The organism is Pseudomonas sp. 28 E 9, from assembly GCF_900004785.1.
Classification (GTDB): domain Bacteria; phylum Pseudomonadota; class Gammaproteobacteria; order Pseudomonadales; family Pseudomonadaceae; genus Aquipseudomonas; species Aquipseudomonas orientalis_A.
The window spans coordinates 1-52873 of the sequence record NZ_CVTK01000053.1; the positions used below are offsets into that span (position 1 = coordinate 1).

Below are 52873 nucleotides of genomic sequence, written 5' to 3' on the forward strand. Positions count from 1 at the left end.
CGAGTGGTGGGGCAAGAGCGTTTTGCTTACTTTTGCGCTTTTCAAAAGTGAGCCGCTGTAAAAGCGGAACCCATAGCAGCCGTTACCGCAGAAATGGATATGTACTCGATCTGATCCAACATCCTGGTCGGCTCTGAGGCCGCCATCGGGGGCAAGCCCCCTCCCACATTTGGGTCAGGATCGACACAACATCCTGGTCGGCCCTGAGGCCGCCATCGGGGGCAAGTCGAATCGTCGCACCGCCCCTCCCACATTGACCGAGGCGTGTCATTTGGGTAGCAGCATAGGCCATCCCGAGATTGAGTTACCCCTACTTATCTTGGTCGGCCGGACGGGTGTTCCCATCCCACCCCCCACCCAACGCCGCAATCAACTGCACACTCGCCACCAACCGCGACTGCAGCAAGTTCAGTACCGTGCGCTCGTTACTCAGGGCCGTTGCCTGCACGGTAACCACGTCCAGGTAGGCAATCAGCCCCGCCTTGTACTGGTTCTCGGTCAACCGCAACGACTCGCGAGCAGACTCCAGCGCCTCGTTGCTGACCACCGCTTCGTCGGCCAGCACCTTGAGCTGCACCATGTAATTTTCGACTTCGCGGAACCCATCCAGTACGGTCTGACGGTACTTGGCCACGGTTTCGTCATAGCTGGCCACGCTGCGGTCGACTTCCGCCGAGCGCTGGCCGCCGTCGAACAGCGTCATGGCCAACTTCGGGCCCACCGACCAGAAACGGTTCGGCAGGCTGATCCAGTCTTCATAGGTGCTGCTGGAGTAGCCCCCCGCCAGGCTCAAGGTCAAGTCGGGATAATAGGCGGCCTTGGCCACACCAATATTGGCGTTGGCTGCAATCACCGAACGTTCGGCCGACGCGATATCCGGGCGGCGCTCCAACAGCTGCGACGGCAGGCCCACGGGAATCTGCGGCAACGCCGGGATGTCCTTGCTGACGGCCAGGCTGAAATTGGCCGGGGCTTCGCCGATCAATACCGCAATCGCGTTTTCCAGCTGGGCACGCTGCCAGATCAGGTCGATCAGGCTGGCCTGGGTGGTCTTGAGCTGGGTTCGCGCCTGGGCGATGGCGTCCTTGCCGGCGACACCGGCGCGGTACTGGTTTTCGGTCATCTGCTGCGAACGCTGGTAGGTGTCCAGCGTGGCTTGCAACAAACGCGTCTGTTCATCCATGACGCGCAACTGCAGGTAGCTCTGCACCAGTTCCGACTGTTGGCTCAAGCGCATCGCCGCCAGGTCTGCCGTGCTGGCCTCGGCGCTGGCTTCGTTGGCCTCCAGGCCACGGCGCAATTTGCCCCAGACGTCGGCTTCCCAGCTCACGCCCAGTTGCGCATTGAGGGTGTCGCGAATACCGCTGCTGGAACTGCTCAGGCTGGCGCTGCTGCTGCCGGTGCCCTGGCTGGCGCGGGTTTTACCGACGCTCAGGTCGACGCTGGGGTAAAACGCCCCGCGAGCACTGCGCACCAGTGCCTGGGCCTGACGGAAACGCGCCTCGGCCTGGGCGACGGTCTGGTTGGAACTGTTGAGGCGCACCACCAGCTCGTTCAACTGGCGGTCGCCGTACAGCTCCCACCACGCGCCACGGGCCAGGGAGTCGCTCGGGTTGGCCTGGCGCCAGCCCTGGGCTTGCTTGAATTGTGCAGGTTCGACCACAGGAGGCCGCTGGTAATCGGGGCCGATGGCGCAGGCGCTGAGCAACAACGCCAGCCCTACTGTAGGAGCGAGCTTGCTCGCGAAGGTCGTCAACGATAACGCGCCGAGCTTGGAAGAACGCGGTGTCTGCACGTTTTTCGCGAGCAAGCTCGCTCCTACAGTGGGGTTCGCGTTGGTTGAATCATTCATAGCGCAGTGTCCAGGGCAGCATCGGTACGCACGCCGCGCCAGGCGTTGAAGCGGTGGCGCGCGCGGTCTAGATAGAGGTAAACCACCGGGGTGGTGTAAAGGGTCAGAATCTGGCTGAACACCAGGCCGCCAATGATGGTCAGGCCCAGGGGCTGGCGCATTTCCGCGCCATCGCCGGCGCCGAGCAGCAGCGGCAAGGCGCCAAGAATCGCCGCCAGCGTGGTCATCAGGATCGGTCGCAGGCGCAGCAGGCAGGCACTGCGAATCGACTCCAGCGGGCTCATGCCGTCATGCCGCTCAAGCTGCAGCGCCAGGTCGATCATCAGGATCGCGTTTTTCTTCACCACCCCGATCAGCAGGAACAGCCCCAACAACGAGATCAGGCTGAACTCCCCGCCCAGCAGATAGATAGACAGCAACGCGCCGACACCGGCCGAGGGCAAGGTCGACAGAATCGTCAGCGGGTGGATATAGCTTTCATACAGCACGCCCAGCACCAGGTACACCGCCACCAGCGCGCCGAGAATCATGAACGGCTGGCCCTTCTGGGTCGCGGCGAACGCGTCGGCGGTGCCGGCCATCTTGGCGATCACGTCTTCCGGCAGGCCGACCTTGGCAATCGCGCGCTCGATGGCGGCAGTGCCCTGCTCCACCGTCACGCCTGGCGCCATGTCGAACGCGATGTTTTCCGAGGCGAACTGCCCTTCATGGCTGACGCGGTCATCGGCCAGGCTGTTTTCATAATGGGCAATGGTCGACAGCGGCACGCGCGCGCCATCGGCGGTAATCACCTGCACCTGGTTGAGGGTGATCGGGTCCTGGGCATATTTGGGATTGACCTCCATTACCACCTGATACTGGTTGAGGCTGTCGTAGATCGTGGAAATCTGCCGCTGGCTGTAGGCGTTGTTGAGCACCGAGGTGACCATGGCCATGTCGATTCCCAGGCGCTTGGCCTGGTCGCGGTCGACGATCAGGGTGACCTGGGCCGCGCCGCGCCCCTCGCGGGCGTCGATGGCGGTCAGCTCCGGCAGCTCGCGCATGGCGGCCACCACTTTGGGGTACCACAGGCGCAACGCGGCCAGGTCACCGCTTTGCAGGATGTAGGAATACTGCGCGCTGGTCTGGTCGCGGCTGCCGCCGAATTGCAGGTCCTGGTCGGCCATCAGGAACAGGCGCCCGCCGGGGACCAGCGGCACTTCCTTGCGCAGGCGCTCGATCACGGCCTGGGCCGAGATTTTGCGCTCGGCAATCGGTTTGAGGCGCACCAGCATCACCGCGTTGTTGGTGCCGCTGTTGCCGCCGATAAAGCCGGCCACGCTGAGCACCGCCGGGTCCTTGAGCACGGCCTGGCGGAAGATTTCCATTTTCGGCTGCATCACGTTGAATGACAGCCCGTCATCCCCGCGCACAAAACCGATCAACTGACCGGTGTCCTGCTGGGGCATGAAGGTCTTCGGCACCACCACGTACAGCGCGATGTTCACCCCCACGGTCAGCAACAGGCTGAGCAGGGTCAGGCGTCGATGGCGCAGCACCCAGTCCAGGCTGGTGGCATAGGCGGCGACCATGCGTTCGTTGATGCGGTGGCTCCAGCGCTGCAGGCCGGTCATCTGCCCTTTGACATGGGGCTTGAGCCAGCGTGCGCAGAGCATCGGGGTCAGGGTCAGCGACACGATCAGCGAAACGATGATCGCCGCCGACAAGGTGATGGAGAACTCACGGAACAGGTTGGTGACGATCCCGCCCATGAACAGGATGGAGAGAAACACCGCCACCAGCGACACGTTCATCGACAGCAAGGTAAAGCCGACTTCCTGGGCGCCCAGGTACGCGGCCTTCATCGGCGGCACGCCCTCGTCGATATGCCGGGAGATGTTCTCCAGCACCACGATGGCATCGTCCACCACCAGGCCGGTCGCCAGGATCAGCGCCATCAGCGAGAAGTTGTTCAGCGAAAACCCGTACAGGTACATCACCGCAAAGGTGCCCACCAGCGACACCGGCACCGCCAGGGTGGGGATCAACGAGGCGCGGAAGTTGCCCAGGAACAGGTACACCACCAGCACCACCAGGGCCACGGCGATCAGCAGGGTCATCTCGGCTTCGTGCAAGGTGGCGGTGATGACCGGCGAACGGTCCATGGCCAGGTTGAGTTTGACGCTGGACGGCAGCACCGCCTGCAACGCCGGCAACTGCGCCTTGATCTGGCGCACGGTTTCAATGATGTTGGCGCCGGACTGGCGGTTGATCACCAGCAACACCGCCGAATCGTTGTTGAAAAACCCGCTGTTGTAGCGGTCTTCCACGCCGTCGCTGATCTTCGCCACGTCGCTCAGGCGCAGCGCCGCACCGTTCTGGTAGCGAATCAGCAACGGCTCGTAGTCCTTGGCTTTTTCCAACTGATCGTTGGCCTGGATCTGCCAGTTGCGCTCGCTGTCTTCCAGGGAACCCTTGGGCCGGCGCTGGTTGGCGTTGGCGATGGTATTGCGCACATCATCCAGGGCCACGCCGTACTGGTCGAGGGCCTTGGGCTCCAGCTCGATGCGCACGGCCGGCAGGGAGCTGCCACCAATCTGCACTTCGCCCACGCCCGGCACCTGGGACAGGCTCTGGGACAGAATGGTCGAGGCCAGGTCGTACAACTGGCCCTTCTGCAACACGTCGGAGGTCAGCGACAGCACCATGATCGGCGCCTGGGACGGGTTGATCTTCTTGTAGGTGGGCATGCTGCGCATGCCGCTGGGCAGCAGGTTGCGCGATGCATTGATCGCCGCCTGCACTTCCCGCGCCGCGCCGTTGATATCGCGGTCGGAATCGAATGCCAGAATCACCCGCGTGGAGCCCTGGCTCGATGAACTGCTCATGGTGGTGATGCCGGCAATCGCGCCGAACGAGCGCTCCAGCGGCGTGGCCACGGTAGACGCCATCACCTCGGGGCTGGCGCCCGGCAAGCTGGCCGACACCACAATTACCGGGAAGTCGATCTGCGGCAACGGCGACACCGGCAGCAAATTGAAGCTGACGCCACCGAGCAACATGATCGCCAGGCTGAGCAGCATGGTCGCTACCGGCCGGCGAATGAAAGGTCCGGACAGGTTCATGGTTCAACCGGCTCCAGGCTTTGCGGCTCTTTACGCCAGCGCCGGCCAAGACGGTCGAAATACAGGTAAATCACCGGCGTGGTGAACAGCGTCAACACCTGGCTCACCAGCAACCCGCCGACCATCACCAGGCCCAGAGGCTGGCGCAATTCCGCACCGGAGCCGCTGGCCAGCATCAACGGCACCGCACCGAACAAGGCCGCCAGGGTGGTCATCAGGATCGGCCGGAAGCGCAGCAGCGCCGCCTGGTAGATGGCGGTTTGCGGGTCCAGGCCCTGGTTGCGCTCGGCGTCGAGGGCGAAGTCGATCATCATGATCGCGTTCTTCTTGACGATACCGATCAGCAGGATGATGCCGATGATCGCGATCATGCCCAGGTCATTGCCGCTGAGCAGCAAGGCCAGCAAGGCACCCACCGCCGCCGACGGCAAGGTCGAGAGAATGGTGATCGGGTGGATGTAACTCTCGTAGAGCACGCCGAGCACGATGTACATGGTGACCACCGCCGCCAGGATCAGCAGCAAGGTGCTCGACAGCGAGGCCTCGAACGCCTGGGCCGCTCCCTGGAACTGGGTCTGCACGCCGACCGGCATGCCGATGTCCTTCTGGGTCTGGTTGATCAGTTCCACGCCTTTGCCCAGCGCGACCCCGGGGGCCAGGTTGAACGACATCATCACCGCCGGGAATTGGCCGATATGGGCAATCGCCAACTGCGCCTGGCGCTGCTCCACATGGGCCAGGCTCGACAGCCGCACCTGGCCGCCGTCGGTGGTCTTCACATGGATCTGGTTGAGCGCGGCCGGGCCGAGGGTTTCGCCGGACTGGGCCTGCAAGACCACGCGGTACTGGCTGGCCTGGGTGTAGATGGTGGAAATCTGCCGCTGGCCGAAGGCGTCATAGAGCGCATCGGTGATAGTCGAGACGCTGACGCCCAGGCGCGAGGCGGCATCGCGGTCGATTACCAGGTACACCTGCAGGCCCTTGTCCTGCAGGTCGCTGGCTACGTCGGTGAGTTCCGGCAACTGGCCGAGGGCGTGCACCAGCTTGTCGCTCCACAGCGCCAGCAACTCGGCGTCCGGTGAGGACATGCTGAATTGATACTGGGTACGGCTGACGCGGTCTTCGATGGTCAGGTCCTGCACCGGCTGCATGAACAGGCGGATGCCCACCAGCTTGTCGATGGCCGGTTGCAGGCGAGCGATCACCTGCACCGCGCTCAAGTCGCGCACGCCATGGGCCTTGAGGTTGATCAGCAAGCGACCGCTGTTGAGGGTGGCGTTATCACCGTCCACGCCAATGTAGGAGGACAGGCTTTCCACCGCCGGATCGGCCAGGATGATCTTCGCCAGTTCCTGCTGGCGCTGGCTCATCGCGGCAAACGAAATCGACTGCGGCGCTTCGGAAATGCCCTGGATCACCCCGGTATCCTGCACCGGGAAGAAGCCCTTGGGCACCACCAGGTACAGCACCACCGTAAGGCCCAGGGTGGCGATGGCCACCAGCAGGGTCAGCGGCTGGTGCCTGAGCACCCATTGCAGCTTGCACCCGTAGGCGTCGATCAACCAATCGATCCAGGCGCCGCTGGCTTTGTAGAAACGCCCCTGTTCTTCCTCCTTCGGTTCACGCTTGAGCAATCGTGCGCACATCATCGGCGTGAGCGTGAGGGACACCACCAGGGAAATCAGGATCGCCACCGCCAGGGTGATGGCGAACTCGCGAAACAGGCGCCCGACCACGTCGGCCATGAACAGCAGCGGGATCAGCACGGCGATCAGCGACAGGGTCAGGGAAATCAGGGTGAAACCGATCTGCCTGGCGCCCTTGAGCGCGGCGGCCATGGGCGTTTCGCCTTCCTCGATATAGCGGGAGATGTTCTCCAGCATCACGATGGCGTCGTCCACCACGAACCCGGTGGCAATGGTCAGGGCCATCAATGTCAGGTTGTTGACCGAGAACCCCGCCAGGTACATCACGCCAAAGGTGCCGACCAGCGACAGCGGCACGGCGATGGACGGAATGATCGTGGCGCTGACCCGGCGCAGGAACAGGAACGTCACCATCACCACCAGGGCGATGGCGATCAGCAATTCGTGCTGCACATCCTTGACCGACGCGCGGATGGTCTGGGTGCGATCGGTGAGCACCGTCACGTCCAGGCCCGCCGGCAGGTTGTCGGTGATGCTCGGCAGCAGGGCCTTGATACGGTCCACCACCTCGATCACGTTGGCGCCCGGCTGGCGCTGGATATTGAGCAGCACGGCCTGGTTTTCGTTGGCCCAGGCGGCAAGGCGCTCGTTTTCGGCGCCGTCGACGATCTGCGCCACGTCCTTGAGGCGCAACGGCGCGCCGTTGTTGTAGGCCAGGATCAGTTCGGCATATTGCTCGGGGGACACCAACTGGTCGTTGGCATCGAGCATCGACACCCGCGTGGGCCCGTCGAAGTTGCCCTTGGGCTGGTTGACGTTGGACGCGGCGATCAGGGTGCGCACATCCGACAGGTTCAAGCCATTGGCCGCCAGGGCCTCGGGGTTGACCTTGATGCGCACCGCCTGGCGCTGGCCGCCGGCGATGCTGACCATGCCGACGCCGCTGATCTGCGCGATCTTCTGCGCCATGCGCGTGTCGACCAGGTCATTGAGCTTGGGCAGCAGCATGGTCTTGGAAGTAATTGCCAGGGTCAGCACCGGGGTGTCCGCCGGGTTGACCTTGTTGTACACCGGCGGCGCCGGCAAATCCTTGGGCAACAGGTTGGTGGCGGCGTTGATCGCGGCCTGCACCTGCTGCTCGGCGACATCCATATTGATGTCGAGGTTGAAGCGCAGGGTCAGTACCGACGCACCGCCCGAACTGGTGGAGGCCATCTGGGTCAGGCCTGGCATCTGCCCGAACTGGCGCTCCAGCGGCGCAGTGACCGCGCTGGTCATCACGTCGGGGCTGGCTCCGGGGTACAGCGTCATCACCCGAATGGTCGGGTAATCCACCTGGGGCAAGGCCGAAACCGGCAACAAGCGGTAAGCGATCAGGCCGGCCAGCACGATGGCGAGCATGCTCAGCGTGGTGGCGACCGGGCGCAGGATAAACAGGCGCGACAGGTTCATGCGCCGACCTTTTGCGCCTTGCCGGCGTCAGTACCGGTCTCCCCTTTCGCCGCAGGCTTGCCTTGCAGGTGTTCGGTCGGCGTGGTCGGCACTTCGTTGCTGTCGTTGACCACTTCGATTTCGCTGCCGTCCTTGAGACGGTCGGTGCCTTCCATGACCACCCGATCACCCGCCGCCAGGCCTTGCTTGATCACGGTGTTGTCGCCATCGGTATCACCCACCACCAGCGGCTGGACCTTGACCTTGTTGTCGCCATCGAGCTTGTAGACAAAGGTGCCGCCGTTACCGAACTGGATCGCGGCGGACGGTGCCAGCACCACGTTGTGCAAGGTGTCGGCCAGCAAGTGCACATTGACGAACTGGTTGGGAAACAGCGCCTGATCCTTGTTATCGAAGCGCGCCTTGAATTTCAGGGTGCCGGTGGTCACGTCGATCTGGTTATCCAGGCTCTGCAGCACGCCCACCGCCTGCTTTTTCGTGTCGCCACGGTCCCAGGCTTCCACCGGCAGCTTGTTGCCGGCGTGATAACGGGTGAGGACGGTGTCCAGGGTGTTTTCCGGCAGGGTGAAGGCCACGCTGATCGGTTGGGTCTGGGTGATCACCGCGAGGGCTGTAGTGTCGTTGGCGGCGACCAGGTTGCCGACGTCGAGCTGACGCAAACCGACGCGACCGGCAATCGGCGCGCGGATCTTGGTGAATTCAAGGTTCAGCTTGGCATCGTCGACCGCACCCTGGTTGGTCTTGACCGTGCCCTGATATTGCAGGACAAGCGCTTCGGCGGTGTCCAGGGTCTGCTTGGCGATACTGTCCTGGGCGTACAGGCCGCGATAGCGTTGCACATCGACCTGGGCGTTTTTCAACTGCGCCTGGTTCTGCAGCAACGTGCCCTGGGCCTGGAGCAAGGCATTCTGGTAGCTGCGCGGGTCGATCTCGGCGAGCAAGTCGCCAGCCTTGACCATTTGCCCCTCTTCAAAGGCGATCTTCACCAGCTCGCCGCCCACCCGGCTGCGCACGTTGATCGTGTTGAGCGCGGTCACCGTGCCCAGGGCCTTGTAGTACACCGGGAACTCCCCCAAAACAGCCGGCGCCACGCGCACCGGCACCGGGCCGGTGGAGCCGCCGAACCCTGGGCGCGCCATGCCGGTCTTGCCGGTGTGCCCGGCCGGGGCGTCTTTATGGGTCGCGCCGCCGGGCCAGAATTTCCAGCACAAGCCGGCGATAACCAGCAGCACGAGCAGGCCAAACAGCCAGCGGCGGGAGTTGCGGGGGGAGGATTGCATGGAGTGATCAACCATTGGGCGCGAGAGCTTCTTCTTTGGGAGGCTGAAAGATAAGCACTGGAGCGCATTTAGAAAAGCGCCTTTACCGGCTATTTACCTTGGGCTTACAACTTTTGAAATTCGGGTCCTGGTGCCTGGACGGTTTCGCTAAGCTGCTGACACCCAAATAAAAACGGCCTGGACTAGGCCAGGCCGCAAGCTTGCATCATACGTGTGACTGCCTTACGACAGTCACGCGTAGAAACAGTTACTTCAAAACAGCGAGGGCTGCTTCGTAGTTTGGCTCCTGGCCGATTTCGGCAACCAGTTCGCTGTGCAGCACCTTGTCGTGCTCATCCAGCACCACAACGGCGCGAGCGGTGAGGCTGCGCAGCGGGCCTTCAACGATGTCTACGCCGTAATCCTGGGAGAACGCGGCGCTGCGGAAGTCCGACAGGCTCTTGACGTTGTCCAGGCCTTCGGAGCCGCAGAAACGCGCCTGGGCAAACGGCAGGTCCGAGGAAATGCACAACACCACGGTATTGTTCAGGTCGTTGGCCTGGGCATTGAACTTGCGAACCGAGGTGGCGCAGGTCGGGGTGTCGACGCTTGGGAAGATGTTCAACACTTTGCGCTTGCCGGCGAAGCTCGCCAGAGTCGCGTCCGACAGGTCGCCGGCAGTCAGGGTGAAGTCGGGTGCCTGGGTACCGACTTGTGGCAATTCGCCTTCAACCTGGACCGGGTTGCCTTTAAGGGTGACTTGAGCCATGAACGGAATCCTTATGCTGGGTTTTGGTTAAACGAATTCGAGAGGCCGAAGTTAACCACAAAGTGCCGACGCTACCTACCGCCAGACACAAATTGTCACGTCGCCGGGTTGTGGTTTAATTGCGCGCTTTTCGCCTGTCCCTCAAGGAAACCGCTGTTGATGAATCAGCCCGCCACCAAAGTCCTGGTCATTGGTTACGTCTGGCCGGAGCCGCGCTCCTCGGCTGCGGGCGGGCATATGATGCAGATCCTTGAGAGTTTTCTTACACAAGGTTGGGACATTACCTTCAGCAGCCCGGCGACTATCGGCGAACACAAGGCCGACTTGCCCGCACTCGGCATCGCTGAATGCGCCATTGAACTGAATAACAGCAGCTTCGATGATTTTGTTCGCGAATTGGCCCCGGATATCGTGCTGTTCGACCGTTTCATGATGGAAGAGCAATTCGGCTGGCGCGTCGAAAAGTGCTGCCCCGACGCCCTGCGCGTGCTGGAGACCTCTGACTTGCAAAGCCTGCGCGACGCTCGCCACCAGCGCTTCAAGGAGCAGGTGAAAGCCAACCCCGACAGCGACGACTTCAGCGCCCTGTTCGCGCCGGCGCTGGAGGACGAGTTCCAGCGCATGGCTGACACCGACCTGGCCAAGCGCGAAATCGCCGCGATTTACCGCTGCGACATCAGCCTGATGATCTCCGACGTGGAAATCCGCCTGCTCACCGAACAGTTCAAGGTACCTGCCGCCCTGCTCCACTGGTGCCCGTTGATGCTGCCGCCGCCCAAAGCCGCGTTTGCGCCATTTGAAGAGCGTGCGCACTTTCTCAGCATCGGCAATTTCCGCCATGCGCCCAACTGGGACGCGGTGCTATGGATGAAGAACAGCCTGTGGCCGCTGATTCGCCACCAGTTGCCGGGCGCGCAGCTGCATATCTACGGCGCCTACACCCCGCCCAAGGCCACTGCTCTGCACAACCCGGCCCAGGGTTTTCATGTGATGAACTGGGCCGAAGACGCGCTGCAAGTGATGAGCGCCGCGCGTATTTGCCTGGCACCGCTGCGCTTTGGCGCGGGCATCAAGGGCAAGTTGATCGATGCGATGCTGTGCGGCACGCCCAATGTCACCACCCCTATCGGCGCCGAGGCCATGGGCGATGATCAGCCCTGGCCGGGCGCCATCGAACACAACGCCCCGGCCCTGGCTGCCGCCGCCGTGAGCCTCTATCAGGACCGCGAACGCTGGACCCAGGCCCAGGAAAACGGTCGTCAACTGCTTGCCCGGCGCTACGACCAATCGGTCCACGGGCCTGCGCTGGTAGCCTGCCTGGAACACTGCCGCCGCCACCTCGCCGCCCATCGTCGGGACAACTTCACCGGCAGCATGCTGCGCCATCATGCGCATAAAAGTACCCAGTACATGTCCCAGTGGATCGAAGCAAAAAACCGCACCCTGTAAGGCTACCGCTGGCGAGGTCGCGCGCGACGGGGCATTATCCTACGCAGCGACCACAATAAAGCGACGGCAACATGACCCGAGCAACGCGCATCACCGACCCTTCCTACGAGCTGATGGACGACCACAACGGCCTGTCCATCATCTATCGCCAGCACGGCTTCCCCTGCCCGCTGGTGCGCTGGCATTTCCACAAGGAATACGAACTGCACCTGATCGTCGCCAGCTCGGGCAAGGTATTTATCGGTGACTACATCGGCAACTTCTACCCGGAAAGCCTGTTTCTCACCGGCCCAAACCTGCCCCACAACTGGATCAGCCAGGTGGAGGAAGACGAGGTAGTGCCCAAGCGCGACATGCTGGTGAACTTCACCGATGAGCTGTTCGAACACGGCAGCCACATCTTCGCCGAACTCAAGAGTCTGACGCCGTTGCTCGAGCGTGCCCAATACGGCATCGAATTCCGCTGCAAAAAGACCATCGCCCAGGCCATGACCCTGATGCAGCAGATCGAGGACGCCCACGGCATGGCACGTCTGGGGCACTTCTTTATCCTGCTGGAGGTGTTGAGCGCCTGTGAGGACTACCAGCTGTTGTCCGGCGTGACCACCCCGCAGCAAGCCGACGAACACAGCATCGACCGCACCAACCGCGCGGTGGACTACATCTTTGCCCACTACGCCCGGGAGTTGCCGCTGGAGGAAGTGGCGGAGTACCTGGGGATGAAGCCGACGTATTTTTCCCGGGTGTTCAAACAGGCTACGGGGCGCACGTTCATTGAGTTCGTCAACCGGCTGCGCATCAGCAAGTCCTGCGAATTGCTGGCTGATGGCGACAAGGCGGTGACGGATGTGTGCTTTGAGTCGGGCTTCAACAATATTTCCAACTTCAATCGGCGGTTTCAGCAGCTCAAGGGGATGACGCCGTCCCATTATCGGCGGTTGGCGGTGCAGCGGTTGACTGAGCAGAATTTGGCTTGAACGATCGGGCCCACGCTCTGCGTGTGGGGATGTTCTTTTTAATCAGCTTTCAGGCCGTAGCAAGACTCTGCGAGAGATCAATCGTGCCCGGAATCAATCAAGGAGAAACTGATATTGTTAACTCTAAAATTTTCCAGATAGCTGAGAGTCACCATCACGTTGGGATGTGCCTTTTGGTCCAAATGATATATGTCCGCTCCGCCCCGCATACCCAATCCACCTGGTAGTTTTACGGAGGGCTTGGATTTAATGGGCACACCTAAAGCTTCACGTACGTATCGTTGATCCATATCTAACTTGAACGGTTGAGGTAATTGCCCGACATAGACAAGCTGCCCGACTGTTTGAATCAGGACGATCATTACTTGCTCCAGCCGCTTTGTTTCTGCCCAGAACCATAATTTCACACCGGGTTCTGGATTTTGAATCAGCTCCTCGTTATCAGACGTATCAAAGAGCCGCTTGAGCAGTAAATCCTGAATGAGCCCTTCGCTCACCAATTTGTGATAAGGAAAACCAAGCCCTCCTACTAAACAACTGATCGTAACGGCGCCCACCAGTACCCTCCTGAGTTTGGTTAATGTCATCACTGCTGACGAGAGGCTCCAATACCGAACTCATCACCTGCACTTGATTAAAATCAAAGAACCACTATCTGCGCTTGGCGTTGCAGCGGCTAAACTGAGCAGAATCTGGCTCGAAACAAGTCAAACTAACTGGCTTATTCTCCGCCGCACAATGCAAAAGTGAGCGTTTCGACCATCATTTCGGCATTGTAGCTGAAACCTACACGGACCGGAAACTGGACCCACTCTTCGTTTTTCGCGGTATCCAACAACGGCATCAATGATGCCTCTGAAAATCAAGCCCTCACTGATCAACCCGGCGTAATTGCGTCCCAGCCGGTTGATCAAATTGTTAATCGCTGCAGTATCCATGAATACCACCCTTGTTTCTGATTTATATTGTGCCGCTGAGAATGATCAATCTCTATGCATAGATACGCGGAGATTAATTGGTGACTTGCTTGATCCAACGACTAATCGCCACAGGTGGACATTGTCTCCTATCGAGGATTAGGGACAGCACAGAGCAAGCGATCACCAGTTTTGCAACTGGCGATCATATTGGCAGTTCACCTGCTCCATGCTTGAGGCAACACGCTCCTAATTTATCACCGAGAAACTGATATTGTTTACAGCATAGTTTTCAAGATAACCAATTATAACTTTTGCATTCGGATGCCATTCGCTGGACAACTTATATGCATCCCACCCTCCCCGTATACCCAGCCCCCCCGGAAGCCTGGCACGACCTCTCGAATCCATAGGTTCTCCCAAAGCACTACGCACACTTTGCTGATTAATCATCAGGGAAAATGGTGTGGGTAACCCTCCAGCATAAACCGGTTGCCCGACCGTCGGGATGAGTGTGATCAGGATCTGCTTCAGGGACTTGGTCCTGTCATTGAAGAGCAACTCCACTCCCTCTACTGGACGCATGGTCGGCCAATCGCTGTCCTCAAATGGCTTCACCAGCGGTTGATTGGGAATCTTCCCACTTGCTACAAGTTCGGTGAAACCGAGTCCCAAACTCTCCACCCACAACTTAATCGTTGGCGCGTCCATTAATACCACCCCATTTTTTTATTGATTTTATGCATCTTGGTCCGCGCATCCTCAAGGTCCCCTTCTTTGAACCCTTCCTCAAGCATGTAGGGCTTTATTGCATTAAAATTTCGTTCTGCCGCACCTCGTAAATCAGCCGCATCCACCTGTCGTTTGAATTTTGTGTTTCTGCCTCCGAAGGTCTCACTGTATTTCTGATGAACACGAGACGGTATCGCGATGCTCACAGCGTTTTTCATTGCCTGCTTCCGATCAATCTCATCAAGATGCGGAAAATTTTCCACCAAGTAATGCTCTAACGCCGCTTGGGAAGGCATGTGATCCAAGTGCATGCCTTCACGAGGCCGTCCACTGAAAGCCCTATAGATGTCGACCTCCAACGGCCTGACCGCCGGCTTGGCAAACACCAGATACAACGGCGGCACACCCGAATCAGCCGGAAACGAAATGATCGTATCCTGCCAGGTGATGTTTTCTGCATCCCGTCCTGGATAGTGACTGATTGCCGAATCTTGCCCCACCGCAACTGGATGAACAAACACGTTATCCAAGCGTTCCGGTGTACCGGGATACGGGCTCGGCACGCTGACAACCGGGCCGTGGTTCGGCGTCCAGGTGATGCTGATGCCATCCAGCACCGCGACCATCGCGCTGTGATCCTCATTCCACCGGGCTTGCGCAACGGGTACGCGGTCAGCGCCACTGCCAGGTTGGGTATGTAGGCCGTAAACACGCAGTTCACCGGACTCATCCTGGCGAAACTGGAAACGCACCCGCGTACTGGCCGAACGCATCCCCTCCAACTGCTCCGGGGTGTATAGCGTTGAATCACCGATATCCCGTGGCCAAAAGGCCAGCAGCACAAGGTTGAGGGCCGAACTGGCTCCGGCCAAGCCTCGTACAGCCCAGGCACCGAGGTCGCTGCCGAGTGTGCCTGCTACCCTGCCGACGGCGCCCGTCGTACCGGTTGAGGCCATGACGGCCGTGGCGCCGAAGTTTCTGGCGTTTTCCGTGCCGGTTCCCGCGGCTGTAGAACCGGCGGGTACCGAAACGCATGATTTGGCGAAAACGCAGGTATCAGCGGCACGATTCGGCGCAGCGGGCGCGGCTACGTTGAAAGGTGTCGCGGCGGACGCGGTCGGCCCCATTCCAACGGTGGTGAATCGTTGAGGCTGGGGACCGAACTCCTGGCATTTGAAGCGCTGATTGGCAATCAACTCCGGCGGCGGATCGCATTTGCAGATACACAGATCCCCCTCAAGTGCCGCTTGTTTGCCGTTCCACTCTTCGTGCAGATGAGGACCGACGAGCGCGATGAAGCCTTCAGTGCCGCAAGCCGGGCAAGCGACCCGGTCACCCTCCCTTGAGATTAATTCGCCGTTGAAACTGGTGCGCTCACAACCACTGGTCACTTTGCCACCCGCTGTGGTGGTTGAACCCGTGGTGATGTTGTAGCGCCTCACATCTGATTCTCCACGCGATATCCAGGCTTTAGAAGGCCAGGAATACCCTCGCCGTCCGCGTACTCCACCACCTGAGCCAGGTTTTGCAGGCTGCCCGTCACGGTGTCACCGTTGTCGGTAGCGCTGCCGACAATGGCGATGGGCAGACCTTTGTAGATGGCTGCGAAACCTGCTCCCGAGACAATTTCGCTCTCTTTGCCATCGGGGTAGCGCACTCGGTCGCCGACGCACGCGATGCGCAGGTCATGGATCTCGAGGCTGGTGCTTGCAGTAATGATTTCTCCACCCATACGCGTTCTTGAGCCGAGTGTCGCGTAGCCGTAGATAGCTTTGATTGGGCGAGTTGATTGTTGGATTTCAGTATTGGTGTCTTTCATGCTTCGTCCTTTTTTAGCGTGCAGGGGTGCTCAAACGCGATCATGGCGTTGATGTATGCAAAGGGAATAGCGCCGAACTGGCGCAAGAAAATGTTGCTGGCTGGCGCGAAGCCAAACAACTGTCCGTTCGGCTAGGTATTGGGAAAAACAGAAACGTCTTACAAGGCTTTGAGGTTGCCCCCAGGACACTCGATCTCTAGTCTCCCTACACCGCTGCACACTCAGCGGTCGGGCGTCGCGGCCCGGTTTAATCAGATGCAAAGTGCCATTTCCGCTTTTAGTCGGCGTTTTTTTATCGTCTACTGTGCGGCTTATGGTGGCTGTGCGCGGGATACCTTCGGGTATGCCGGTTTCCTGATTCCGGTCCGCGAACCTGCGTACAGCTACCACCCAATAGCGTCGCGGCGAAAGGGTGGTAACTCCACTTAAATCAGGAGTTTCACCATGATCAAACCCACCCCAAATCCCCCAATCGATCCAGCACCCAGCGTGCTGTTCACCGTAAAAGACGGCATCTCTACGCAAGACCTGCTGGTCAACCTAAGCGAATCCCTCGCCTCTGCCTACGCCCTCACCTGCGATTTCGCCTTTGACCTCGACGGCTCACGCCGCGAAGGCGCGCTGGGTATTGCGCAGTTGATCGAGGTGTCTCGGCTGCTGGCTGAACGGGTATTGGCTGATATCGAGGGTTAAGCACCGCACTGATCGTTCCCACGCTCCGCGTGGTAACGATGCCGAGTGCAAAAAAGTATCAGTCCCAGTGCTCCCAAGGATTTGTCACAACCGCATTTGAAGGCTGTAATCAACGCACACTCTTCCTGACACCTTGATAGGAAGACACAACAACAATAACTGTCCTTCCGTAGCCCCTGGGCGCGGAAATGGAGTGCGCGATGAAGTTCACAGCAAAAGTACTGCTTGCCTCTACCTGCATGACTGCATGCATGACCCTCAGCGCCGTCAGCTTTGGCGCGCAAACCCTGACCATTGCCACCGTCAACAACAGCGACATGATCCGCATGCAGAAGCTCTCGAAAACCTTCGAGGCCGAGCACCCGGAGATCAAGCTGAACTGGGTGGTGCTTGAAGAAAACGTGCTGCGCCAACGCCTGACCACCGACATCGCCACCCAGGGCGGGCAGTTCGATGTCTTGACCATCGGCATGTACGAAGCCGCACTGTGGGGCGCCAAGGGTTGGCTGGAACCCATGAAGGACCTACCGGCGTCCTACGACCTTGACGACGTGTTCCCGTCGGTACGTGACGGCCTGTCCGTCAAGGGCTCGCTGTACGCCCTGCCGTTCTACGCCGAAAGCTCGATCACCTATTACCGCACCGACCTGTTCAAGGACGCCGGGCTGAGCATGCCCGAGCACCCGACCTGGACCCAGATCGGCGAATACGCGGCCAAACTCACCGACAAATCCAAAGAGCAATACGGCCTGTGCCTGCGCGGCAAAGCCGGTTGGGGCGAGAACATGGCGCTGATCACCACCCTGGCCAACGGCTACGGCGCGCGCTGGTTCGATGAGAAATGGCAGCCCGAATTCAACGGCCCCGAGTGGAAGGAGGCGCTGAACTTCTATGTCGACAACATGAAGAAATCCGGCCCGCCGGGTGCGTCCAGCAACGGCTTCAACGAGAACCTGGCGCTGTTCAACAGCGGCAAGTGCGCGATCTGGGTGGACGCCAGCGTGGCCGGCTCGTTTGTCACCGATAAAACCCAGAGCAAGGTGGCCGAGCACGTCGGCTTTACCTTCGCCCCGCACGAGAAGACCGACAAGGGCACCTCGTGGCTGTACTCCTGGAGCCTGGCGATCCCCACCAGTTCCAAGGCCAAGGACGCCGCCAAGGTGTTCACCAGCTGGGCCACCTCCAAGGAATATGGCGCATTGGTCGCCAAGACCGACGGCGTCGCCAACGTCCCGCCAGGCACGCGCAAGTCGACCTACAGCGATGAGTACATGAAGGCCGCACCGTTCGCCAAGGTGACCCTGGAATCGCTGAAAGTGGCGGACCCGACCAAGCCCACCGAAAAACCGGTGCCGTATATCGGTATCCAGTTGGTGACCATTCCCGAGTTCCAGGCGATTGGTACCCAGGTCGGCAAGTTCTTCTCGGGTGCGTTGACCGGTCAGCAGACCGTGGATGCCGCATTGACCGCCGCACAGACCACCACCGAGCGTGAAATGAAGCGGGCCGGTTACCCCAAATAAGCCAGCCTCACCACCGTCAAATGTGGGAGTGGGCTTGCCCCCGATAGCAGTGGATCAGCCAACTGATTCATCACCTGATACACCGCTATCGGGGGCAAGCCCCCTCCCACATTGACCGCGCTCCGATTCGTATCCGACTGGTCTTGATCCTAATGAATACACCCGTCAAAAACCGCCTGGCCAACCCCGGCTGGTTCCTCGTCAGCCCCTCGGTGGCCCTGTTGCTGCTGTGGATGATCGTGCCGCTGGGCATGACCCTGTACTTTTCGCTGATCCGCTACAACCTGCTCTACCCCGGCGAAAACCAGTTCGTGGGGCTGGAAAACTTCACCTACTTCGTCACCGACTCGGGCTTCCTGCCCGGCGCCACCAATACCCTGCTGCTGGTGGGCAGTGTGCTGTTGATCAGCGTGGTGTTCGGGGTGCTGATCAGTGCACTGCTCGAGGCCAGTGAATTCCTGGGGCGTGGCATCGTGCGGGTGATGCTGATTTCGCCGTTCTTCATCATGCCCACCGTCGGTGCGTTGATCTGGAAGAACCTGATTTTCCACCCGGTGTCGGGGATTCTCGCCGCCGTGTGGAAGTTCTTCGGCGCCGAGCCCGTGGACTGGCTGGCGCACTACCCGTTGCTGTCGATCATCATCATTGTGTCGTGGCAGTGGCTGCCCTTCGCGATCCTGTTGCTGATGACCGCCATGCAGTCCCTGGACCAGGAACAGAAGGAAGCCGCACGCCTGGACGGTGCCGGCGCCATCGCGATCTTCTGGCACCTGACCCTGCCCCACCTGGCCCGTCCGATTGCCGTGGTGGTGATGATCGAAACCATCTTCCTGCTCTCGGTGTTCGCCGAAATCTTCACCACCACCAACGGCGGCCCCGGCTACGCCTCGACCAACCTCGCCTACCTGATCTACAACCAGGCGCTGGTGCAGTTCGACGTGGGCATGGCCTCGGCCGGCGGCTTGATTGCCGTGGTCATCGCCAATATCGCGGCGATCATCCTGGTGCGGATGATCGGCAAAAACCTGACTGACAAGCCTTGAGGGCCGCGCCATGACGCTTCAACAATCCCGCCGCCTGCAAAGCCTGTTGCTCGGCACCCTGGCCTGGGCCATTGCGATCCTGATCTTCTTCCCGATCTTCTGGATGGTGCTGACCAGCTTCAAGACCGAAATCGACGCGTTCGCCACGCCGCCGCAGTTCATCTTCACGCCGACGCTGGAGAACTACCTGCACATCAACGAGCGCAGCAACTATTTTGCCTACGCGTGGAATTCGGTGCTGATTTCCTTCAGCGCCACCGCGCTGTGCCTGCTGATCTCGGTGCCGGCCGCCTACTCCATGGCGTTCTATGAAACCCAGCGCACCAAGGGCACGCTGCTGTGGATGCTGTCCACCAAGATGCTGCCACCGGTGGGCGTGCTGATGCCGATCTACCTGCTGGCCAAGAGCTTTGGCCTGCTCGACACGCGCATTGCGCTGATCATCATCTACACCCTGATCAACCTGCCGATCGTGGTGTGGATGGTGTACACCTACTTCAAGGACATCCCCAAGGACATCCTCGAAGCCGCCCGCCTGGACGGCGCCACCCTGTGGCAGGAAATGGTCCGCGTGCTGCTGCCGATCGCCAAGGGCGGCCTGGCGTCAACCGTGCTGCTGTCGCTGATCCTGTGCTGGAACGAGGCCTTCTGGTCGCTGAACCTGACGTCCTCCAGCGCCGCGCCGCTGACTGCGCTGATCGCCTCCTACTCCAGTCCCGAAGGCTTGTTCTGGGCCAAATTGTCCGCCGTGTCGACCCTGGCCTGCGCGCCCATCCTGATCTTTGGCTGGATCAGCCAGAAGCAGTTGGTACGCGGCTTGTCCTTTGGTGCCGTCAAATAATAATTCCAAGCGGAGGGCCCATCATGGCCAACCTGAAAATCAAGAATCTGCAAAAAGGCTTCGAAGGTTTTTCCATCATCAAAGGCATCGACCTGGAAGTGAACGACAAGGAATTCGTGGTGTTCGTCGGCCCGTCGGGCTGCGGCAAATCCACGTTGCTGCGGCTGATCGCCGGCCTTGAAGAGGTCAGCGAAGGCACCATCGAACTGGACGGCCGCGACATCACCGAAGTGACCCCGGCCAAGCGCGACCTGGCGATGGTGTTCCAGACCTACGCGCTGTACCCGCACATGAGCGTGCGCAAGAATATGTCGTTCGCCCTGGACCTTGCCGGCGTCGACAAGAAAATCGTCGAGAGCAAAGTCAATGAAGCGGCGCGCATCCTGGAACTGGGCCCGCTGCTGGAGCGCAAGCCCAAGCAGCTCTCCGGCGGCCAGCGCCAGCGCGTGGCGATTGGCCGGGCGATTGTACGCAACCCGAAGATTTTCCTGTTCGACGAACCGCTGTCCAACCTCGACGCCGCCCTGCGCGTGCAGATGCGCCTGGAACTGGCGCGCCTGCATAAAGAGCTGCAGGCGACCATGATCTACGTGACCCACGACCAGGTCGAAGCCATGACCCTGGCCGACAAAGTCGTGGTGCTCAACAGCGGCCGCATCGAACAGGTCGGCTCGCCGCTGGAGCTGTACCACCAGCCGGCCAACCTGTTCGTGGCGGGTTTTCTCGGCACGCCGAAGATGGGTTTCCTCAAGGGCAAGGTCACCCGTGTCGAAGGCCAGGGCTGTGACGTGCAACTCGACGCCGGCACCCTGATCAGTCTGCCGCTCAGCGGCGCCAGCTTGAGCGTGGGCAGCGCGGTGACCCTGGGTATTCGCCCCGAGCACCTGGAAATCGCCGCGCCGGGCCACACCACCCTGACCGTCACCGCCGACGTCGGCGAGCGCCTGGGCAGCGACACCTTCTGCCACGTCATCACCGCCAACGGCGAGCCGCTGACCATGCGCATCCGTGGCGACATGGCCAGCCAGTACGGCGAGACGCTGCACCTGCACCTGGACCCGGCGCATTGCCATCTGTTCGACACCGATGGCGTGGCCGTCACCCGCCCCCTGCGCGCCGCCGCCTGATTTCGCGAGTATTACGTCATGAAGCTGAATAAACACACCCTCAACCAGCTGGCACCCGAAGTGCAACGGCCCACCTATGCCATCGCCAGCACATCGCAAGGCATCGCGCATATTGGCGTCGGCGGTTTCCATCGGGCGCACCAGGCGTTTTACACCGATGCCTTGATGAACAGCGGTGAAGGCCTGGACTGGAGCATCTGCGGCGTGGGCCTGCGGGCCGAAGACCGCAAGGCCCGCGACGACCTGGCCGGCCAGGATTATCTGTTCACCCTGTATGAACTGGGCGACACCGACGACACCGAAGTGCGCGTGATCGGCGCGATCAGCGACATGCTGCTGGCCGAAGACAGCGCCCAGGCGCTGATCGATAAACTGGCCGAGCCGGCCATCCGTATCGTGTCGCTGACCATCACCGAAGGCGGCTACTGCATCGACGACAGCAACGGCGAGTTCATGGCCCACCTGCCGCAGATCCAGCATGACCTGGCGCACCCGAACGCACCGAAGACCGTGTTCGGTTTTCTCTGCGCCGCCCTGACCCGGCGCCGCGCCGCCGGCACTCCAGCGTTCACGGTGATGTCCTGCGATAACCTGCCGCACAACGGCGCTGTGACGCGCAAGGCCCTGCTGGCGTTTGCCGCGCTGCACAATGCCGAGTTGCATGACTGGATCCAGGCCAATGTGAGCTTCCCGAATGCCATGGTCGACCGCATCACGCCGATGACCAGCACTGCCCACCGCCTGCAATTGCATGACGAGCACGGCATTGACGATGCCTGGCCGGTGGTGTGCGAGCCTTTTGTGCAATGGGTGCTGGAAGACAAATTCGTCAACGGGCGCCCGGCCTGGGAAAAGGTCGGCGTGCAGTTCACCGCTGACGTGACGCCTTACGAGGAAATGAAGATCGGCCTGCTCAACGGCAGCCACCTGGCCCTGACGTACCTGGGGTTTCTCAAGGGCTACCGGTTCGTTCACGAAACCATGAACGACCCGCTGTTTGTCGCCTACATGCGCGCCTACATGGACCTGGACGTCACGCCGAACCTGGCGCCGGTGCCGGGCATCGACCTGACCGAGTACAAACAGACCCTCGTCGAGCGGTTTTCCAACCAGGCGATTGCCGACCAGTTGGAGCGCGTGTGTTCGGATGGCTCCTCGAAGTTTCCAAAGTTCACCGTGCCAACGATCAACCGCCTGATTGCGGGCGGCCGTGAGACTGAACGGGCTGCACTGGTGGTCGCTGCGTGGGCGTTGTATCTCAAGGGTGTCGATGAGAATGGCGTGAGCTACACCATCCCTGACCCGCGCGCGCAGTTCTGCCAGCAACTGGTCAGCGATGACAGCTTGATCAGCGAGCGCTTGCTGGGGGTTGAAGAGATTTTCGGCACGGCTATTCCCAACTCACCCGCGTTTGTGGCAGCGTTCGAGCGGTGTTATGCAAGTTTGCGCGATCACGGCGTCACTGAAACCCTGAGGCGGTTACTGAAGAAACCGGCTTAAAACTGTGGGAGGGGGCTTGCCCCCGATGAGGGTGTGTCAGTTAATAAATCGTTCACTGACCCACTGCTATCGGGGGCAAGCCCCCTCCCACATTGACCACATTGACAACTCCAACAATAAAACTGCTGAGCACTCCATCATGACCCAGCAAAACCTGTTCCTCGGCATCGACTGCGGCACTCAGGGCACCAAGGCCATCGTCCTCGACGCGTCCAGCGGCAAGGTACTGGGCCTGGGCGCCGCCGCGCACACCCTGCTCAGCGGCGCCAACGGCCGGCGTGAGCAACACACCCAGGAATGGCTGGACGCCTTCACCGAAGCCACTCACCGCGCCTTGCAACAGGCCGGGGTGGACGGCCAGGACATCCTCGGCATCGGCGTGTCCGGCCAGCAACATGGCCTGGTTCTGCTCGACGCCCAGGGCCAGGTGCTGCGCCCGGCCAAGCTGTGGTGCGACACCGAGCCCGCCGCCGAAAACGAGCGCCTGTTACAGCACCTGGGCGGCGAAAGCGGCTCGCTGGAGCGCCTGGGCGTGGTCATTGCGCCGGGCTACACCGTGTCAAAGCTGCTGTGGACCCGCGAACAGCACCCGGACCTGTTTGCGCGCATCGCCCATATTCTGTTGCCCCATGACTACCTCAACTACTGGCTCACCGGCCGCGCCGTCGCCGAATACGGCGATGCTTCAGGCACCGGCTATTTCGACGTGCGCCGCCGTGAATGGGACGTTGCGCTGCTGCAGCACATCGACCCCAGCGGGCGCCTGCAAGCGGCGCTGCCCGAGCTGATCACAGCCGATCAGGCGGTGGGCACGATCCTGCCCGCCATCGCCGAGCGCCTGGGCATCAACCCCAACGCCATCGTCGCCAGCGGCGGCGGCGACAACATGATGGGCGCCATCGGCACCGGCAATATCGCACCGGGCGTGATCACCATGAGCCTGGGTTCTTCGGGCACCGTCTACGCGTTCGCCGACCAGCCCAACGTCAGCCCCCAGGCGTCGGTCGCCACCTTCTGCTCCTCCAGCGGCGGCTGGTTGCCGTTGATCTGCACCATGAACCTGACCAACGCCACCGGCGTGGTGCGCGAGCTGTTCGAGCTGGACTTGAACACCTTCAATGCCCTGGTCGAACAGGCCCCCATCGGCGCGGACGGGGTGAGCATGCTGCCGTTCCTCAACGGCGAACGGGTGCCCGCCCTGCCCCAGGCCACCGGCAGCCTGCACGGCCTGACCATGACCAACCTGACCCGCGCCAACCTGTGCCGCGCGGTGGTCGAAGGCACCACCTTCGGCTTGCGTTACGGCCTGGACCTGCTGCGCCAGACCGGCCTGCAAAGCCTGGGCATCCGCTTGATCGGCGGCGGTTCGAAAAGCCCGCTGTGGCGGCAGATGGTTGCCGATATCATGAACACCGAAGTGGTGTGTACCGAACAAAGCGAAGCCGCAGCCCTGGGCGCGGCGATCCAGGCGGCGTGGTGCCAGTCCGGCGAATCCCTGGCCAGCCTGTGCGACAAATGCGTGAGCCTTGACCCGGCCAGCCGCACCCTGCCGGTGCCGGCCAATGTCAGGGCCTATCAACAGGCCTACGAGCGCTATCAACAGCTTGTGGCAACCCTTTAAGAGCGAACGACTATGTATCTGGTGTGCGGTGAAGCGCTGTTTGATTTTTTCAGCGAGGAGGATGCCAGCGGGCTTGCGTCCAGGGTCAACTACAAGTCGATTGCCGGCGGGTCGCCGTTCAACGTGGCCGTGGGCTTGCGCCGCCTGGGCATCGAGGCCGGACTGTTCGGCGGGGTGTCCACCGACTTCCTCGGCCGGCGCCTGGCGCAGGTGCTCGAGGATGAAGGCGTGAGCCGGCAATTTCTCGTGGAGTTCGCCGCACCGACCACGCTGGCAATGGTTGCCGTGGGTGCCAATGGCTCGCCGCAATACAGCTTTCGCGGCGAAGGTTGCGCCGACCGGCAACTGCAAGTCGCGCATCTGCCGGTACTGGGCGATGAGATTCGCGGGCTGCATATCGGCTCGTTCTCGCTGGTGGTGCAACCCATCGGCGACACGCTGCTGGCCCTCGTCCAGCGCGAAAGCGGCAAGCGCCTGATCAGCCTCGACCCCAATGTGCGCCTTAACCCGCAACCGGACATCCAGCTGTGGCGCGACCGTATCGCCGAGCTGGTCAAGCATGCCGACCTGATCAAGGTCAGCGATGAAGACCTGCACCTGCTCTACCCCGAGCAATCGCCCGAAAGCGTGCTGCAAGGCTGGCTGCAACACCGCTGCCAGCTGATATTTCTCACCCGTGGCGGCGACGGCGCCAGTGTGTTCAGCCGCCGGCACGGCAACTGGTCACAACCGGCTATCGACATCGTGATGGCCGACACGGTGGGCGCCGGCGATACCTTCCAGGCGGCGTTGATCGCCTGGTTGACCGAGCAGCAATTGGATTCGGTTGAAGGGCTGCAACAGCTCAGCCGCGAACAGATCGACGCCATGCTCGGCTTTGCCATCCGCGCTGCTGCGCTGACCTGCACCCGCACCGGGCCGGACCTGCCCTACCGTCGCCAACTAGGCTGACAGCCCCACCGGCCGTGCCCTGCGCGGCCTTTTCCTTTTATCCAAAAACCTTGCCATGCAGCGAACCTGTGCTACACCGAAGAACAGCAGTAACTAAAAACAATACGTAGGACGCGTCATGACCAAGGCATCTGGTTTCCCAACCCGAGCCGTTATTGCTGTCGGCATCCTTTCACTGCAGTACTTCACGCCCCAGCCCGCGCATGCCGCGTGCGCTTTCAGCCCAGGTCCCGGTGACGATACGTTCGTCTGCGACAGCGGCACCAGCACCGCCGGGCTCACCGATCTTCAGGGCAACAACCGCCTGACGCTGCCCGCCGGTGGTACGGGAACCGTCAACGGCCCTGTCACGTTCGGCGCGGGCGAAGATCACATCCTGATCGATGCCGGCAGTATCCTGGGTGCCGTGCAACAAGGCGCCGGCATCGATGACTTCGTCATGAACGGCGGGCGGATTGCTTCGCTGGCCCAGGGTGACGGACTCGATACCTTCCTGATGACCGGCGGCGTCATCGAACGGGAATTCGTCGACGGTGACGTGGCGCGACAAACCGGCGGCACGATTGGCCGGGTCGACATGAAGCTGGACGATAACGTCTACGAGATGACCGGCGGCGAGATCCTCGGCAACCTGGTCACCGGGTTCGGCAAGGACAGGGTCGACATCTCGGGAACAGGCAGCGTCGGCGGCAACATCAGCACCAGCGGCGGCGACGACATCATTACGGTGAGCGGCGGCGTGATCAAAGGTGAAATCCGCGCCAGTTTCGGCAACGACACGTTCACCTGGCGCAATGGCGGCGAAATCCGGTCTTCCGTCTTGATGGGCGATGGTGACGACACCGCCTTGCTCAGCGCTCTTGATGAAAACCGGTTGGCCGCCACGTCGTCGATTGACGGCGGCCTGGGCAGTGATCAAATGACGTTGGATAACACCACGTCCAGTACGCCCACCCGCTATGTCGGCTGGGAGACGGTCAACCTCAACAATGCATCGCGCTTTGATCTGGCCGGGGACTTTTTCCTCGGTGACAGTGCGAGCAACACCGGTGCGTTCAACATCGATGGCAGCAGTACCCTGGCGGTGAGCCAGGGCGCAATCCGCCCCTACACGGCGGGCCAGCTGGCGACGCTGAACAATGCCGGCACGATTGACATGACCACCGACAACAGCGCGAACAGTTCATTGACGGTGCATGGCAACTATGTGGGCAATAACGGCCAGCTCTGGCTGCAAAGCGCCCTCGGTGATGACAACTCCGCGACCGACAAGCTGGTGGTGTCCGACGGAATTATCGGCGGTCACACGCAACTGGGCGTCACCAATCTGGGCGGTGCAGGCGGGCTGACTCGGAACAGTGGCATCGAGGTGGTCCAGGCCCTCAACGGTACGACCAGCAGCGCAGATGCCTTTGCGTTGAAGGGCTCAGTGTCTGCCGGCGCCTATGAATATCGGCTGTTCAAAGGCGGCGTGACCGCCGGCACGGAAAACAACTGGTACCTGCGCTCGTCGGTGGTGGCCGTGCAGCCACCCGTCGTGCCGCCGGTACCGCCCACCCCGCCGGTGGTGGTGCCTGTTGCACCGATTACACCGACGCCTCCCGTCGTCGACCCCGATGAACCAGCGGTGGAGCCGCCGACCGCGCAACCGGTCGCGCCGATCCAGCCTGCGGTGCCACCGCCGAGCCAGGTCGCGGCAGCCGATTCACCGCAACCTGCCGCCGGCAGCCCGGCACTGCCAACGGCCGTGGTCGGTGCAGAGCCCATCCCGCTGTATCGCCTGGAGGTGCCGGTGTACTCGGTGGTGGTCCCGGCCGCGCAAGTCATGACGCGGATGGCTCTGGGCACCTTTCATGAGCGCCAGGGCGAGCAAAGCCTGCTCACTGAAACGGGCGCGGTTGCCGCCGGCTGGGCGCGTGCCTATGGCGGTGATTTGAACAAGAGCTGGTCGGGCACCGTGTCGCCAAGCTTCGACGGCAGCGTCAAGGGCTATCAGGTGGGGCATGACCTCTACGCTGGGCAAACCGGCGGCGGGCAACTGCAACGTGTCGGCCTGTTCATCGGGCAGAGTCGCTTGCGCGGCGACGTGAAAGGGTTCGCCGAAGGTTTTCAGGACCGGCGCTCCGGGCGGATCAAACTCGACGGTGATAACTTCGGCGCCTACTGGACGCTGACCGACCCCAAGGGTTAGTACATCGACCTGGTGGCCATGGGCACACGCCTCGACGGCGACAACACGTCCGACCGCGGCGTGAAGGTGAACACCAAGGGCGATGCCTTGGCACTCTCCGCTGAAGCGGGTTATCCCATCAGCGTTTCCGAACATTGGGTGGTGGAGCCCCAGCTCCAGATAATCCGCCAGACCATCGACCTGGACAGCCAGCATGACGGTATTTCCAAGGTGTCGTTCGACTCCCAGGCGTACTGGACCGGACGTATGGGTGCCCGCGTCAAGGGTCGCTATCGAGTGGGCAATACGCCCGTCGAACCTTATGTGCGCGTCAACGCCTGGCGCACGTTCGGCGGCAGCGACACGGTGACTTACGATGATGTGGACCGCATCAAGAGCGATCACAAGTCGTCCACCGCCGATGTCGGCGTAGGGGTCGTCGCCCACTTTTCGCCGGCGGTGAGTGTTTACCTGGCGGCGGACTACACCACTGATATGGACGGTGAGGCCCAGAAGGGTGTGGGCGGCAACACCGGGGTGCGCCTGAGCTGGTGAACGGCAGGAGGCCTGGTTAATACCGGCCTCCACGTCAACGCAGGGCCAGGCACACGCTTAAAAACCACGCCCTCCTGCTCGCTGCAGGACCGGCGTGTGCGCCTGCTTGAGGTCTTCACGCAGCCCGGCGATCAGGTTGCAAATGGCGCGACTGCTGTCGAGTTTGTCCGCGCTGATGCCTTTGACCTCCAACTCCACGCGATCACGGTCGCGGTCGTCATACACCTTGATCGTCAGCGACGCATCTTCGGCTTTGGTGCACTCACACCGCTTGGGCAGGAAACTTCCTTCAATAATGCTGCGAAGCTCGAGTTCAGAAAGCATGGCCAACCTCTCCTTGTTTGAGACTGCCAACAGTTTTTATAGGGTCCGGCAGGCACTTGCCCGCCACGTCTCGCCAGCCTTGGAAGACGCCTTCAACTGATGAGCCTACTCGGCAAATTCCATTGCGGTTGTAACCTTTCTTCATAAGCTCAGCGCTTGCTTATACGCCTCACATCCGACAGTTCACATCATCGTCGAACCGCGCCGATTAAACGTTTAACCGTCAGTCTCGGATCGGGCGCAACAGGGGTGGCCGATTTTTCAGCAACATGTGGCAAACAATCAGCCACTCAACCAGCCGTCGAGCGGAGCTTTCGAAAAGCATACGAAACATATACGCTTCGTATATAAATCCTCCACAGTGAAGCTTATGGGCATCGTCAAGATCACCGACCAACTGCACGAACAACTGCGCCTGGCCAGCGCCGCGATGGACCGTTCCATCAACGCCCAGGCCGAGTTCTGGATCAAGATCGGCCTGCTTGCCGAGCTCAACCCTCAGTTGCCCTACAACGACCTGATCAACAAACTGTTGCTGGACAAACCCGACCTGATCAGGGGGCGCAGCCAATGATCAAGACGCCGCAACAGCTTGCGCTGATGCGCGAGTCCGGGCGCCTGCTGGCCCAGGTGTTCAGCATGCTCGACGGTTTCGTCGCCGCCGGCCGCTCCACCCTGGAACTGGACAGTGCCGTCGAAACCTTCATCCGCCAGGCGTTGCAGGCCCGCCCGGCCAGCCTCGGGCAATATGACTACCCCTTCAGCATCAATACATCGATCAATGAAGTGGTGTGTCACGGCATGCCCAGCGCGAAGCAAATCCTTAAGGATGGCGACATCATCAACATCGACATCACCCTGGAAAAAGGCGGCTTTATCGCCGACTCCAGCAAGATGTACATGATCGGCACGGTGACGCCCAAGGCGCGACGCCTGGTAGAAATGACCTTCGAAGCGATGTGGGCCGGCATCCGCCAGGTCAAGCCCGGCGCGCGCCTGGGTGACATCGGCCATGCGATCCAATGCCATGCGCAGGCCAACGGCTACAGCGTGGTGCGTGAATACTGCGGCCACGGCATTGGCCGGGAAATGCACGAAGAGCCGCAGATCCTGCACTTCGGCCGTCCCGGCACCGGGCTGGAACTGCGCGAAGGCATGGTGTTCACCATCGAGCCGATGCTCAACCAGGGCAGCGCCAAAGTGCGCAGCCTCAAGGATGGCTGGACGGTGGTGACCAAAGACAACAGCCTGTCGGCGCAATGGGAACATACGGTCGCGGTGACGGCGGATGGGTTTGAGGTGTTGACGCTGCAACCGCCGGCATGACCGCGATCGTACCCACGCTCCGCGTGGGAACGATCAGTCGATCAGTCGGGTCAGGCCACCTGCTTGACGGACGCCTCGGCTTCCAGCTCACGCACCAGCGGCAACACGCGTTTGCCGAAGTATTCCACTTCTTCCTGGAAGTGCAGGAAGCCGGCCAGCACCAGGTCCACGCCCACCGCCTTGAGTGCGACGATGCGCTCGGCAATCTGCTGCGGGGTGCCGATCAGGTTGGTCTTGAAGCCGTCGTTGTACTGCACCAGGTCTTCAAAGCTGGACTTGGCCCAGTTGCCCTCGCCTTCCGGTGACGCCTTGCCCGCTTGCCTCGCGGCATCGCCAAAGGCATTGACCGCTTCCGGGTCGGCCTTGTCGATGATGTCCGCCAGCACGGCCCGCGCCTCTTCTTCCGTATCGCGAGCGATCACAAAGGCGTTGACGCCGATCTTTACCGAATGATTATTGGCGGCGGCCTTGGCACGGATATCGTCGACCTGGGCCTTGATGCCTTCGGGGGTGTTGCCGTTGGTGAAGTACCAGTCCGACACCCGCGCCGCCATGTCGCGCGCGGCCCTTGAACTGCCGCCCTGGAACACTTCGGGCTGGCCCAGTGGCTTGGGCCTGAGGGTGTAATTGTTGAAACGGTAAAAGTCACCCTTGAAGGTGAAATCGTCCTGGGTCCACACACCTTTCAAGGCGCGAATGAATTCTTCGGAACGACGATAGCGCTCATCGTGCTCCAGCCACGGTTCGCCGATGGCCTGGAACTCGCCCTTGAACCAGCCACTGACGATATTCACCGCGATGCGGCCGTTGGTGAGCTGGTCGATGGTCGCCAACTGTTTGGCCGCCAGCGCCGGTTGCCAGGGACCCGGCAGGATCGCCGCAATCACCTTGAGGGTGGTGGTCGCCGCGAGCAGCGCGTGGCTGAACGCCACCGACTCGTGCTGGTTCTCCGCGCCGTAGCCGGCGGTGAAACGAATCTGGGTCAGGCCATATTCAAAGCCGGCGGCTTCGGCCAGTTGCGCCAGTTTACGGTTGTAGTCGATGCCCCAGTGGGTGCGCTGCTCGATCTTGCTGACCACCAGCCCACCGCTGACGTTGGGCACCCAATAGGCAAATTTCACGGCGTGTTGACTCATTGGAGGTACCTCGCACAAAGGAATGTAGGAGGACTTGAGCAGCAAGCGTGCCAGCTATGGGTACACGCCCTGCCCTTGCGGGTTGTGGCGCGAAACCTCGGGGTTACGCAAGGCGCCGCAACTGTCATGCAACACTGCGTTTTGTGCAAACGCTGTTGCTGGAGCAACAGCGGCTTGCCTCCTCGCGCCGTAAACACGGGCCGCCGCGCCCGGCACGGACTGTGCAAACACCCAGGGACTTGATCACAGCCCAGGAGCCGCACCCATGACCGAGCAACACGTCATCAACCCGCTGTCCATCGGCGTCGACTACCCCGCCCTGGCCGAACGTTTCCGTCCCATCTTCCAGCGCGTCGCCGACGGCGCGGTGGAACGCGAACACAGCCGCACCCTGCCCCATGAGCCGATCCGCTGGTTGAAGGAAGCCGGTTTTGGCGCGGTGCGCGTGCCGGTGGAATATGGCGGCGGCGGCGCGTCGCTGCCGCAGCTGTTCGAACTGTTGATCGAACTCGCCGCCGCCGACTCCAATGTGCCCCAGGCCCTGCGCGGGCATTTTGCGTTCGCCGAAGACCGCCTGAATGCGCCGCCGGGCGCGGCGCGCGAGGTGTGGTTCAAGCGCTTTGTCGACGGCGACATCGTCGGCTGCGCCTGGACCGAAATCGGCAATGTCGCTATCGGCGACGTGGTCACCCAGGTCAGCCCCAACGGCGACGACTGGACACTCAACGGTGAAAAGTTCTACAGCACCGGCAGCCTGTTTTCCGACTGGATCGATGTATACGCCCAGCGCAGCGACACCGGCGCCGACGTCATCGCCGCCACCCGCACGCGCCAGCCCGGGGTGGTGCAAAGCGATGACTGGGACGGCTTCGGCCAACGCACCACCGGCAGCGGCACCACGCGCTTTACCGATGCCGTGGTCGAAGGGCAAAACGTGATCGACTTTGCCACCCGCTTCAAATACCAGACCGCGTTCTATCAACTGGTACTGCTCGCCACCCTGGCCGGCATCGGCCACGCGGCGCTCAACGACGTCGCTCATCAGGTACGCACGCGCAAACGCATCTACAGCCACGGCAACGCCCCGCATGTCAGCCAGGACGCGCAGGTACAACAAGTGGTAGGCGAAGTCGCCGCGCTCGTCTACGCAGCCCGCGCCAGCGCATTGCAGGCCGCGCTGCCGGCGCAACGGGCCTACCTGGCCCGCTTCGGTGGCGATAACGCAGCAGAGCGCGAAGCCAACGTCGCCGCCGAAATCGAATCCGCGACAGCCCAGGTGGTGGTGTCGGAATTGATCCAGCGAGCCACCAGCCAACTGTTCAACGCCCTGGGAGCCTCCGATGTGCGCCAGGGCAAAGCCCTGGACCGGCACTGGCGCAATGCGCGAACCGTGTCATCGCACAACCCGCTGATCTACAAGGCACGGATCGTCGGCGACTGGGTAATCAATGGCACCGAGCCACCGTTCGTCTGGCAGATCGGCAACGGCCCGGCGAAAGCCTAATGCCCGTAGGAGCGAGCTGGCTCGCGAAAAACTCACAGGCACCGCGTTTATTCAGGAAGCCCGCGTTATCGTTGACGTTTTTCGCGAGCAAGCTCGCTCCTACACAAAGCAGCCGCCCCCACCCGTAACCACGATGCGCAGCGAGTCGCTCTTGATCTTGATCTCAGGCGCCCCGTTAAACCACGCTGGCCGAACGCAGGCTTGAATCCGTGGGCAACCCGGCAGGACGCCGGGTTAGCCGCACTGGGCCAGGGATGGCCCATTGCGGCGGCCCACGGATTCAAGCCGGAGAGAGGGCACACCGAGCCCAGGCGAGGTGCCGAGTGGTGGGGCAAGAGCGTTTTGCTTACTTTTGCGCTTTTCAAAAGTGAGCCGCTGTAAAAGCGGAACCATTAGCAGCCGTTACCGCAGAAACGGATATGTACTCGGTCCAATCCAACATCCTGGTCGGCCCAGAGGCCGCCATCGGGGGCAAGCCCCCTCCCACATGAGTCAGGTGGATAACAGTCGGATGAGAGGCCGACAAAGCCCCCACATCGGGCCCCCCGCCCACCCTAGAACGCCAGCTTGTAACCCACCGCCATCAACATCACCGCCAGACACGGACGCAGCACACCATCCGGAATCCTGCCCGTCATATGACTGCCCAGATAAATCCCCGGCAGCGAGCCCATCAGCAGAAACCCCAACAGATGCCAATCCATATTGCCCATGCTCGCATGACCCAGCCCCGCCACCAGAGTCAGCGGCACCGCATGGGCGATCTCGGTACCCACCAGGCGGCGCGTGGCTAGAAACGGATACAGAATAAACAGCGCCACGGTCCCCAGCGCGCCAGCGCCGATGGACGTCAGCGCCACCATCGTGCCGAGCACCGCGCCCGTCACCACCGTCAGCGCATTCAAATTGCGCGGGCGCATGGCGTAGTCGTCACCGGCATGGCGCTGGGCGAACGCCAGCAAACGTTGCTTGAACAGAATCGCCAGGGCCGTCAGCAACAACACCACGCCCAGCGCCTGCTTGATCACCGCATTCATCGCGCTGGGGTCGGTGTGCAGGCTGGCGAGGAACCACAGGGTCAGCAACACTGCCGGCACGCTGCCCAGGGTGAGCCAGCCGGTAATGGTCCAGTCGATGTTCCTGTTCTTGCTGTGCACCAGCACTCCACCGGACTTGGTGATGGCGGCATACAACAGGTCAGTACCCACGGCAGTGGCCGGATTGATGCCGAACCACAACAGGATCGGCGTCATCAACGAGCCCCCACCGACGCCCGTCATGCCTACGATAAACCCTACGATCAGGCCGGCAACCACGAACCCCACATTACCCACATCCATCAAAGCTACCTGCGGCCTTATAAATTTCTGGCGGCAGGATAGCGATTTTTCTTATAACGACTTATACCAATATGATCTGACTTTATGCCTTTTTAACCAGGCACGACGACCCAGGCAATCTCCTGCGCAGTCAATGTGCCTTGATCAATCGACGCTGGGCAACCACACGCGAAACCGCGCCCCGCCCAACGGTGAAGCCTCGGCGGTCAAGGTGCCGCCCTGGGCTTCCAGGGCCCGCCGGCTGATGGCCAGGCCCAGGCCAAAGCCCCCGGTGGCGCGGTCGCGGCTGCGGTCCAGGCGATAGAACGGCTCGAAGATGCGTTCGCGCTGATCCGGCGGAATGCCGATACCGTCATCATCCACGCGAATTTCACAGCCTTTGGGGCAGACCTTGACGCCGACCTGGATGCGCTTGTCGCAGTAACGCGTGGCATTGCGCAACAGGTTCTGCAGGGCGCGGGCAGTGAGACGCGGATCGAGGCTGAAGCCCTCCACGGCGCAGTCGAGCGCGACCTCGATGACGATCTCGGGGTTTTCCAGCTCATCGTCGACACTGCCCAATACGCTGTCGATGAACTCATCCAGCACCACCTCCACGCGTTCCGGCAACTGCGCCGGGTTTTGCAGGCGGCTGTAGGACAGCAATTCCAGCACCAGCTCATCCAGCTCCCGAATATGCGCCACCAGGCCCTGCAAGCGTTCCCGGCTGGCCGCCGGCAAATCTTCCGACAGCGCCAGGGCCAGGCCGAAATCCAGGCGCGTCAGCGGTGTGCGCAGCTCATGAGACACCGCGTTAAGCAGGTCGCGCTGCTGGTTCAACAGATGTTCAATGTCATTGGCCATGGCGTCGAACACTGCCGCCAGGCTGCCGATGCTGGAACTCGGCGGGATCTGCGTGCGTTCGGCCAGGTTGCCCTTGCCCAACTGCGCGGCGGTGCTTTTAAGACGTTCCAGGTCGCGCCAATGGGGGCGCAACCACACCAGCAGGCAGGCCAGCAGCGCGGCGCCGACCAGCACGTTCATCGACCAGTACAGCAGGTTCATGTCCAGCGGGTCCGGCGGGATGATCAGTTTGACCGCGAACTGCTCGTTGATCGGCGAGCTGACTTCCTCCATCCAGCCCCACTCACCCAGGCGGACCACCGGTTTGCCCTGCTCCAGTAACCGCTCCTCGGCGGGCGTGTAACGCGCGTCCTGGCGCAGCAGCAATTGCACCTTCAATGGCGCGAAGTCGCGGCTCAGTTGCTCGGTGACCTGCGACCAGCGTTCCACCGGCGCGCGCAGGTATTGCTTGACGATAAGCGTTTGCTGGCCACGGGACTGTTCGACGTTGTAGTTCAGGTAGCGGTGTTCGAACAGCTGGATCACCAGCTTGGGGATCAGGAAAATCGCCGCGCTGTAGGTGACGATAGTGATCAGGTAGAGGCGCAGCAGGACACGAAACATGGCTCAGCATTCCCACTCGGAACGGCTGAACAGGTAACCCTTGCCCCACACCGTCTTGATCTTGCGTGCTTCACCGGCGTGGTCGTCGAACTTGCGGCGCAGCTTGGAGATGGCCACGTCCACCGAGCGGTCGGTGCCGTTGAACTCGATACCGCGCAGGCGCTGCAGGATCTGGTCGCGACTGAGCACTTCACCGGCATGCCGCGCCAGTACCACCAGCAGGTTGTACTCGCCGCTGGACAACTCCACCGCCTGCTCGCGCCAGGTGACGCTGCGCTCGGACAGGTCGATGCACAGGTTGCCCATGATGATGCGGTCGCTGGCCACCTGGGGCTCCGACAGGCTGCTGCGGCGCAGCAAGGTGCGCACACGGGCGAGCAGCACGCGAGGCTCACAGGGTTTGGTCACATAATCGTCGGCGCCCATTTCCAGGCCCAGGACCTGATCGTGGCTGTCGTCACGGGCCGTGAGCATCAGGATCGGCAGGCCCGCCGAGTCCGCGCGCAGCAGACGGCAGACCTGCAGGCCGTCGAGGCCGGGCAGCATCAGGTCGAGGATCACCAGGTCCGGCGGGTTCAGCCGCGCCTGCTCACGGACCAGGTCGCCACGGCTGAGCACGCTGACATGGTAGCCATTGCGCTCCAGGTAGCTGGCAATCAACTCGGAGAGTGCGGCGTCGTCTTCCACCAGGAGGATGTTGGGCATGAAGGTGTTTCCAGAAAATACAGTGAGGTGTCGTACACAAATCCATGTGGCAGGTGGCAAGCCCCCTCCCACATTTGATCTTCATTGCAAGCAAGGTTGTGCAAGGATATACGCCCTCAGCGCCCCGCGCCCCGACCCTTACATTTCTTCACACACGACCTACACAGCTTCACAGCACCACGGCGCAGGTGACTTTAGGATGCACCAGTCAATATTGGGATAAGAGCATGTCAAAGAATCTATTTGCGCCGTTTTGCCTGCTGGCCCTCACACTGGCGCTGAGCGCGTGTGGTCAGTCAGCAGACGAAGCGCCACAAATGCCGCTGGCCAAAGTGCGTGTCGAGACGCTGCAGGCCAAGCCCCTGTCCATCACCAGCGAATTGAGCGGGCGCATCGCCGCGCCGCGCATTGCGCAAGTGCGCGCCCGGGTTGCCGGGGTGGTGATGCAGCGCGTATTCAATGAAGGCCATGACGTGAAACAGGGCGACGTGCTGTTCCGCATCGACCCGGCGCCCTTCAAGGCCGACCTCGACAGCGCCCAGGCCAACCTGAGCAAGGCCGAGGCCAATGCATTCCAGGCACGCCTGCAGGAGCAGCGCTACAGCCAGTTGGTGGAAGGCAACGCCATCAGCGGCCAGGACTACGACAACGCCCGCGCCGCCCTGCGCCAGACCAACGCAGAGGTTGCCGCGCAAAAGGCTGCCGTCGAGCGCGCCAGGCTGAACCTGAGTTACGCCACCGTGACCGCGCCGATTTCCGGGCGCATCGGCCGTGCCCTGGTGACCGAAGGTGCGCTGGTCGGCCAGAACGAAGCCACGCCGCTGGCGGTCATCCAGCAGTTGGACCCGATTCACGCCGACCTGACCCAATCCACCCGCGAGCTCAATGACCTGCGCCGTGCCTTCCGTGCCGGCAGCTTGAAGCAGGTCGGCCAGGACCAGGCCAAGGCCACCCTGATCCAGGACGACGGCAGCCTGTACCCGTTGCCGGGCAAGCTGCTGTTCGCCGAAATCAGCGTCGACCCGGGCACCGGGCAGATCATCCTGCGCAGCGAGTTCCCCAACCCGGACCTCGACCTGCTGCCCGGCAGCTTTGTGCGGGTGCGCCTGGAACAGGCGGTCGACAAGCAAGGCCTGAGCGTGCCGCAACGCGCCATCACCCGCGACAGCGCCGGCATCCCCATGGTGCTGTTGCTGGACGGCGAGCAAACCGTGCGCCAGCAGCCGGTGGAGTTGGGCGCGGTGATCGAGGATCGCTGGATCGTCAGCAGCGGCCTCAAGCCCGGTGACCGCATTGTCGTCGAAGGCCTGCAACATGCACGCCCCGGTGAAAAAGTTGAAGTGGACGACAGCCCGCTCGTGAAGGAATAACCCGCCATGCCGCAGTTCTTTATCGACCGCCCGATCTTCGCCTGGGTGGTGGCCTTGTTCATTTTGCTGGCCGGCGTCCTTGCGATCCCGCAATTGCCGGTGGCCCAATACCCCAACGTCGCGCCGCCGAAGGTGGAAATCTACGCGGTGTACCCTGGCGCTTCGGCCCAGACCCTGGATCAAAGCGTGGTCAGCCTGATCGAGCAGGAGCTTAACGGCGCCGATCACCTGTTGTATTTCGAGTCCCAGAGCAGCCTGGGTTCGGCGACCATTACCGCCACGTTCCAACCGGGCACCAACCCGGAGATGGCGCAGGTGGATGTGCAAAACCGTCTCAAGGCGGTGGAGTCGCGCTTGCCGCAAGCCGTGACGCAACAAGGCTTGAAGGTGGAAAAAGTCTCGGCCGGCTTCCTGCTGCTGGTAACGCTGACATCCGAGGACGGCAAGCTCGACGACGTGGCGCTCAGCGATTACCTGGCGCGCAACGTGATGAACGAACTCAAGCGCCTGAACGGGGTGGGCAAGGCCCAGCTGTATGGCGCCGAGCGCGCCATGCGCATCTGGATCGACCCGCAGAAGCTGATCGGCTTCAACCTCACCCCGGCCGACGTGAATGCCGCGATCAGCGCGCAGAACGCTCAGGTCTCCGCCGGCAGCATCGGTGATCTGCCCGCGACAAACACCCAGGAAATCACCGCCGCCATTCTGGTCAAGGGCCAACTGTCGACGCCGGCGGAGTTCGCCGACATCGTCCTCAAGGCCAACCCTGACGGCTCTACCGTGCGCATCGGCGACGTGGCGCGGGTGGAAGTCGGCAGCCAGGAATACCAGTTCTCCACCCGTCTGAACGGCAAGCCGTCCACCGCCGTCAGCGTGCAGCTGTCGCCCGGCGCCAACGCGCTGAACACCGCGAACCTGGTGCGGGCGAAGATGGACGAGCTGTCGCGCTTTTTCCCGGCCAATGTGGAATACAAGATTCCGTACGACACCTCGCCGTTCGTGAAGGTCTCGATTACCAAGGTGGTCTACACCTTGCTCGAGGCGATGGCGCTGGTGTTCGCGGTGATGTTCCTGTTCCTGCAGAACGTGCGCTACACCCTGATCCCCACGCTGGTGGTGCCGATTGCACTGATGGGCACCTTCGCTACCATGCTGTTGCTGGGCTTTTCAATCAACGTGCTGACCATGTTCGGCATGGTGCTGGCGATCGGCATCCTGGTGGACGATGCGATTGTGGTGGTGGAGAACGTCGAGCGGATCATGGCGACCGAGGGCCTGTCGCCCAAGGAGGCGACGAAAAAGGCCATGGGCCAGATCACCGGCGCCATCATCGGTATCACCCTGGTGCTGGTGGCGGTATTCCTGCCGATGGCGTTCATGCCAGGCTCCGTGGGGGTGATCTACCAGCAGTTTTCGCTGTCGATGGCCACCTCGATCCTGTTCTCGGCTTTCCTGGCCCTGACCTTGACGCCGGCCCTGTGCGCCACCTTGCTCAAGCCGATTGCCCAGGGCGAGCACCATGCCAAGGGCGGCCTTTTCGGCTGGTTCAATAAACGCTTCGAACAGCTCACCGATCGCTACGAAGGCTGGGTGGCCTACGCCCTCAAGCGCAGCGGCCGCTACCTGCTGATCTACCTGGTGCTGCTGGTGGGCCTGGGGTTGTTGTTCAGTCGCCTGCCCTCCTCGTTCCTGCCGGTGGAAGACCAGGGCTACACCATCACCGATATCCAGTTGCCACCGGGCGCGAGCAAGAACCGCACGGTGCAGGTGGCCGAGCAGATCGAGGCGCACAACGCCACGGAACCGGGGGTGGGCGATACCACCATGATCATGGGCTTCAGTTTTTCCGGCTCCGGGCAGAACGCGGCGCTGGCGTTTACCACGCTCAAGGACTGGTCCGAACGCGGCGGCGATGATTCGGCTTCGTCGATTGCCGACCGCGCCAACATGGCCTTCAGCGAGCTCAAGGATGCGATTGCCTTCGCAGTCCTGCCACCCCCGGTGGACGGTCTCGGCACCTCCAGCGGCTTCGAGTTCCGCCTGCAGGATCGCGGCGGCGTCGGCCACGCGGGGTTGATGGCCGCGCGCACCACGTTGCTCAACGCTGCCGCGAAAAGCCCGATCCTGGCCAACGTGCGCGAAAGCGCCCTGGCCGAAGCGCCGCAGATACAGCTGGAAGTGGATCGCAAGCAGGCCAATGCGCTGGGCGTGCCGTTTGCCGACGTCGGCAATGTATTGTCGTCGGCCATCGGTTCGGCCTATATCAACGATTTCCCCAACCAGGGACGCATGCAGCGCGTGGTGGTGCAGGCCGAAGGCGACCAGCGCAGCCAGGTGGCGGACCTGATGAAGATCAACGTGCGCAACAACGCCGGAAAAATGGTGCCGCTGTCGGCGTTTGTCGCAGCCAAGTGGACCCAGGGCCCGACGCAGCTGACGCGCTACAACGGCTACCCCGCCATCGCCATCAGCGGCGAAGCGGCGCCAGGGCACAGCACCGGCGAGGCGATGGACGAAATCCAGCGCCTGGTCAGCCAGTTGCCCGCAGGTTTGGGCCAGGAATGGACCGGGTTGTCCTTGCAGGAACGCCTGTCCGGTTCCCAGGCGCCGATACTGTTGGGCCTGTCGCTGCTGATCGTGTTCCTGTGCCTGGCGGCCTTGTACGAGAGCTGGTCGATCCCGACCTCGGTATTGCTGGTGGTGCCGCTGGGTGTGCTTGGGGCGGTGCTGGCGGTGAGCTTGCGCGGCATGCCCAACGATGTGTTCTTCAAGGTCGGCCTGATCACCATCATCGGGCTGTCGGCGAAGAACGCGATTTTGATCATCGAGTTCGCCAAGGACCTGTATGACCAGGGCGAAGACTTGATCGACGCCACCTTGAAAGCCGCGCGCCTGCGCCTGCGCCCGATCATCATGACCTCGCTGGCGTTCATCCTCGGTGTGGTGCCGCTGGCGATTGCCACCGGGGCCAGTTCGGCGAGCCAGCAGGCCATTGGTACGGGGGTGATTGGCGGGATGATTACGGCGACGCTGGCGGTGGTGTTTGTGCCGGTGTTTTTTGTGGTGGTGATGAAGCTGGTGCGCAAGCGTCAATAAGGTATTTATGATCTAAGGAATCAAGCTTTTAGACTGTCAATTCTGACAGTATACGAGGCGATTCCTTCTGCACTAAATTGAGGGTGAATCGACGGAAACACCCCTCGATCCGGTCAAGGAGAATGATCATGCTGGGTAAAAACAAGTTTCGATGCACGACGGGCAAATACGAAAGCGATACCTCGTTAGACCAATCTTACCGATACAGATCAACCAAGGTCAGTATGAAGACCACGGCCATCTATCAGGTCAGGGTAGAAACCGAGGACAGTAACTTCCCTGCTGCTTCCCCCCTGAAGGTTTACTTGCTTCTGGGTGCGGACGCCCCCCCGCAGGCTGACGGTGCGCCAGTCGGAGATAACCAATTCTTTCAAGTACTGGTCTGGTATCCAGTAGGGAATGATTTCTATCGACTTGACAGCGCAGACAGTGGCCTCGTCACTTATAACTTTGACAGCAAAGAACAAACGTTTAACGCAAAAATCAGCTTTGCAGTTGAAGGTAACAACTCCGAACCGGGTTATAAATTTACCAACGGAAAGGTGGAGGCCAGAGGCATAGACTCTGACTATTAAATTAGTGCAAACATTTGGCTTATAAGGCTGCATTTGGCGCTTTCAAGCACGCACGCGTTCGAATAGGCTTGGGCACTCAGTCCCCCTTGTGTTTTGAGTGCCCATGCCCTTCCTAGCCCGCACCCACCCTCGCCTCTCATCCGCCGCCGTGCTGGGCCTCGCCGTCGGCATCCTGGCGCCGGCCGACACCCTCGCGAGCAAAATCCTGATCGGCTGGAACGCCGGCGTCTGGACCTACCTGGTACTGATGCTGTGGCTGACCATTCGCGCCAAGGCCGAGGACGTCAAGCGCATCGCCGAAATCGAAGACGAAAACGCCGGGCTGGTGCTGTTCATGGTGTGCATCGCCGCCATCGCCAGCCTGGCAACCATTGCCTTCGAATTGGTGGGCAGCAAAGACCTGGCCCCCAGCGAGCGCCTGTTGCACTACGGCTTCACCGGCTTGACGGTGATCGGTTCGTGGCTGCTGATCGGGGTGATCTTCAGCGTGCACTACGCCAGGCTCTATTACACCTGGAGCGGCAAGGAACCGGCCCTGCGCTTTGCCGAAGGCTTGCTCACGCCCAATTATTGGGATTTTCTGTATTTCTCCTTCACCATCGGCGTGGCGGTACAGACCTCGGATGTGGGCGTCGCCACCCGTGGCCTGCGCAAGGTCGTGCTGGGGCAATCGTTGATCGGCTTTGTGTTCAATACCGCGATCCTGGGGTTCTCGATCAATATCGCCGCCGGCCTGTTTGGCTGAGCTGCACAAACCTTCTAGACGTCAGGCCGCCCTGCGACGTTAATGACGGTACTGACTCATTCTCGGTGTTCTATGGCCGCGCACAATTGGATCGACCTGTCCCAGGACGCCGACACCGGCATCGAGACCCTGCGCGCGCATTTTGAGGGCCACGCCTATGATCCGCACTGGCACGACAGCTACCTGATCGGCGTCACCGAGCAAGGCGTGCAGCAATTCAACTGCCGCCGCACGCGCCATAACAGCGTGCCCGGCCAGGTGTTTTTGGTGGAACCCGGCGAGTTGCACGACGGCGACGCACCTACCCCGGACGGCTTCACCTATCACATGCTCTACCTTGACCCGCACTGGTTGGCGCGCGAAGTGAGCGCGGTGTTCGAAGAGGCGCCGCCGCACAGCCAGTTGAGTTTTGCCAGCACCTTGACCCGCGATCCGCGCCTGGCCCTGGCCACCAGCCAGGCGTTCCAGACCCTGCACAGTGGGGAGCTGCGCATTGTGCGGCAACGCGCCATGGACCAGCTGCTGGAGCGCCTCACCGGCCAACTCCACTGGCGCACCCGCTACCACGAGGACCCGCGCTTGCCGCAGGTGGCGTACAAGGCCCGGGACTACCTGCATGCCCACCTGCACGCCGACGTCGGCATGGACCAACTGGCCCTGGCCTGCGGGGTCGACCGCTTCCGCCTCAGTCGCGCCTTCAAGAGCGCCTTCGGCCTGCCGCCTCACGCCTACCTGGTGCAATTGCGCCTGGCCCGCGCCCGGCATTTGCTGGCCAGGGGCGAGCAACCGGCGGATGTGGCAATTGCCCTGGGTTTTGCCGACCAGAGCCACCTGGGCCGCTGGTTCGTGCGCGCCTACGGCCTCACGCCCGCCGCGTACCGCAAGCGCTGCTCAAATCTTCCAGACAGCTAATGCACAGGCTTGTGAACATGGACGCCATCGAGTGTTTTTGGAGTTGCTGTCATGTTCGCGTTTATCTTGTTCGCCTTTGTGGCGTCTATCACCCCCGGCCCCACCAATATCCTGGTGCTGAGCAACAGCGCACGCTATGGCCTCAAAGCCGCTGTGCCGATCATTTTCGGCGCGTGCGCCGGGGCTGCCGGCCTGGTGTTGCTGGTGGGGACCGGGTTCGGCCAGTCGCTGGTGCAAGTGCCCGGGGTGCAGGCCGCGATGCAATGGATCGGTGTCGCCTGGCTGACCTGCCTGGCCTGGCAAATCTTCAGCGCGCCTGCCCGAGCCATCGAGGTGCATGGCGTCGAAAAGCCCCTCGGCCTGATTGGCGCCGCCGCGCTGCAATTGATCAACCCCAAGACCTGGATGATGGCACTGGCAGTGGTGAGCGTATTTGCCGGCAACGGTGAGGCGCGCCAGGGTCAGGTAGTGGCCCTGTCCCTGATTTTTTTCCTGATATCCCTGCCCTGCCTTGGCGCTTGGGCGCTGCTGGGCGTCGGATCGTCGCGGGTGTTTCGTTCAGCCGGGGCGATGCAACGCTTCAACCGGGGCATGGCCCTGTTGTTGCTTGTCGCGACCTGGCTGAGTGTGGTGGTGTGATAGGCCGGCTATCGGGCTTTGTCCTACAACAACTTGACGACTTTCCTCATTTGATGGTTTCCTGAAACCGGTTTCAGTGATTCCAATAAAAATAGAAGGTCGATCACCGTGAACAACTTTTCTGCCGCCCAGCGCAGCCGCGTGACCATGCTTGATGTCGCTGAACGCGCCGGGGTGTCCAAAGCCAGCGTGTCACGTTTTATCGGCGACGACCGCGCCCTGCTCTCCGACGCCATCGCCCTGCGTATCGAGCAGGCCATCGCTGAACTCGGCTACCGCCCCAACCAGATGGCTCGCGGCCTCAAGCGCGGGCGCACACGCCTGATCGGCATGCTGGTGGCCGATATCCGCAATCCTTATTCCATCGCGGTGATGCACGGTGTCGAAACCGCCTGCCGACAGCATGGCTACAGCCTGGTGGTGTGCAACACCGACCGCGATGACGAGCAGGAGCGCCAGCACCTGGCGGCACTGCGCTCGTACAACATCGAAGGACTGATCGTGAACACCCTCGGCCATCACCTCGACCAACTGCTGGAACTGCAACGGGAAATGCCCCTGGTGCTGGTGGACCGCAAGGTCGAGCCGCTGCACAGCGACCTAGTGGGGTTGGACAACCCGGCGGCAGTGCGCATGGCGGTGGAGCACCTGGAGCAACAGGGTTATCGCGACTTGCTGCTGGTCAGCGAAGCCACCGATGGCACCAGCTCGCGCCTGGAGCGCCTGGACAGTTTCAAGGCCGAAATCGCCCGGCGTCCGGCGTTGACCGGTGCCATGGTCGAACTGGATGGCGAGCTGGAAAGCCGCCTGCGAACCTTTCTGGCCAAGCCCGGCCCCAAGGCGCTGTTTTGCGCCAACGGTGTTGCTGCGCTGGCCTGCACCCGCGCGCTGAAAAACCTGGGCTGCAACCTGTTCGATGATGTCGGCCTGATCGCCCTGGATGACCTGGAGTGGTATCCGCTGGTCGGCAACGGCATCACCGCCCTCGCCCAGCCCACCGAGGCGATTGGCGCCACCGCGTTTGACTGTCTGCTCAAGCGCCTGCGTGGCGACACAGCCCCCACCCGCACCCTCGATTTCCTGCCCCAACTGATCATCCGAGGCTCTACCCAACTCCCTGTAGGAGCGAGCTTGCTCGCGAAAATCGCCAACGGTAACGCCGCGACTCTGGTTTAACGCGGCGCTCTCTGGTTTTTCGCGAGCAAGCTCGCTCCTACAGAGTCGTACATTCTTTCAAGAAAAAATGAAACCGGTTTCAGAGGTAAACAATAATGCATGAATTTCCCGTTTCCATCAGCCTGTCCAGCTACGGCGCCGACCTCGTGCGCCAGCAGGGCCAATTGAGTTTTGTCACGCTGCTGAGCGCTGCCGGTGCCCGGCGCATCGAGTGGCGTGAAGAACTGCTCACCACCGAACAGCCCGACACGCTGGCCCGCGCCGCCGCCGAGCGAGGCCTGGACTCGGTGTTTTCCTCGCCCCTGGAACTCTGGGTGGCCGGGCGTGCCCAGCCCAATCCGGACCTTGCCGCCACCCTCGACCGCGCCCAGGCCTTCGGCTCGGGCTGGCTGAAAGTCTCCCTGGGTTACTTCACCGACACCAACGACCTGGAGAGCCTGCAGGCCCTGCTCGATCGCCACGCGGTCAAGCTGCTGGTGGAAAACGACCAGACCCTGCACGGCGGCCGGATCGAGCCGATGCAACGCTTCTTCACCGAGGTCGAACGCCTGGGCCTGCCTGTAAAGATGACCTTCGACATCGGCAACTGGCAGTGGCAGGACCAGTCCGCCCTCACCGCCGCGCGCCTGCTGGGCCGGCATGTGGACTACCTGCACTGCAAGGCCGTCGCCCGTCGCGCGGACGGCAAGCTGGTGGCCGTGCCGCCCGGCGCCACCGATTTGCATCTGTGGGAACAACTGCTCACGCACATGACTCAAGGTATTACCCGGGCGGTGGAGTTTCCGCTGCAGGGCGACGACCTGGTCGAAGTCACCGCGCAACAGGTCGCCACCCTCGCCCGCCTTGGCCAACCCCGTGTGGAGAATGCCCATGTCTGAGATCGATATCCTGTCGTTTGGCGAGACCATGGCGATGTTCGTCGCCGAGCAGACCGGCGACCTGGCCCAGGTCGGCCAGTTTCACAAACGCATTGCGGGCGCCGACAGCAATGTCGCGATTGGCCTGTCGCGCCTGGGTTTCAATGTGGCGTGGCTGAGCCGGGTGGGTGATGACTCACTCGGGCGCTTCGTCGTCGACACCCTGGCCAGCGAAGGCCTGGACTGCGGGCATGTGAGCGTCGACCCGCTGCACCCCACCGGTTTTCAGCTCAAGTCCCGCGAAGAGTCCGGCGCCGATCCCCAGGTGGAATATTTCCGCAAAGGTTCGGCGGCCAGCCATTTGTCGGTTGCGGACATCCACCCGGCCCTGTTGCAAGCGCGTCATCTGCATGCCACCGGAATTCCGCCGGCGTTGTCCGAGGCCACCCGCCAATTGTCGGTGGAGCTGATGACGCAGATGCGCAAGGCCGGGCGCAGCGTGTCATTCGACCCGAACCTGCGCCCGTCCCTGTGGCGCAGCCAGGCGCAGATGATCCGTGAAATCAACGCCCTGGCCGGCCTGGCGGACTGGGTATTGCCCGGCCTCGGCGAAGGCCGCCTGCTCACCGGCTTCGATGACCCGGCGGATATCGCCGCGTTCTACCTCGACAAAGGCGCCGAAGCCGTGGCGATCAAGCTCGGCCCCGATGGCGCCTATTACCGTACCCAGATGGACCAGGGCTTTGTCGCCGCTGTGCGCGTGGACACGGTGGTCGACACCGTCGGCGCCGGTGATGGTTTTGCCGTGGGCATGATCAGCGCCCTGCTGGAAAACGCGAGTTTTCCCGAGGCGGTACAACGCGGCAACTGGATCGGCAGCCGCGCCGTACAGAGCCGTGGCGACATGGAAGGGCTGCCCACCCGCGCCGAACTACCCCACCGATCCGTTGCATAACCCACTACCTGTTGCCACAACTACAACAAGCTCAGGAGCAACCTTATGGAAACCGCGAAACTTGCCACCCGCCGTTGGTGGTACATCATGCCCATCGTGTTTATCACCTACAGCCTGGCCTACCTGGACCGCGCCAACTATGGCTTCGCCGCCGCCTCCGGGATGGCCGAAGACCTGATGATCACCCCGGGCATGTCGTCCCTGCTCGGCGCGCTGTTTTTCCTTGGCTACTTTTTCTTCCAGGTGCCGGGGGCGATCTACGCGCAGAAGCGCAGCGTCAAGAAACTGATTTTCGTCAGCCTGATCCTGTGGGGCGGCCTGGCCACCCTGACGGGCGTGGTGTCCAACGCCTACATGCTGATCGTGATTCGCTTCATGCTCGGGGTGGTCGAAGCCGCGGTGATGCCGGCGATGCTGGTGTACCTGTGTCACTGGTTCACCCGTGCCGAACGCTCGCGGGCCAACACCTTTCTGATCCTCGGCAACCCGGTGACCATGCTGTGGATGTCGGTCGTCTCGGGCTATCTGGTGCAGCATTTCAGCTGGCGCTGGATGTTTATCATCGAGGGCTTGCCGGCGGTGCTGTGGGCATTTATCTGGTGGAAGCTGGCCGATGAGCGCCCCAAGGATGCCAAGTGGCTGAGCGACAGCGAAAAGCAAAGCCTGGAAAGCGCCCTGGCCGCCGAACAGGTGGGTATCAAGGCGGTGAAGAACTATGCCGAAGCATTCCGCTCGCCGAAGGTGATCATCCTCGCGCTGCAGTTCTTCTGCTGGAGCATTGGCGTGTATGGCTTCGTATTGTGGTTGCCATCGATCCTCAAGGCCGGCCTTAAAATGGACATGGTCGAGGCCGGCTGGCTCTCGGCGCTGCCTTACCTTGCCGCCGTGATCGGCATGCTGGTGGTTTCCTGGGGCTCGGACAAGCTGCAAAAGCGTAAACGCTTCGTGTGGCCGCCGCTGTTGATTGCCTCGATTGCGTTTTATGCCTCCTATGCGCTCGGCGCGGAACACTTCTGGTGGTCCTACACGCTGCTGGTGATTGCCGGCGCGTGCATGTACGCGCCGTATGGTCCGTTCTTTGCCATCGTCCCGGAAATCCTCCCGGCCAACGTCGCCGGTGGCGCCATGGCGCTGATCAACAGCATGGGCGCGCTGGGCTCGTTCGGCGGCTCCTACCTGGTGGGTTACCTCAATAGCAGCACCGGCTCGCCCGGTACCTCCTACCTGCTGATGAGCGGTGCATTGCTGCTGTCGGTGGTGCTGACAATTTTCCTCAAGCCGGGTGCCAGTGACCGTGAACGCACGCCCTTGGCCACCCTCGACATGAAGGCCCATTCCTGATGAAAAAATCCGTGGTTTTATACAAGAAGCTGTCTGCGCCGCTGATGGCGCGCCTGCATGAGCAGGCCGACGTGACGCTGATCGACGCACTGGACGAGCCCGGCCTGGCCCGATTGCGCGACGCCCTGCCGGGCGCCCACGGGCTGCTGGGCGCGAGCCTGCGCCTGGATGCAGGGCTGCTCGACCTGGCGCCGAAACTGGAGGCGGTGGCGAGTGTCTCGGTGGGCGTCGATAACTACGATATCGACTACCTCACCCAACGCGGCATCCTGCTCAGCAACACGCCGGATGTGCTCACCGAAACCACCGCCGACACCGGCTTTGCGCTGATCCTGGCGACTGCCCGGCGCGTGGTGGAACTGGCCGACCTGGTGCGCGCCGGCCAGTGGAACAAGAACATCGGCCCGTCGCATTTCGGCAGCGACGTGCACGGCAAGACCCTGGGTATCATCGGCATGGGACGCATCGGCGAAGCCCTGGCCCAGCGCGGGCACTGTGGCTTCGGCATGCCGGTGATCTATCACAGCCATTCGCCCAAGCCCGCGGTAGAAGCCCGCTTTGGCGCGCAGTACCGAAGCCTGCCGGATTTGCTCAAGGAAGCCGATTTCGTCTGCCTGACCTTGCCGCTCACCGCCGAGACCGAGAAGTTGATCGGCGCCGAGGAGTTCGCGCTGATGGGTCCGGAGACGATCTTCATCAACATTTCACGGGGCAAGGTGGTGGACGAAGCGGCGCTGGTCGAGGCCTTGCAACAGCGCACCATTCGCGCGGCCGGCCTGGATGTGTTCGAGAAAGAGCCGCTCGATCACGCGTCCCCGCTGTTGCGCTTGAACAACGTGGTGGCCACGCCGCACATCGGCTCGGCGACTCATGAGACGCGCGAAGCGATGGCCAGGTGTGCGGTGGATAATCTGTTGCAGGCGTTGGCGGGCGAACGGCCGCAGAATCTGGTGAACGCAGACGCCTGGGAACAATAGTGCCCTGACAACAGGGTTCAAATGTGGGAGGGGCGGTGCGACGATTCGACTTGTCCCCCGATGGCGGCCTCTGGGCCGACCAGGATGTTGGATTGGACCGAGTACATATCCGTTTCTGCGGTAACGGCTGCTAATGGTTCCGCTTTTACAGCGGCTCACTTTTGAAAAGCGCAAAAGTAAGCAAAACGCTCTTGCCCCACCACTCGGCACCTCGCTTAGGCTCGGTGTGCCCTCTCTCCGGCTTGAATCCGTGGGCCGCCGCAATGGGCCATCCATGGCCCAGTGCGGCTAACCCGGCGTCCTGCCGGGTTACCCACGAATTCAAGCCTGCGTTCGGCCAGCGTGGTTTAACGGGGCGCCTAAGATCAAGATCAAGAGCGACTCGCTTCGCATCGTGGTTACGGTTGGCGCTACTGAGTTGTGTAGACAGCCCCCTCCCACATTTGAACCGTATTTCAGATTTTAGATAACGAACCGGGCCACCATCGCGTTCAGATCCACCGCCAAGCGTGACAGCTCATGGCTGGCCGCACTCGTTTGATTGGCGCCCGCCGCCGATTGCGTCGCCAGGTCGCGGATATTCACCAGGTTGCGATCCACCTCGCGCGACACCTGGGCCTGCTCTTCGGACGCGCTGGCGATCACCAGGTTGCGTTCGTTGATCAGGCTGATCGACTGAGTGATCTGCTCCAGTGCCACACCGGCGGCGCGGGCCATTTCCAGGGTACTTTGGGTGCGCTGGTTGCTCTGCTGCATCGACTGCACGGCTTCACCGGTGCCGTTCTGGATGCCGGCGACCATTTTTTCGATTTCCTGGGTCGACTGGGCCGTGCGATGAGCCAGTGCGCGCACCTCGTCGGCCACCACCGCAAAGCCACGCCCGGCTTCACCGGCGCGTGCCGCTTCGATCGCGGCGTTGAGCGCCAGCAGGTTGGTCTGCTCGGCAATCGCGCGGATCACGTCGAGGACCTTGCCGATGTCCCGCCCTTGCGCCGCCAGCCCTTCGATCATGGCCGCCGTGTTTTGCACGTCCTGGGTCATGGTCTGGATCGCGCCGACCGTCTCGACGACCCGGTCGCGGCCTTCCCGTGCGGCCTGGTTGGATTGGCCGGAGGCTTCGGAGGTGGACACCGCATTGCGCGCCACCTCTTCCACGGCGGCGGTCATCTCATTGACCGCCGTGGCCGCCTGGTCGATTTCATTGTTCTGTTGCTGCAAGCCCTTGGAGGCTTCCTCGGTGACAGCGCTCAGTTCTTCGGCAGCCGACGCCAACTGCGTGGCCGAGCCTGCAATGTGCTGGATGGTCTGGCGCAGATTGGTTTGCATGGTCGACAAGGCACTGATCAGCCGTGCCGGTTCGTCCTTGCCGTCGTCTTCGATAGCGGTCGTCAGGTTGCCGCCGGCGATGCTTTCAGCCGCTTGCACGGCCTTGCGCAGCGGCGTGACGATGCTGCGGGTCAGCAGCCAGGCCAGCAACACCGTCAGCAACGCAGCGGCCACCGACACCAGGATGACGCCGGTAATGGCCACTTCGTAGCTGTGTTCTGCCTGGGTATCGGCGGCCTTGGCGCCGGCGGCGTTGAGGGCGATCAGTTTGTTCAACTGCTCGCCCATCTGGTCGGTGCCGTCCTTGATACGGCTGTTGATCAGCGCGCGCATTTCATCGACCTTGTCTTGTTTGGACAGGGCAATCATGTCGGCTTGCGCCTTGAAGTAGTTGTCCAGAGTGGTCGAAAAAGCCTTGTACAACAGCGTCTCCTCGGCATCTGCCGGCAGCGCGGCGTAATGGGCCTGCGCCGCCTTGACCTTGTCGACCAGCACGCCGATGCGGGTTTCGGCTTCCTGCAGGGCGACCGGCTCACGGTTGACCAGCACGCGAAAGGACAGGATGCGCATGCGCAACACGTTTTCCGTCATGTGACCCAGGTACGTCACGCTGGGCAACTGATTGGTGCTCATGTCCAGCGAAGCCTGGCGCATCAGGGTCATGCGGTTGACCGCAAACACCCCCAGGATGACCACCAGAACGGCGATAAAGGCGAACCCGAGAAAGGCGCGAGGGGCGATATTCAGATGACGGAGGGACATAGGGCTGCTCTCAGAAAGGGTGTTTGCGCGCATCCCTGCCGCGAAACGATCGGCCAGCGACAATGCGCTGCCAGACTTTGGCCACCGCTGTTGTTATTGATACGTGGACCTATAAGAACTATCGGCACGCCCGAGGGTTTTATGCAGGGGTTTCATAAATATTTTTTTACACTTCAGGCAATCCACCGTTTCTGGCATCCTGCGCCTCCATTTTCCGACCCGAGCCCTCATTTTGTCTGACGCTCAAGCCCCTCGCCCGCGCTATAAATCCGACCTGATCTACGGCCTCGAAGACCGTCCGCACTTCACTGCGGCGGTGTTTGCCGCCCTGCAGCATGTGCTGGCGAGTTTCGTCGGCATCATTACCCCGACCCTGATCGTCGGTGGCGTGCTGGGCCTGGAAAGCGAAGTGCCGTATCTGGTGAGCATGGCGCTGTTCGTCTCGGGGCTCGGCACCTTTGTGCAGGCGCGTACGTTCGGCCCCATTGGCTCGGGCCTGTTATGCCTGCAGGGCACCAGCTTTTCCTTTATCAGCGTGATTTTGAGCGCCGGGTTCATGGTCAAGGCCCGCGGCGGCGGTACCGATGAAATCCTCTCGACGATCTTTGGCATCTGCTTTTTCGCAGCCTTTATCGAAGTGGTGCTCAGCCAGTTCATCGGCAAGTTGCGCAAGCTGATTACCCCGGTGGTGACCGGCACCATCATCACCTTGATGGGGTTGTCGTTGATCAAGGTCGCGGTGACCGACATGGCCGGCGGTTTCGGTGCCAGCGACCTGGGCGCGGCGAGCAATATGGGCCTGGCGGCGCTGGTGCTGCTGACCATCGTGGTGCTCAACCGCTTCGACAACCCGTTCCTGCGCCTGGGCTCGATCGTGATCGGCCTGACCCTGGGTTTTGTCGTGGCCTGGTGGCTGGGCCGTGTCGACATGGCCGCCCTGCCCCAGGTGCCGCTGATCAGCGTGCCGGTGCCGTTCAAGTACGGCTTCTCGTTCGACTGGGTTGCGTTTATCCCGGTGGCGGTGATCTTCCTGATTTCGCCCCTGGAAGCCGCCGGTGACCTGACCGCCAACTCGATGATTTCCCAGCAGCCGGTCAAAGGCCCGCGGTATATCAAGCGCATCAAGTCCGGCCTGCTCGCCGACGGCCTCAACTCGGCGATGGCGGCCACCTTCAACAGCCTGCCGATGGTGACCTTCGCCCAAAACAACGGCGTGATTCAGCTGACCGGCGTGGCCAGCCGCTACGTGGCCTACTTCATCGCCGGCCTGCTGGTACTGCTGGGGCTGTTCCCGATGATCGGCGCGGTGCTGCAACTGATGCCCAAACCCGTGCTGGGCGGCGCGACCCTGATCATGTTCGGCACCGTGGCCGTGGCCGGCATCAAGATCCTCGCCGAAGCCGGGCTGCACCGACGCAACGTACTGATCGTGGCGATTTCCCTGGGGATGGGCCTGGGCGTTGCAGCCGTGCCCGAAGTGCTGCGCGACTTGCCCAAGGCGCTGCATAACATCTTCGAGTCGCCGATCACCGTGGGGGCGTTCTGTGCCATCCTGCTGAACATTTTCCTGCCCGAAGCGTTCATAGAGCTGGAAGAAGATGAATTCGATCCGGAGTCCTCGACCCTCAAGGTCATGCAGGACCCGGACGTTACGAAACAGTAGGAGCACGTTCAGATGCGCAAGCTCATGGTGGTATCGCTGTTGTTGCTGACCTTGAGCGCCTGCGCGCTGTTGCCCCAGCGCGATCCGGTCAACATCAACGTGGTCGGCATCGAACCGCTGCAAAGCCAGGACTTGGAAGTGCGCTTCGCCGTCAAATTGCGGGTGCAGAACCCCAATGAAGCGGCGATCGACTACAGCGGCGTGGCGCTGGACCTGGAGGTCAACGGCCGGCCGCTTGCGTCCGGGGTAAGTGACCAGGCGGGCAGCATCCCGCGTTTCTCCGAGACGGTGCTGATGGTGCCGGTGAGCGTTTCGGCGTTTTCCGTGTTGCGCCAGACGTTGGGCCTGAGCCAGACCCAGAGCCTGAATAACCTGCCGTATGTGCTGCGCGGCAAGCTGGCGGGCGGGTTGTTCGGAACGTTGCGTTTTGTGGAACGTGGCACCCTGGATTTGCCCAACACCGCCACCTGGTGAACGACGGGCAACAAACGCTGAAGATCAAATGTGGGAGGGGCTTGCCCCCGATGAGCATAGGTATCTACACAACTCTGTAGCGGCCAACGCTAACCACGATGCGCAGCGAGTCGCTCTTGATCTTGATCTGGCTTTTGATCTCAGGCGCCCCGTTAAACCACGCTGGCCGAACGCAGGCTTGAATCCGTGGGTAACCCGGCAGGACGCCGGGTTAGCCGCACTGG

The 52873-nt window shown here is 61.8% G+C and carries 41 protein-coding genes and 1 pseudogene; 27 read left to right on the forward strand and 15 right to left on the reverse strand.

The genetic code is table 11. The features are described 5' to 3' along the window. Positions 1–310 precede the first annotated feature (310 nt). From BFQ00_RS20590 to tpx, 5 genes are all read right to left on the reverse strand, one after another. Entirely contained in the window at positions 311–1852 is a 1542-nt protein-coding gene (locus BFQ00_RS20590) for an efflux transporter outer membrane subunit (protein ID WP_083203232.1), read from the reverse strand. Then, positions 1849–4956: an efflux RND transporter permease subunit gene (locus BFQ00_RS20595; RefSeq protein ID WP_065887321.1), complete on the reverse strand. Its 3108-nt coding sequence runs from the start codon at positions 4954–4956 to the stop codon at positions 1849–1851. Before BFQ00_RS20595 ends, BFQ00_RS20590 begins: the two co-directional genes overlap by 4 nt. Further along, complete coding sequence (locus tag BFQ00_RS20600; protein ID WP_065934567.1) at positions 4953–8054, reverse strand: MdtB/MuxB family multidrug efflux RND transporter permease subunit; 3102 nt, start codon at positions 8052–8054, stop codon at positions 4953–4955. The genes BFQ00_RS20595 and BFQ00_RS20600 overlap by 4 nt, the downstream gene beginning before the upstream one ends. After that, the gene (locus tag BFQ00_RS20605) at positions 8051–9349 is read right to left on the reverse strand and encodes an MdtA/MuxA family multidrug efflux RND transporter periplasmic adaptor subunit (protein WP_065934568.1); all 1299 of its coding nucleotides are present in this window, start codon (positions 9347–9349) and stop codon (positions 8051–8053) included. The genes BFQ00_RS20600 and BFQ00_RS20605 overlap by 4 nt, the downstream gene beginning before the upstream one ends. 232 nt (positions 9350–9581) lie before the next feature. Further along, entirely contained in the window at positions 9582–10082 is a 501-nt protein-coding gene (gene tpx, locus BFQ00_RS20610) for a thiol peroxidase (RefSeq protein ID WP_065934569.1), read from the reverse strand. Between the two features lie 159 nt (positions 10083–10241). On the opposite strand from tpx, the gene BFQ00_RS20615 reads away from it, so the two are divergent. Both BFQ00_RS20615 and BFQ00_RS20620 read left to right on the forward strand, forming a co-directional pair. Next, the gene (locus BFQ00_RS20615) at positions 10242–11531 is read left to right on the forward strand and encodes a glycosyltransferase (protein WP_065934570.1); all 1290 of its coding nucleotides are present in this window, start codon (positions 10242–10244) and stop codon (positions 11529–11531) included. A gap of 71 nt (positions 11532–11602) precedes the next feature. Then, complete coding sequence (locus BFQ00_RS20620; protein ID WP_065934571.1) at positions 11603–12508, forward strand: AraC family transcriptional regulator; 906 nt, start codon at positions 11603–11605, stop codon at positions 12506–12508. 77 nt (positions 12509–12585) lie between these two features. Here the strand turns inward: BFQ00_RS20620 and BFQ00_RS20625 are convergent, their stop codons facing one another. From BFQ00_RS20625 to BFQ00_RS20640, 4 genes are all read right to left on the reverse strand, one after another. After that, the gene (locus BFQ00_RS20625; RefSeq protein WP_065934572.1) at positions 12586–13065 is read right to left on the reverse strand and encodes a DUF6392 family protein; all 480 of its coding nucleotides are present in this window, start codon (positions 13063–13065) and stop codon (positions 12586–12588) included. Between the two features lie 609 nt (positions 13066–13674). Continuing rightward, positions 13675–14136, reverse strand: coding sequence for a DUF6392 family protein (locus tag BFQ00_RS20630; protein WP_065934573.1), 462 nt, complete (start codon positions 14134–14136; stop codon positions 13675–13677). After that, a complete protein-coding gene (locus BFQ00_RS20635) occupies positions 14136–15599 on the reverse strand; it encodes an S-type pyocin domain-containing protein (RefSeq protein ID WP_065934574.1) in 1464 nt (487 codons plus the stop codon). Before BFQ00_RS20635 ends, BFQ00_RS20630 begins: the two co-directional genes overlap by 1 nt. Further along, positions 15596–15976 (reverse strand): PAAR domain-containing protein, encoded by a 381-nt coding sequence (locus BFQ00_RS20640; RefSeq protein WP_065934575.1) that lies wholly within the window; start codon positions 15974–15976, stop codon positions 15596–15598. Before BFQ00_RS20640 ends, BFQ00_RS20635 begins: the two co-directional genes overlap by 4 nt. Before the next feature lie 444 nt (positions 15977–16420). Between BFQ00_RS20640 and BFQ00_RS20645 the strand changes: the two genes are divergently transcribed. The 9 genes and pseudogenes from BFQ00_RS20645 (at position 16421) to BFQ00_RS20685 (ending at position 28000) form a co-directional block, all read left to right on the forward strand. Continuing rightward, a complete protein-coding gene (locus BFQ00_RS20645) occupies positions 16421–16669 on the forward strand; it encodes a DUF6124 family protein (RefSeq protein WP_065934576.1) in 249 nt (82 codons plus the stop codon). Positions 16670–16869: 200 nt separating this feature from the next. Beyond that, positions 16870–18192, forward strand: coding sequence for an ABC transporter substrate-binding protein (locus BFQ00_RS20650; protein WP_065934577.1), 1323 nt, complete (start codon positions 16870–16872; stop codon positions 18190–18192). 152 nt (positions 18193–18344) lie between these two features. Beyond that, complete coding sequence (locus BFQ00_RS20655; RefSeq protein WP_065934578.1) at positions 18345–19235, forward strand: carbohydrate ABC transporter permease; 891 nt, start codon at positions 18345–18347, stop codon at positions 19233–19235. A 10-nt stretch (positions 19236–19245) separates the two neighbouring features. Next, positions 19246–20076 (forward strand): carbohydrate ABC transporter permease, encoded by an 831-nt coding sequence (locus BFQ00_RS20660; RefSeq protein WP_065887345.1) that lies wholly within the window; start codon positions 19246–19248, stop codon positions 20074–20076. 23 nt (positions 20077–20099) lie between these two features. Continuing rightward, on the forward strand, positions 20100–21203 hold the full coding sequence (locus tag BFQ00_RS20665) for an ABC transporter ATP-binding protein (RefSeq protein ID WP_065934579.1): 1104 nt from the start codon (positions 20100–20102) through the stop codon (positions 21201–21203). An 18-nt stretch (positions 21204–21221) separates the two neighbouring features. After that, the gene (locus tag BFQ00_RS20670) at positions 21222–22703 is read left to right on the forward strand and encodes a mannitol dehydrogenase family protein (RefSeq protein ID WP_065934580.1); all 1482 of its coding nucleotides are present in this window, start codon (positions 21222–21224) and stop codon (positions 22701–22703) included. 139 nt (positions 22704–22842) lie between these two features. Then, entirely contained in the window at positions 22843–24324 is a 1482-nt protein-coding gene (xylB, locus tag BFQ00_RS20675; RefSeq protein WP_065934581.1) for a xylulokinase, read from the forward strand. A 12-nt stretch (positions 24325–24336) separates the two neighbouring features. Next, complete coding sequence (locus BFQ00_RS20680; RefSeq protein WP_065934582.1) at positions 24337–25275, forward strand: carbohydrate kinase family protein; 939 nt, start codon at positions 24337–24339, stop codon at positions 25273–25275. A 118-nt stretch (positions 25276–25393) separates the two neighbouring features. Continuing rightward, positions 25394–28000: pseudogene (locus BFQ00_RS20685) on the forward strand (autotransporter outer membrane beta-barrel domain-containing protein). Between the two features lie 57 nt (positions 28001–28057). On the opposite strand, the gene BFQ00_RS20690 reads toward BFQ00_RS20685, so the two are convergent. Beyond that, positions 28058–28324, reverse strand: coding sequence for a DUF1652 domain-containing protein (locus BFQ00_RS20690; RefSeq protein ID WP_065887355.1), 267 nt, complete (start codon positions 28322–28324; stop codon positions 28058–28060). A gap of 370 nt (positions 28325–28694) precedes the next feature. Here BFQ00_RS20690 and BFQ00_RS20695 point away from each other — a divergent pair, with 370 nt between their 5' ends. Both BFQ00_RS20695 and map read left to right on the forward strand, forming a co-directional pair. After that, entirely contained in the window at positions 28695–28898 is a 204-nt protein-coding gene (locus BFQ00_RS20695) for a ParD-like family protein (protein ID WP_065887356.1), read from the forward strand. After that, positions 28895–29650 carry a type I methionyl aminopeptidase gene (map, locus tag BFQ00_RS20700; protein ID WP_065934583.1) on the forward strand — a complete coding sequence of 252 codons (756 nt, stop codon included), beginning with the start codon at positions 28895–28897 and terminating at the stop codon, positions 29648–29650. The genes BFQ00_RS20695 and map overlap by 4 nt, the downstream gene beginning before the upstream one ends. Before the next feature lie 50 nt (positions 29651–29700). Here map and sfnG read toward each other — a convergent pair whose 3' ends face one another. Beyond that, entirely contained in the window at positions 29701–30786 is a 1086-nt protein-coding gene (gene sfnG / locus BFQ00_RS20705; protein WP_065893171.1) for a dimethylsulfone monooxygenase SfnG, read from the reverse strand. A gap of 265 nt (positions 30787–31051) precedes the next feature. Between sfnG and BFQ00_RS20710 the strand changes: the two genes are divergently transcribed. Next, complete coding sequence (locus BFQ00_RS20710) at positions 31052–32290, forward strand: acyl-CoA dehydrogenase family protein (protein ID WP_065934584.1); 1239 nt, start codon at positions 31052–31054, stop codon at positions 32288–32290. Between the two features lie 554 nt (positions 32291–32844). Here the strand turns inward: BFQ00_RS20710 and BFQ00_RS20715 are convergent. The 3 genes from BFQ00_RS20715 to BFQ00_RS20725 form a co-directional block, all read right to left on the reverse strand. Then, complete coding sequence (locus BFQ00_RS20715; RefSeq protein ID WP_065887360.1) at positions 32845–33630, reverse strand: sulfite exporter TauE/SafE family protein; 786 nt, start codon at positions 33628–33630, stop codon at positions 32845–32847. 144 nt (positions 33631–33774) lie between these two features. After that, positions 33775–35076: an ATP-binding protein gene (locus BFQ00_RS20720; RefSeq protein WP_065934585.1), complete on the reverse strand. Its 1302-nt coding sequence runs from the start codon at positions 35074–35076 to the stop codon at positions 33775–33777. Positions 35077–35079: 3 nt separating this feature from the next. Continuing rightward, on the reverse strand, positions 35080–35781 hold the full coding sequence (locus tag BFQ00_RS20725) for a response regulator transcription factor (RefSeq protein WP_065887365.1): 702 nt from the start codon (positions 35779–35781) through the stop codon (positions 35080–35082). 227 nt (positions 35782–36008) lie between these two features. Between BFQ00_RS20725 and BFQ00_RS20730 the strand changes: the two genes are divergently transcribed. From BFQ00_RS20730 to BFQ00_RS20780, 11 genes are all read left to right on the forward strand, one after another. Continuing rightward, a complete protein-coding gene (locus BFQ00_RS20730) occupies positions 36009–37151 on the forward strand; it encodes an efflux RND transporter periplasmic adaptor subunit (protein WP_065934586.1) in 1143 nt (380 codons plus the stop codon). Between the two features lie 6 nt (positions 37152–37157). Then, a complete protein-coding gene (locus BFQ00_RS20735) occupies positions 37158–40247 on the forward strand; it encodes an efflux RND transporter permease subunit (RefSeq protein ID WP_065934587.1) in 3090 nt (1029 codons plus the stop codon). Positions 40248–40375: 128 nt separating this feature from the next. Beyond that, complete coding sequence (locus BFQ00_RS20740; protein WP_065934588.1) at positions 40376–40822, forward strand: hypothetical protein; 447 nt, start codon at positions 40376–40378, stop codon at positions 40820–40822. 103 nt (positions 40823–40925) lie between these two features. Further along, positions 40926–41567, forward strand: a complete 642-nt coding sequence (locus BFQ00_RS20745; protein WP_065934589.1) for a DUF1345 domain-containing protein — start codon at positions 40926–40928, stop codon at positions 41565–41567. A 72-nt stretch (positions 41568–41639) separates the two neighbouring features. Next, on the forward strand, positions 41640–42479 hold the full coding sequence (locus tag BFQ00_RS20750) for an AraC family transcriptional regulator (protein WP_065934590.1): 840 nt from the start codon (positions 41640–41642) through the stop codon (positions 42477–42479). Positions 42480–42530: 51 nt separating this feature from the next. Beyond that, positions 42531–43118, forward strand: coding sequence for a LysE family translocator (locus BFQ00_RS20755; RefSeq protein WP_065887370.1), 588 nt, complete (start codon positions 42531–42533; stop codon positions 43116–43118). A gap of 108 nt (positions 43119–43226) precedes the next feature. Continuing rightward, positions 43227–44294 carry a LacI family DNA-binding transcriptional regulator gene (locus BFQ00_RS20760; protein WP_130184666.1) on the forward strand — a complete coding sequence of 356 codons (1068 nt, stop codon included), beginning with the start codon at positions 43227–43229 and terminating at the stop codon, positions 44292–44294. A 95-nt stretch (positions 44295–44389) separates the two neighbouring features. Then, positions 44390–45172, forward strand: coding sequence for a sugar phosphate isomerase/epimerase family protein (locus BFQ00_RS20765; RefSeq protein WP_065934591.1), 783 nt, complete (start codon positions 44390–44392; stop codon positions 45170–45172). Further along, positions 45165–46106: a sugar kinase gene (locus BFQ00_RS20770; RefSeq protein WP_065887372.1), complete on the forward strand. Its 942-nt coding sequence runs from the start codon at positions 45165–45167 to the stop codon at positions 46104–46106. The genes BFQ00_RS20765 and BFQ00_RS20770 overlap by 8 nt, the downstream gene beginning before the upstream one ends. Positions 46107–46151: 45 nt before the next feature. Continuing rightward, complete coding sequence (locus BFQ00_RS20775; protein ID WP_065887373.1) at positions 46152–47447, forward strand: MFS transporter; 1296 nt, start codon at positions 46152–46154, stop codon at positions 47445–47447. Continuing rightward, a complete protein-coding gene (locus tag BFQ00_RS20780; RefSeq protein WP_065934592.1) occupies positions 47447–48424 on the forward strand; it encodes a 2-hydroxyacid dehydrogenase in 978 nt (325 codons plus the stop codon). Before BFQ00_RS20775 ends, BFQ00_RS20780 begins: the two co-directional genes overlap by 1 nt. 462 nt (positions 48425–48886) lie before the next feature. Here the strand turns inward: BFQ00_RS20780 and BFQ00_RS20785 are convergent, their stop codons facing one another. Next, on the reverse strand, positions 48887–50545 hold the full coding sequence (locus tag BFQ00_RS20785; protein ID WP_371914203.1) for a methyl-accepting chemotaxis protein: 1659 nt from the start codon (positions 50543–50545) through the stop codon (positions 48887–48889). Positions 50546–50744: 199 nt separating this feature from the next. On the opposite strand from BFQ00_RS20785, the gene BFQ00_RS20790 reads away from it, so the two are divergent. Together BFQ00_RS20790 and BFQ00_RS20795 are read left to right on the forward strand one after the other, a co-directional pair. Continuing rightward, on the forward strand, positions 50745–52175 hold the full coding sequence (locus tag BFQ00_RS20790; protein WP_065893150.1) for a nucleobase:cation symporter-2 family protein: 1431 nt from the start codon (positions 50745–50747) through the stop codon (positions 52173–52175). Positions 52176–52187: 12 nt separating this feature from the next. Further along, a complete protein-coding gene (locus tag BFQ00_RS20795) occupies positions 52188–52649 on the forward strand; it encodes an LEA type 2 family protein (RefSeq protein ID WP_065934594.1) in 462 nt (153 codons plus the stop codon). Positions 52650–52873 lie beyond the last annotated feature (224 nt).

What these genes read in the sequence shown, in the direction of transcription:
- BFQ00_RS20590 (WP_083203232.1), bottom strand. Translation starts at nt 1,852, where the DNA reads ATGAATGATTCAACCAACGCGAACCCCACTGTAGGAGCGAGCTTGCTC.
- BFQ00_RS20595 (WP_065887321.1), bottom strand. Translation starts at nt 4,956, where the DNA reads ATGAACCTGTCCGGACCTTTCATTCGCCGGCCGGTAGCGACCATGCTG.
- BFQ00_RS20600 (WP_065934567.1), bottom strand. Translation starts at nt 8,054, where the DNA reads ATGAACCTGTCGCGCCTGTTTATCCTGCGCCCGGTCGCCACCACGCTG.
- BFQ00_RS20605 (WP_065934568.1), bottom strand. Translation starts at nt 9,349, where the DNA reads ATGGTTGATCACTCCATGCAATCCTCCCCCCGCAACTCCCGCCGCTGG.
- tpx (WP_065934569.1), bottom strand. Translation starts at nt 10,082, where the DNA reads ATGGCTCAAGTCACCCTTAAAGGCAACCCGGTCCAGGTTGAAGGCGAA.
- BFQ00_RS20615 (WP_065934570.1), top strand. Translation starts at nt 10,242, where the DNA reads ATGAATCAGCCCGCCACCAAAGTCCTGGTCATTGGTTACGTCTGGCCG.
- BFQ00_RS20620 (WP_065934571.1), top strand. Translation starts at nt 11,603, where the DNA reads ATGACCCGAGCAACGCGCATCACCGACCCTTCCTACGAGCTGATGGAC.
- BFQ00_RS20630 (WP_065934573.1), bottom strand. Translation starts at nt 14,136, where the DNA reads ATGGACGCGCCAACGATTAAGTTGTGGGTGGAGAGTTTGGGACTCGGT.
- BFQ00_RS20640 (WP_065934575.1), bottom strand. Translation starts at nt 15,976, where the DNA reads ATGAAAGACACCAATACTGAAATCCAACAATCAACTCGCCCAATCAAA.
- BFQ00_RS20645 (WP_065934576.1), top strand. Translation starts at nt 16,421, where the DNA reads ATGATCAAACCCACCCCAAATCCCCCAATCGATCCAGCACCCAGCGTG.
- BFQ00_RS20650 (WP_065934577.1), top strand. Translation starts at nt 16,870, where the DNA reads ATGAAGTTCACAGCAAAAGTACTGCTTGCCTCTACCTGCATGACTGCA.
- BFQ00_RS20655 (WP_065934578.1), top strand. Translation starts at nt 18,345, where the DNA reads ATGAATACACCCGTCAAAAACCGCCTGGCCAACCCCGGCTGGTTCCTC.
- BFQ00_RS20660 (WP_065887345.1), top strand. Translation starts at nt 19,246, where the DNA reads ATGACGCTTCAACAATCCCGCCGCCTGCAAAGCCTGTTGCTCGGCACC.
- BFQ00_RS20665 (WP_065934579.1), top strand. Translation starts at nt 20,100, where the DNA reads ATGGCCAACCTGAAAATCAAGAATCTGCAAAAAGGCTTCGAAGGTTTT.
- BFQ00_RS20670 (WP_065934580.1), top strand. Translation starts at nt 21,222, where the DNA reads ATGAAGCTGAATAAACACACCCTCAACCAGCTGGCACCCGAAGTGCAA.
- xylB (WP_065934581.1), top strand. Translation starts at nt 22,843, where the DNA reads ATGACCCAGCAAAACCTGTTCCTCGGCATCGACTGCGGCACTCAGGGC.
- BFQ00_RS20680 (WP_065934582.1), top strand. Translation starts at nt 24,337, where the DNA reads ATGTATCTGGTGTGCGGTGAAGCGCTGTTTGATTTTTTCAGCGAGGAG.
- BFQ00_RS20690 (WP_065887355.1), bottom strand. Translation starts at nt 28,324, where the DNA reads ATGCTTTCTGAACTCGAGCTTCGCAGCATTATTGAAGGAAGTTTCCTG.
- BFQ00_RS20695 (WP_065887356.1), top strand. Translation starts at nt 28,695, where the DNA reads ATGGGCATCGTCAAGATCACCGACCAACTGCACGAACAACTGCGCCTG.
- map (WP_065934583.1), top strand. Translation starts at nt 28,895, where the DNA reads ATGATCAAGACGCCGCAACAGCTTGCGCTGATGCGCGAGTCCGGGCGC.
- sfnG (WP_065893171.1), bottom strand. Translation starts at nt 30,786, where the DNA reads ATGAGTCAACACGCCGTGAAATTTGCCTATTGGGTGCCCAACGTCAGC.
- BFQ00_RS20710 (WP_065934584.1), top strand. Translation starts at nt 31,052, where the DNA reads ATGACCGAGCAACACGTCATCAACCCGCTGTCCATCGGCGTCGACTAC.
- BFQ00_RS20715 (WP_065887360.1), bottom strand. Translation starts at nt 33,630, where the DNA reads ATGGATGTGGGTAATGTGGGGTTCGTGGTTGCCGGCCTGATCGTAGGG.
- BFQ00_RS20720 (WP_065934585.1), bottom strand. Translation starts at nt 35,076, where the DNA reads ATGTTTCGTGTCCTGCTGCGCCTCTACCTGATCACTATCGTCACCTAC.
- BFQ00_RS20725 (WP_065887365.1), bottom strand. Translation starts at nt 35,781, where the DNA reads ATGCCCAACATCCTCCTGGTGGAAGACGACGCCGCACTCTCCGAGTTG.
- BFQ00_RS20730 (WP_065934586.1), top strand. Translation starts at nt 36,009, where the DNA reads ATGTCAAAGAATCTATTTGCGCCGTTTTGCCTGCTGGCCCTCACACTG.
- BFQ00_RS20735 (WP_065934587.1), top strand. Translation starts at nt 37,158, where the DNA reads ATGCCGCAGTTCTTTATCGACCGCCCGATCTTCGCCTGGGTGGTGGCC.
- BFQ00_RS20740 (WP_065934588.1), top strand. Translation starts at nt 40,376, where the DNA reads ATGCTGGGTAAAAACAAGTTTCGATGCACGACGGGCAAATACGAAAGC.
- BFQ00_RS20745 (WP_065934589.1), top strand. Translation starts at nt 40,926, where the DNA reads ATGCCCTTCCTAGCCCGCACCCACCCTCGCCTCTCATCCGCCGCCGTG.
- BFQ00_RS20750 (WP_065934590.1), top strand. Translation starts at nt 41,640, where the DNA reads ATGGCCGCGCACAATTGGATCGACCTGTCCCAGGACGCCGACACCGGC.
- BFQ00_RS20755 (WP_065887370.1), top strand. Translation starts at nt 42,531, where the DNA reads ATGTTCGCGTTTATCTTGTTCGCCTTTGTGGCGTCTATCACCCCCGGC.
- BFQ00_RS20765 (WP_065934591.1), top strand. Translation starts at nt 44,390, where the DNA reads ATGCATGAATTTCCCGTTTCCATCAGCCTGTCCAGCTACGGCGCCGAC.
- BFQ00_RS20770 (WP_065887372.1), top strand. Translation starts at nt 45,165, where the DNA reads ATGTCTGAGATCGATATCCTGTCGTTTGGCGAGACCATGGCGATGTTC.
- BFQ00_RS20775 (WP_065887373.1), top strand. Translation starts at nt 46,152, where the DNA reads ATGGAAACCGCGAAACTTGCCACCCGCCGTTGGTGGTACATCATGCCC.
- BFQ00_RS20780 (WP_065934592.1), top strand. Translation starts at nt 47,447, where the DNA reads ATGAAAAAATCCGTGGTTTTATACAAGAAGCTGTCTGCGCCGCTGATG.
- BFQ00_RS20785 (WP_371914203.1), bottom strand. Translation starts at nt 50,545, where the DNA reads ATGCGCGCAAACACCCTTTCTGAGAGCAGCCCTATGTCCCTCCGTCAT.
- BFQ00_RS20795 (WP_065934594.1), top strand. Translation starts at nt 52,188, where the DNA reads ATGCGCAAGCTCATGGTGGTATCGCTGTTGTTGCTGACCTTGAGCGCC.